The sequence below is a fragment of the Streptomyces sp. NBC_01445 genome, from assembly GCF_035918235.1.
Classification (GTDB): domain Bacteria; phylum Actinomycetota; class Actinomycetes; order Streptomycetales; family Streptomycetaceae; genus Streptomyces.
Genome location: NZ_CP109485.1, coordinates 5,624,296 through 5,679,178 on the forward strand (window position 1 = coordinate 5,624,296; position 54,883 = coordinate 5,679,178).

The window sequence follows — 54,883 nt, forward strand, 5'->3', positions numbered from 1 at the left end:
GACATCGAGAAATCCGTCGCCGACGGCAAGCCCGTGCCCATCAACATCACGCGAGTCGACGAGCACGGCGACCGCCACGGCCACAGCCTGATGATCATCGGGCAGGAGGACGGCAAGCTGCAGGTCTACAACCCGTGGGGCACCACGTCCTGGATCAGCGAGGACGATTTCATCAACGGTGATCTCCAGGCCGCCGCCGACGACCGTTACTCCAAGGCCCACCAGGGCGACGTCAACCGCGTCTACATCCAGCAGGACTGAACTCATCGTGCGAATGCGAAACATTGTGCGTACCGCGTCCGCTTCGGCCGCCGCCCTCGTCACCCTTTCCGGCTGCGGCGGCTCCGCCGGGCCCGCCGCGATCGGGCCGGGCGAGCGGAGCGTCTCCGTCGACAAGGGCGACACGTTCACGCTCGAGGTCCCGGCCAGCCCCGCCCTCGGCCAGAACTGGTACCTGGCGAGCCCGCGCCCCGACAAGGGCGTCGTCACGTACCAGGGCAGGCGCGAGGAGGAGGACGGGGGCGACGAAGACCTGATCGGCAGTGGCGACGGCGCGCAGTTCTTCGACTTCAAGGCACGCGCGGCCGGGACGACGACGGTGAAACTGCTGTTCTGCCCGCACGGCCTGTGCGGGAGCGCCGCGGAGGTCGGCGCGAGCCCGGTCCCGACGGCCACGACCACGGAGGGCCCGACGAAGTCGGACGACGAGGTCGCCTACTACGTCTACACGATCACCGTCCGCTGACCTGCACGGGAACGGAACGACGAACGGAACGACGAACGGAACGACGAACGGAACGACGAACGGAACGACGAACGGAACGACGAACGGAACGACGAACGGAACGACGGAACGGAATGACCATGGTCCACGACCGCGCACCGCGCACCGACGACGAGGTGCTCGCCGCCACGGACGTCCCGACGCTGCTGCGCCACGGCCTGGCCCGTGACACCTTCCGCACCGCGCTCTTCGGCGACGGCGCGATCGCCGCCTCCGTCACCCTCGACCGGCTCGGTGTGCTGCCGCGCTCGGTGACGTACGTGGCGCAGATCGTCCGGGCCGGCGGCCTCGCGTACGCCGCCGCGCTGCCCGAGCCGCTGCCGTCGCGTGAGGCGTCCGCGTGCCTGCGGGACTGGCTGGAGACGGCGGCGCAGGCGGCAGAGGCGCCGGATGACGAGACACGGGCGGCGCGGTGGCTGGAGACGGTCGCGGAGATCGTCGCGATGCGCCGCGCCGGCCGGGGCGAGGGGTCTCGGGGCTCCTAGGGGCCTGGGGGTCCCTCCTGCTCGAGTGCAGTCGAGAGCTTGGGGGAGCGTGCATCGCAAGGCGGAGGAGGGAGTCGGCGACTGACGACAACGCCGCTCGGTGCGGCACCGGACCCCGCGAGCCCGGCGTGATCCAAACGAGAGGCCCTAGTGGTCTTCGGGCCGCTTCTTGCCGTCCAGCTCGTCCCACCACTCGTCGGACTTCGCGTCCCCTGAGGGGTCGTCCCACCAGCGGTCGTCGGGGCCGCGGCGGTTGGCGACGATCGCGGCGACGGGCGGGATCACCATCGCCACGATGCACATCGCGACGGCAGCGGGCACGGACCAGAGGCGCACGACGGCCCAGGCCAGGACGAACAGGCCGATGCAGAGGCCCATCATGGCGAAGTACAGATGACGACGCCGCGAGTACATGCTTCAAGCGTAGGTCCGCTCCGCGTCAATAGACGAGCGCCTGCGTCCCGTCCGTCATCGCCTCCTGCACGAAGACCTGCGCGCCGGCGATCCGGACGCCCTCGATGACGTCCTTCTCCGTGATCTCGCGGCGGGCCGCGCACTGCGTGCACAGCGTGATCCGCCCGGCCGCCAGGATCGACTCGATCAGGTCGGGCAGCGGCGCGGCGTGCGGCAGCTCGAACTCGGCGGCGCGGCCCGGCAGCGCGAACCACGACGACTCGCCGGTCAGCCAGAGCGAGACCTCCACCCCGCTGGCCACGGCCACCGCCGCCACCGTGAAGGCCTGCGAGCAGCGTTCGGGGGCATCGGCCCCCGCGGTCACCTTGATCACGAGCTTGTTCGCCATGGCTGAATCGTAATCAAGTCCCTTACAACCAGGGATGTTGCCCAGGGGTCTCCTGTGCGCGCGGATACGGAATCCGCGCTTCGAGTTCCGTGGGGGGACCGTTGGAAGAGATCGAAGAACCGGAGAGACCGCGCCGCCGCGGCCGCGGCCGCACCACCCTCCTGATCGCCTGCGCCGCCGTACTCGGCGTCGTCGCGGGCACCTGCACCGGTTACGTCGTCCAGGCCGGGCGCGCCCCGGACCCGCTGCCGCCGTTGAACCAGCCCGTCATGGCGCAGGCGAAGGGCAAGGCCCCCGAGCCGCTCTCCGCCGCGCGGGACCGGCAGGTCAAGATGGACGGTGACCTGCGGAAGCTGCTGGTCAAGCGGCCCAAGGGGGCCAAGACCCTGTCGACGCAGCTGCCGCCGGACGGCTGGCTGAACTTCATGGACATGGCGGAGGACTACGCGCGGCCCGAGGGCGCGTTCACGCGGCTCGTGGACACGGGATTCCGGCGCGCGGTGGCGACCATGTGGAAGGAGAACGGCACGATGGTGAGCGTCCGCCTCACCCAGTACCGCGACGAGGAGACGGTGGCCGCCGCCGACGCCACCTCAGGCCAGCAGGCCTGGGTGGAGCAGGAGCACCAGTCCACGGTGGGACGCCCGCTCCCCGGCTCCGGCACCGGCTTGGTCTACGTGCACGCGCAACCCGACCGGAAGCCCGGCTACGTGCCGCTGTACACCGCCGAGGCCTATGCGGCCCGCGGCGATGTCTTCATGCAGGTCTGGCTCGCAGGCCCCCGTCCGATCAGCGAGAAGCGCGCCATGCAGGTGGCCCGGGAACAGTGGGAGCGCCTGTCATGAGCGATGCGGACTTCATACCTGAAGCGGTCGATCCGGAGCCGGAGCCGGAGCCGGAGCCTCAGGCCGACACCCCCGAAGCCCCCGGCCTCGCCGAGCCCCACCGCCGGCGGCGTCTCCTCACCTTCGTCCTCGTGCCCGTGCTGCTCCTCGGTGCGGTCGGTGCCGGGGTCGGCTACACCGCGGTCACCGTCTCCGGCGCCGACCGGGACGCAGGGGCGGCTCGCTGGAAGTTCCCGGCCGCGCCGCGCGACAGGCCCGTACACGACAAGGGGCGTACGGGCCTGAAGGCCTCACTGCTTCCGATGCCCTACGGGTACGAGGCCGGGCCCGACATCGCCCAGTTCGGTGCCGACGCCGAGCTCGGCGGCAAGCAGGCGACCGCCCTGCGCAAGGAGTCCCTGCGCTTCCTGCCGCTGCGGGAGCGCCGCGAGCTGGAGAAGGAGATCGACCGGCAGCGGATCCAGGCCATGGTGATGCGCAGCTACTCCTCCGGAAACCGCGCCGACGGCGGCATCATCGTCGACATCACCCTGTCCCGCATGGGGAACCGGCAGGCCGCCCGGCAGATCAGCCGGTTCGAGTCCCGGTTCGCCGAGGCCATGGCCGTCTTCCGCAAGGGCCCGAAGATCAAGGACCACAAGGACGCCAGCTGCTTCCTGCCGCCCGCGGACAAGGAGGAGGAGCTCGACATGATGGTCTGCTCCGGCTACAGCGGCGACGTGCTCGTCACGTTCACCGCGTACGGCACAAGGAAGGGCCTCGTCTCCTCCGGCGAACCCGCCGAGCTGATGCGCGAGCAGCTCAACATCATCGAGTCGCCCGGGGAGGCGGTATGAGCACCGTGACGACACCGGCCGACATGCCGGAGGCCGAGCCCGCGACGGCCGTGCCGCCCGCGCCCAAGGACCGCCGTGTCCTGCGCGCCGCGCTGCGCTGGACCAGCGCCGTCGTCATCTTCGGCGCCCTCGCCGCGGCGACCGCGTACGGGGTCACCGAGCAGCGGCGCACCGACCTGCCGGGCCTCGCCACGCAGTCGGACGGGCGCTGGACCTACCCCGAGCTCGTCCGGCCCCCGCTCCCCGAGGGCAGCCCCGAACCCTTCGCCTCCGCCAACGCGAAGCAGGCCCACTACGCCGACCCGCGCGCCCTCGTCATCGAGGCGCCCAGGGGCGCGAAGCCGGACCCGGCCGTGAAGGCCGACGACGGTTGGGTGTCCACGTCCTCGTATCTCGCGCAGTACGCCAAGGATGAGCGTGACGAGCTGCGCCAGGACCTGGTCGACAGCGGTCTGCGGCACATCGCCGGGCGCGCCTGGACCATGCCCGACAGGACCACGACCCGCGTGTTCCTGCTCCACTTCGGCACGGGCGCGGCGGCGACCGAGTTCTCCGACCGGCTGAGCCACGGGATGCGGCCGCTCGCGCTCGCGGGGGCCCCGGACGCCGAGTTCGACGAGTCGTTCCCCGCGAAGGCCCACGTCAAGAACGTGACGTCGTACGTTTACGACGAGGCACGACCGCGCGGCGCCGAGCATGTGCGCAGCGCCTATCTGGTCGCGGGCGACACGGTCGGCCTGGTCGTCCAGTCCCGCAAGGGCATCGCCCCCGCCGTCCCCTTCCGCCAGGCGGTCGTCCTGCAGAGCCAGCTCCTGAGCTGACCGCCCGCACCCCGCTTGGGTGACCTCATCGAGAGAGCCGGGCCCCACCCGACTAAAGTGGGGCCCGGCTCTGTACCGACCACCGCTCACCGAGGAGCACCCCGTGCTTGAGGCCTTCTTCTCCGCTCTCCTTGTCCTGGTCTGCGTCGGCGTTCTCGCGTTCGCCGGGCTGACCGTGAAGAAGCTGTACCAGGGCCAGCGCTGACCCCCACCAGAGAGACGCTTCGCAGACCATGATCGAGATCCCGTCCGACCTGCACCCCGACCTCGTCCCCCTGGTGTTCCTCCTCGGCAACTGGGCGGGCGCGGGTGTCACCGACTTCCCCGGCGCCGAGAAGGCGAACTTCGGGCAGGAGGTCTCCTTCACCCATGACGGGCGGGACTTCCTCGAGTACCACTCGCACACCTGGATCCTCGACTCCGAGGGCAACAAGGTGAAGCCCCTGGAGACCGAGTCCGGGTTCTGGCGGATCGACAAGGACCGCAAGGTCGACGTCGTCATGGTCCGCGACGACGGCGTCGTCGAGATCTGGTACGGCGAGCTGGCCGACCAGAAGCCCCAGATCGACCTGGTCACGGACGCCGTCGCGCGCACCGCGACCGCGGCACCGCACACCGGCGGCAAGCGGCTCTACGGCTATGTGAAGAGCGACCTGATGTGGGTCGGTGAGAAGCAGACCCCGGAGGTCGAGCTGCGCCCCTACATGTCGGCCCAGCTGAAGAAGGTCGTCTCCCCGGACGACGTGGCCGAGATGGCCCGCAACCTGCCGGACCTGCCCGACGACGGCATCGCCTTCTTCAAGTAGTCCAGTCGGCCCAATGGTCCAGTAGTCCCGAAGTCCAGCAGTCCAGAAGTCGTTCCCGGCAAGTAGACCTACACTCGGCGGTGTGGTGAGCACCGACTGGAAGAGCGACCTGCGGCAGCGCGGCTACCGGCTGACGCCTCAGCGTCAGCTGGTCCTCGAGGCCGTCGACACCCTCGAGCACGCGACCCCCGACGACATCCTCTGCGAAGTGCGCAAGACGGCGTCGGGGATCAACATCTCGACCGTCTACCGCACGCTCGAGCTGCTCGAGGAGCTGGACCTCGTCAGCCATGCCCACCTCGGGCACGGCGCGCCGACGTACCACCTCGCGGACCGGCACCACCACATGCACCTGGTGTGCCGGGACTGTACGAACGTGATCGAGGCCGACGTCGAGGTCGCCGCCGAGTTCACCGCGAAGCTGCGCGACACCTTCGGGTTCGACACCGATCTCAAGCACTTCGCGATCTTCGGCCGCTGCGCCGACTGCGCCAAGCGGGACGGCACGGAGATCAAGGGCGGCGACGAATCCGCCGCCCCGCAGGAATAAGCGCGTCCGTGTGCTCGTCGTAGTGTCTGTGAACATGAAGAGCCCCCTCCTGTCCCTGCCCGGCGCCGTTCCCGCCGAGGGCGTGGACGAAGGCGTCGCCGCGCACTACGGCGACCTGTTCCGCGAGCAGCGCACCCTCGCCGACGGCAACGGCCTCGTCGACCTCTCCCACCGCGGCGTCATCACCGTCACCGGCGACGACCGGCTCGCGTGGCTGCACCTGCTCCTCACGCAGCACGTCAGCGACCTCCCGGCCGGCCAGGCCACCGAGGCGCTCGTCCTCTCCGCGCACGGCCACATCGAGCACGCCCTGTACATCGTCGACGACGGCACCACCACGTGGGCGCACGTCGAGCCCGGCTCCCAGGAGGCGCTGATCGCCTACCTGGAGTCGATGAAGTTCTTCTACCGGGTCGAAGTCGCCGACCGCACCGAGGAGTTCGCGGTCGTCCAGCTGCCGGCCGGTTCGATCGCGCCGGTCCCGGACGGCGTCGCGGTGCGTGAGACGGCGTACGGCCGCGACGTGTTCCTGCCGCGCGCCGACCTGGAGGCGTACGCGGAGCAGAACGGGCCCGCGATCGGGCTCCTCGCCCACGAGGCGCTGCGCGTGGAGAACCACCGGCCGCGCCTCGGCTTCGAGACCGACCACCGCACCATCCCGCACGAGCTCGGCTGGATCGGCACCGCCGTCCACCTCCAGAAGGGCTGCTACCGCGGCCAGGAGACCGTCGCCCGCGTGCAGAACCTCGGGAAGCCCCCGCGCCGCCTCGTCTTCCTGCACCTGGACGGCAGCGATGTGCACCTGCCCCCGCACGGCGCCCCGGTCCGCCTCGCGTCCGACGGCCCCGAGGGCCGCAAGCTGGGCTTCGTGACGACGTCCGTACGCCACCACGAACTCGGCCCGATCGCGCTCGCCCTGGTGAAGCGGAACGTGCCGGTGGACGCGGACCTCATCGTGGACACGACCGCGGCCGCGCAGGAAGTCGTCGTCGAGCCCTGACACCCTTCAGGGGCCGGGCTACATCTCCAGAAGCACCGTGAACGGGCCGTCGTTCGTCAGGGACACCCGCATCTGCGCCCCGAACCGGCCCGTCGCCACGGTCGCCCCAAGGGCCCGCAGCTGCGCCACGACCTCGTCGACCAGCGGCTCGGCCACCGGTCCGGGCGCCGCCGCGTTCCAGGTGGGGCGGCGGCCCTTACGGGCATCCCCGTAGAGCGTGAACTGGCTGATCACCAGGAGCGGCGCGTCGATGTCGCTGCACGACTTCTCGTCGGCGAGCATCCGTACGGACCAGAGTTTGCGGGCCAGCTGGGCCGCCTTCTCCTTGGTGTCCTCGTGGGTGACCCCCACGAGGACGCACAGCCCCTCGCCCTTGATCTCGCCCACGACTTCGTCTTCTACGACGACGCTCGCGCCGTCCACTCTCTGCACCACTGCACGCATACGAACCATCATGCCGTGCGCCCGAACCGCCCATCCGGGGCGGATTAGGGGCACTCGTGCACAGAGCGGCCACTCGGAGTGGCACGATGCTCGGAGCCGGGGTTCGAAGACCGGCTCCCACGCGCGGTGCACCGCGTCGGTCCGGTCGAGGGGACGGTAGGGACGCAATGAGCCACACATCGAGCACCGGGCAGCCTCCAGAGGCCCCCGTTTCGTTGACGCACGCCAGTCGCATCACCGGTACGAACCGCCTCAGCACGGCGCGCCCTCCGAAGCAGCGGGTCGCCGGCCCCGACCTTCCGGAGCCACCCGGGCACGACCTGTCCGCGCTCCGGCTTCCCGAGCTGCGCACACTGCGCCGCGACGCCCAGCAGGACGAGGCCGACCTGAGCTACGTACGACGGCTGCTCCAGGGCCGTATCGACATCCTGCGGGCCGAGGTCGCCCGCCGCAGGGACCCCGAGGCGCCGGTCGTGGACCGGCTCTCCGAGATCCTCACCGACAAGGCCGCCGGGCACCGCTCCTCCGCCCGCCACGTCACCCTCGGCACGCCCCGCAGCGAGGAGTACCGGGGCCTGGCCGCCGAGATGCTCGCCGAGGTCGAGCTGTCGGACCTGGACGCCCGAACGGACGATGAGCTGCACACGGCGATGGGCCGCCTCGTGCGCTACGAGCAGCAGGTCTCGCGCCGCCGTCACCTGCTCCAGTCGACGGCCGACGATTGCAGCGCCGAGATCGCCCGCAGGTACCGTGAAGGCGAAGCACAAGTAGACGACCTGCTCGCGTGACGCGGCCGCACCGGTGACCCCGGTGGCCCGCTGCGGGGCGGGTCTGTCCATGGCCCGCCATGGACCCGCCCCGGAAGGCCACCGATGTCCCCCTCCTCCGCCGCCGCCATACCCCCGGTCCTCGCCGAGGTCGTCCGTTCCGGCTTCGTCGAGGGCCATCACCGAGGCAGCCTGGTCGTGCTCGCCGCGGACGGGACCGTGGAGCTCGCCCTGGGGGACGTGACCGCTCCCGTCTTCCCCCGCTCGTCGAACAAGCCGATGCAGGCGGCGGGCGTGCTGCGCGCGGGCCTCGACCTGTCGGGCGAGCGGCTCGCTCTCGCCGCCGCAAGTCACTCCGGTGAGACCTTCCACCGCGATCTCGTCCAGAAGATGCTGTCCGAGCACGAGCTGACCCCGGCCGAGCTCCAGTGCCCGCCCGACCTGCCGCTCGACCCGGTCGAGACCGAGACGTACCTGGCGGCGGGCGCCGTACGGGACCGGGTCACGATGAACTGCTCCGGCAAGCACGCGGCGATGCTGGCCGCCTGCGACGTGAACGGCTGGCCCAAGGACACCTACCTGGACCCGGAGCACCCGCTCCAGAAGCTCATCCACGAGGTCGTGGAGGAGGCCGCGGGCGAGCCCGTCGCCGCGGTCGGCACGGACGGCTGCGGGGCGCCCCTGATGGCCATCAGCCTCACCGGCCTCGCCCGCGCCTTCCGGCACTTCGTGCTCGCCCCCGAGGGCTCGGCGGAGCGCCGGGTCGCCGACGCGATGCGCGCGCACCCCGAGTACGTCGCCGGTACGCGCCGCCCCGACACGTGGCTGATGCGCGAGGTGCCGGGCACCCTGTCGAAGATGGGCGCCGAGGCGGTCCAGGCGGTGGCGCTCCCGGACGGGCGGGCGCTCGCCTTCAAGATCGACGACGGCTCGACACGGGCCCTCGGCCCGGTCCTGGCCCGCGCGCTGCGGATGCTGGGCGTGGACGGCGAGGTCGTGGCCCGCATCGGCGCGGCGCCGCTGCACGGCGGCGGGGGCGTCGTGGGGGAGATCCGCGCGGTCTTCTAGGCCCTGCCGCCCCTCGGGGCGGGGCCACGCGGTAATCGGGTGGCCTCACCCCGCGGACCCCGCTTAGCGTGACGGGATGACCCGCGACGACATCGACGTACGGCCGATCACCGATGACGAGTTTGCCGACTGGTCCCGGGCGCTGAACACCGGCTTCCTGCGGAGTACACCCGACTCACGGGAAACCCTCGACAAACGCAGGGAACAGGCGCGCGGCTCCCGGATCCTGGGCGCGTTCGACGGCGGGCGCTGCGTCGCCACCTTCCGCTCGTTCCCGCAGGAGCTCACCGTGCCGGGCGGCGCGGCCGTCCCCGCCGACGCGATCTCGAACGTCACGGTCAGCGCGACCCACCGTCGGCGCGGCCTGCTGAGCCGGATGATGGCGGCCGACCTGGCCGACGCGAAGACCCGCGGCGACGTCGTCGCGACGCTCATCGCCGCCGAGTATCCGATCTACGGCCGGTTCGGCTTCGGGCCCGCCACGTCGCTCACCGAGTGGGCGGTGGACGTGCCGCGCGCCGGTCTCGACCCGCGCCGGCCGGTGCCGGACGACGGGGGCAGTATCGATCTCGTCGACGGCGAGGACGTCCGCAAGACGGGCCCGGAGCTGCACGAGCGGCTGCGCGCGAGCCGGCCGGGAGTAGTGGACCGCGACGGGTTCTGGTGGCGTCGCAACACCGGACGCCTCGAAACCCCCGAAGAGCCCTGGAAGGAGCCCTTCTACGCGGTCTACCGCGCGCCGAACGGCGAGGCCGAGGGCCTGATCGTCTACGCCGTCGACGACAACTGGGGCGACACCAAACAGCCGCACAACACGGCGACCGTGCGCGACATGATCGCCGTCACCCCGGCCGCCGAGCGCGCGCTGTGGCACTACGTCTGCTCGGTCGACTGGATCGCGACCGTCCGCACGGGCTACCGGCCCCCGGACGACCTGCTGCCGCACCTGCTGCCCGACCCGCGCGCGGCCCGCGTCGTCACGCACGCGGACTGGCTGTGGGTGCGGATCCTGGATGTCGTAAGGGCGCTTGAGGCGCGTACGTACGCGGGGACGGGATCGCTGGTCCTCGAGGTCGGCGACGCGGCCGGCCTCTCCGGGGGCCGCTACCGGCTGGACGCGGAGCCCGGGGGTGCGGTGTGCGCACCGACCTCGGAGGAACCCGAACTCACGCTGGACGTGAGCGAGTTGGGGACGCTGTGGCTGGGCGACGAGTCCGCGGTGCGGCTCGCCGCGCTCGGCCGCGTCAGGGAGGAGAGGGCGGGCGCCGCCGCCATTGCCGACGCCCTGCTGCGTACGTCCAGGCGCCCGTGGTGCCCGGACGTCTTCTGAGGCGCATGTGCTGAGACGCGTCTTCTGAGGCGCGTTTACTGAGGTGTGCTGTGGTGCTCCGGCGCGCTGTGACGCCGTGGCGTGACCGGGCTCCCGGCTCCCCTCCGGAAGGGAGCCCGGTCAGCCGCTCTGGGCCAGCAGCATCACGAGGATCACGGCCCCGATGCCGCTGATGAGGTTGTTCTTGGCCTTGAGGCCGATGGAGAGCGCGACGAACGCGATGATGCCCATCGGCCCGTACTTCCACTGGATCAGCTGCTCGAACCCGATGGCGAGGGCTGCTACGGCGATGGCGATGAACGGCATGTCTGGTCCCCCTTCAGTTCGGGAGTGATGACCAACCGGGCCAACCCTTGAGGATGTCCGACCATGTGGCTCAAGTTGGCAACCAACTCCACTGAACTTATCTCCGCCTAACGCCGACTCATAACCACCTTTCCTTCAACTCCCCAAAGATGGCGGGAAGTTGTAGGGTTCGTCTGTGGGTTCGGAACCTGCCGCGGTCAATGGCCACCAGGAGCCACCGGCGACGTATCGCCAGGTGGCCGACGAGCTGCGCGCCCGGATCAGGGCGGGCCGGCTGCGGCCGGGTGAACGTCTGCCGACCCAGGCCCGCCTCGCCGACGAGTTCGGCGTGGAGCGCGCCGCCGTGCGCCAGGCCCTGCGCGTCCTGCGCTCGGAACACCTGCTCGCCGATGTGTCCAAGGGAGCCCCGGCCACCGTCGCGCAGCACACGGGCCCCGTCCTCACCGGCCCGGGGGCGCCGCCCCAGCCCACGATGGTGGGGCTCGGCCCGCGGGTCACCGCCGCGTTCGGCGCCCGGCACGTCCAGATCGACGCCCTCTGTCTGACTGCGGTCTCGCTGACGCTCGCGATGGGTGAGCCGCTCCGTCAGATCCACGCCGGCCGTTCGAATCCGGCCAAGGTCGACGTCCGCGTCCTGCTGCCGAGCCGCGACATCGACCTCGCGTTCCCGACGCGGGTGGGCACGGCGGACGCCCGGCTCCAGAGGAACTGGCTGGCGCAGCGCAACGCGCAGGGGCAGGTCCTGCGCCACAACCTCCTCGCCCTGCGCTCCACGCACGGGATCGACGTCCACGTCACGTTCAGGGCACTGCCGTTCACGCCACCGATCAAGCTCTATCTGCTCAACGGCGGCGAGGCGCTGTTCGCGTACTACACACTGACGAGGCGGGACGAGCAGATCGACCAGGAGTACCTGGAGACGTACGGGGTGCAGGGCACACGGTCGATGCTCTTCCCGTTCGAACAGGGGCAGGGGCAGGGGCTGCGGGAGACGACGTTCGTCGAGCAGTCCCACCTGTGGTTCGACAGCCTCTGGAACACGATCAGTTCGGACCTGACGCTCACGCCGTGAGGGCGCGGGGACCCGCCTGTGTCAGAGCGCGGGTCCGGCGATCATCAGAGCCAGGAGTACGGCTCCGATGGAGCTGCAGGTGGGGCTCTTCGTCTTGACGCCGATCGTGAGGAGCAGCAGGCCGGCGATGCCGACGGGGCCGTAGCGCCACTGGATCAGCTGCTCGAAAGTGATCACGAACACCGCGGAGAAGAAGGTGAGGACGGGCATGGTGGTTCCTCCTTCGGCCATCTTGCTCCAAGTTGGTAACCAACTACGATGAAGTTGTCCCCACTTGGTCAAGGTGAATAAACAACTCCTCAACAACTCCCGCCAAGTGATGGTTAGTTGTAGCGTTTGGTTGTGACTCAGGAGAGCGTTGCAGTGAACGGCAGCAGAAGGTCCTCACCACAGGAGATCGCCGACGTCCTGCGGGAGCGCATCAAGGCGGGTGAGCTGCGCGCGGGCGAGCGGCTGCCGACGCAGGCCGAGCTGGCCGAGGAGTTCGGCGTGGAGCGCGGCGCCGTACGGCAGGCCCTGCGCTCCCTCCAGGAGGACGGCCTGCTCAGCAACGTGAGCAAGGGCAGCCCGCCGAGGATCGCCGAGCAGGCCCCGGCCCGCGACGAACCCCAGCGCACGATGGTCGGCCTGGCGCCGCGCCTGTCCGAGGCGTTCGCGTCGCCGCAGGTGCGGATCGACGCCGTCTGCCTCACCGCGGAGACCCTGATGCTGGCGCTCGGCGAGCCGCTGCGCTTCATCCACGAGGGCCGTATACGCCCCGACTCGGTCGACGTGCGCATCCTGCTGCCGGGCAGGGACATCAATCTCGCCTTCCCCGTATCGGTCGAGGACGCCGGAGCCGGGGAGGGCGATGTCGTGCACCAGCGCTGGCTCGACCAGCGCAACGCGCAGGGCCAGGTCCTGCGCCACAATCTGCGCTCGCTGCGGTCCTCGCACGGCATCGACGTACGGGTCACGTTCCGCGCGCTGCCCTTCACTCCGCCGGTCAAGCTCTACCTGCTCAACGGGAATGAGGCGCTCCTCTCGTACTACCTGGTCACGCGGCGCGAGGAGGAGATCGAGAGCGGCACGCTCGACATGTACGACACGCTCGGCACGGAGTCGTTGCTGTTCTCGTTCGAGAAGCGGGCCGGGCAGCGGGATACGGCGTTCGTGGAGGAATCGCAGAAGTGGTTCGACGCCCTCTGGGAAACCATCACCACGGACCTGACACTCTCCTAGTGACTTCTGATGCAACGAAGCAGACTGTTCCGGTGGCTGAAGCGACGGAATCACTGCGGGAACTGATCAAAAGGGCGCGCTTCGTGCTCTTCGACTTCGACGGGCCGATCTGCCGGCTCTTCGCGGGGCACTCGGCGGAGCGGGTGGCCGTCGAACAGGTGCGGTGGCTCGAGGAGCGCGGGCTGCACGGTCTGCTCACCGAGGAGGAGCGCGCGGAACCGGACCCGCACGCCGTCCTGCGCGCCGTCGACCGCCGGCGCCCCGGCAGCGACCTGGTCGTCGAGCTGGAGGAGCGCCTCACCCAGCAGGAGCTCACGGCGGTGGCCTCGGCGTGGCCCACACAGTTCGCCGACCCGCTGATCAGGACGTGGTTCGCGGTGGGCGCCCACCTGGCCGTCACGACGAACAACTCCCCGGCGGTGGCGTCCCGCTACCTGGCCACGCGCGGCCTCACCAGCTGCTTCGCCCCGCACATCTACGGCCGAACCCAGGACCTCCACCTCCTGAAGCCCCACCCGCACTGCGTACAGCGCGCCCTCGGCGCCCTAGGCGCGACCCCCGAAACGTCCCTGATGATCGGCGACACCCCCTCGGACTTCGAAGCGGCCACAGCGGCGGGCATCGCGTTCCTGGGCTACGCCCGAACCGACCGCAAGGCAAAGGTCCTGAGGGAGGCGGGAGCGGAGGTGGTGGTGTCCTCCCTGGAGCCGGTGCTCGGGGTGTTGCGGGGGCGGGGCTGACGGGTCGCGTCCGCTGGGTCACGCCTGCATGGTCAGGAGCACAAGCAGCACGGCGCCGACCGCGAGCCACCGCTCGCTGCGCATGCGGATGCCCGTGGTGAGCAGTATCAGCGCGAAGAGCCCGAAGGCCCCGTAGCGCCATTGGACGAGCTGCTCGAAGCCGAGGACCACCAGGGTCGACAGCAGCTGGATGATGACCATGTTCCCGCCCCTTGGCGTATGCCTTCAGCGATCAACTACCTGTCCAATTGGACTGGTTGACTTGAATTGGATTTCCCCGACCGGTCTGATCCAGTAACCGCCGGCTCGGTTTGGGCTTCAACTTGACTGATTCCGGCGTGTAGTTGGGCTGAAAGAGGTACGGTCGCTCCATGGCCGGTGAACGCAGGCGTGACGGCGGTGGCAGGGAGGCCTGGCGCGTCGCCGAGACGTTGCGTGCGCGTATGGCCGACGGGAGTTACCCGCTCAACAGTCTGCTTCCCCCGCAGCGAGAGCTCGCCGACTCGTTCGGGGTCTCCAGGGACACCGTGCAGCGGGCGCTGCGGGAACTCGCGGGCGAGGGCTGGATCGAATCACGCCAGGGCAGCGGATCCCGCGTCATCAAGACCCAGCGAATCCAGTCGTACACGGCCAAGGCGTCGCACGAGGGCCGGGTCTCCCTCGGCCCACTGATCAGCGAGGCGTTCGAGCGACCGAATGTCACGCTGGATGTCTATACCCTGACGTCCGAGTCGCTCGACACCCACATCAGGCTCCAGGCGGAGCGGATCCGGACCGGGGAGATCGCCCCGCAGCGGATCGGACTGCGCATGCTGCTGCCCTCCGAGTCCCTTGAGCTGCCCTATCCGCGCGCACTGGACCGGTCGGACGACCCGAGGCTGCGCGACCGGCTCCACGGCATCACGCGCCGGCACACCGCTTCACTCCGCAGGGAGCTGCGCCAGCTGCGCGCGGAGGGCCTTGTCCCGGCCGCCGACATCGAGATACGCCATGTGGCGCTCACGCCGGCCTTCAAGCTCTACCTGCTCAACGGAACCGAAGCGTTGCACGGGCCGTATGAAGTCATTGAGCGGCCCATCGTGCTGGAGACCGGTGAGGAGATCGCGGCGCTCGACGTCCTCGGGCTCGGGGCGACGCTCACCCACTACGTGAAGGACGACGACGAGAACTCACGAGGCTCCGTCTTCGTGGACGCCTGGCAGGCGTGGTTCGACTCGGTGTGGGGCCGCCTCGCCGAGCCGGGCGGCTGACCCGTTCCTTCCTCGAACGCGTGACACCGGAGAGTGGCGTTTACGGCATTGAGACCCGGGACTGTTCTGCTCGACTCGTGGGTCGCCATCGGGGCCATTAAGGTGTGCATCACTTTCCGGCCCGTTGCGCGAGTATTCAGGAGAGGCCCGTGGGCGCATCTCACGCCCCGAGTTCTTGTCAGCGAGGAAGTTCCGACGAGGACATCTGGGATCGCTTCAGGCGGCAGGCGGCGCTGGAGGGCGAATCGCTCAGCAGTCACCACCACCGGAACTACGTAATTCCCCTGGCCAAACCGATGGCGCGGCGCCTGGGCCAGGCCCCGGGAACCCGGGTGACGGTGCGGGTGCGCAAGACCGAGGCGCTTCCCGTGGTGATCAGGACGTGGCAGGACGAGAAGGGCATCCTCGACGCCATCGGCGGCGTGCTGCCGAATGTTCCACAGTGCCTGTTCAAGCGGGCTGACCTGGCTATTCACAGTTACGTCGAGGGTGTGCCGCTCTCCAGCGTCTGCCCGAACGGCAAGCCGGTCGACTCCCATCTGATTTCCGCTCTGGCGGGACTGCTCGCCGACATGACGCGTGTGTCCAGCCGTGGCCTGCCCCCGCTCCCGGATTTCTGGCCTCGCAGGGGTCGCGACAGCGGGGCTTTCCTGAGGGCGCTGGCTCGAGCGGCAGAGGAACAGATCCGGAAGCCCAATTGGACTGCTTTTGGTGGGCTGTTCGCGGCGCTCGGTATCGCTGAGGACGCGCTGACCAGGTTCGCCGAACGGGTTCCCACCCTGATGCGGAGGCCCTTCAGCTTGCTCCACGGAGACCTGCACCGGGACAACGTCATCGTGTCGTACCACGGCGACCCGCCCCTCATCTGCGTCGACTGGGAGCTGGCCACGTATGGCGATCCGCTGCACGACCTGGCCACGCACCTGGTGCGCATGGACTATCCCGAGGAACAGTGGGCCGAGGTCACGGGTGAGTGGCGCGAGGCGATGCAGGGCGCCCGTTCCGAGGCGACGGTCGGACTCGGTTCGGACCTGCGGCACTACATCGACTTCGAGCACGCGCAGTCCGTGTATCCCGATGTCATAAGGGCCGTCACCTCCCTGGGCGATTCCTTCAGCCAGCGGGACCTCGACGTCGCGGCCCAGTCGGTGCACAGGGCGCTGCGGCGGGCGGAGAAGCCGCTGCGGCTCACGAGAGTGCCCGACGTGGCCAAGATCGAGCCGATCCTCTTCCGCTGGCGTGAGGCACAGAAGGGCCGGTACAAGGGGAAGCCGACGATCTCGGGGATCTCCTGGACGCGGGACCGGCGAGTGCCGGAGCACCCGGAGTTTCCCGAGCGCGCGGTCGTCCAGGCACTGCTGGCCGAAGGCGGAGCGACCGCCGACCAGGTCTTCAAGGGAACGGCCCACCTCAGCACAGTGGTGCGTGTACCTGCGGTCGGCTTCCCCGTGATGGTCCGTCGGAAGGCGGGTTCGGTGAGCCACACGGAACGCCGATTCCTCGACGAGCACGCGGTCCTGCGGGCGATCGAGCAGTCACGGGGCGCCGTCCGCGCTCCCCGTGTGCTGGCCCTGGGTGTCAGCAATCTCGAGGACCAGTTCTCCATTCACTCCTACGAGGGCCCTTCCCGGGGGCTCCGCCCGCCGGAGCACCCCGTGGACGGGCTCCTGCCGCATGAGGCGGACGACCTCGTGGACCAACTGTGTGCCTTGACGCAGGTCGACACCAGCGTGTTGGACGCTCCCATGGGGAGCCAGAGTTTCTATGCCTGGCTGGGCCATGAACTGGTCCGGCTCGTCGACGGACTGCCCAAGGAGTCCAGGCAGTTGGCCAACAAGCTGGGACTTCCAGGCGCCCGCTGGCTGGAGTGGGGCCTGGGGCGTCACGTGGTGTCACCGCGGGGACGTGCGCTGCTGCACGGTGATCTCAACCCGTGGAACCTCGTACGGCGGGAGGACGGTGGGCTGACCCTCATCGACTGGGAGATGGCGATGGTCGGGGATCCGCTCTACGACCTCGTCCGGCACATGCACCTGACGCCGACGAAATCGGAGATCCGCCAGCGCATGTTCGCGCGCTGGACGAGGCAGCTGCCCGAACGATTCACCAACGGGTGGCGCGCCGATCGGCATGTGTACCGGTCCATCGAGATCGTCCGCTCGGCCTATGTGGACCTGGACCGGCTCGTCACCGGCGCGGGACTCGACGCCCCCAACGTGCTGCGAGCCGTGGGCACGTACGCGACCACGCTGCACAAGGCCCTGGCATGGCTGGGAATGCCCCCGGGCCGGACGAACCCCTACCTTGCCCGGGCGTTGCCGAGTGGGGACCATGGGCATCCGGAGACTGCTGGAGTCCCCACCGGAGTGTGAACGCCCTGTGGATGCCCTGGCCTTGAGGAGGGCTCGTATGCCCGGCCGGGGAGACGCTCTGCAACGAGCTCTGCCACCGCCTTCAGAAGCTCCTGGACGATCCCGGTCCGACGAAGCGCGTCTAGATAAGGGTGATGGTGCCGGACTTCGGCCGGCCGATGACCGTGCCCTCACGGGTGGGCGTGAACCGGGAACCGGTCGACGACCCGGAGTTCCGTCGGTCTGGGCGGGGGCTGAGCCCTCCTGACGGCCCGGGGCCGCCACCTGAAGCCGTGCGGCGGTGGTCGGCCCGTACGCTTCCCCCCATGAGTGGCGAGACCGGTGGTATGGGCCTCCGCGAGCGGAAGAAGCGGCGGATGTATCAGGCGATCTCCGAGGCGGCCATCGGGCTGTTTCTGGAGAAGGGGTTCGACAAGGTGTCCGTCGCCGAGGTCGCGGCCGCCGTCGAGATCTCCAAGCCGACCCTGTTCCGGTACTTCCCCACCAAGGAGGACCTGGTCCTCCACCGGTTCGCCGATCACGAGGACGAGGCCGCGCGCGTCGTCGCCGGGCGGGGCGCGGGCGTGACCCCGCTCGCCGCGCTGCGGGCGCACTTTCTCGACGGGCTCGAGCGGCGCGACCCGGTGACCGGGCTCAACGACCACCCCGCGGTGCTCGCCTTTCACCGGCTGCTCTACGGCACCCCGTCGCTGGTCGCGCGGGCGTACGGGTATCAGGAGCGGTCGGAGAAGATCCTGGCGGGCGCGCTCGGCGAGGGGGTCGGGGCGGCGCTCGGGGCCGGGCAGATCTTTGCCGTGCAGCGCGTTCTCGCCATGGAGAACTGGCGGCGGATCGCCGAGGGGGAGAGCGCCGACGCGGTGTGGCCGGATGCGGTGGAGGCTGCTGAGCTGGGGTTTCGGCAGTTGGAGCGGGGGCTCGGCGCAGGGGGTGGCGCATAGTGCTCGACGGCCGGATGATCCGCGTGCTCGCGTGACCGTCCTCGGGGCCTTTGTCGCCAAGGGCCTCTGGTACGACCATGTCGTCGCCGTCGAGCCGGCCGCCGAGGCCGAGCGCCGCGGCCCGCACCGGCTGTACGTCGTCCTGACCCGCGCAGCCTCCCGCCTCGACGTCGTGCACAGCCGGCCACTGCCGTTCGGGCCGGACGCGGTCTGAGCCGCCCGCTCACTCCGGGATGTCGAGCGCCGTCCCGTAGAGGCGGCAGACGCGGAGTCTGATCACCACGCGGCGCTCCTCGACCAGCTGTGCGAGGAACTCCGTCTCCTGCTCCGGATTGTCGAACCCCGGTGTCATGGCGAGCAGTTCGCGTCCGACGGCGTCGCCGGGCGAGGCTGTCACCTCCGACACCTCGGCTTCGCCCTCGGCGACCGCGAAGGACCACACGTCGGGGCCGCTGACGTGCAGCGCGGCATGCGGGTCGCTCCGCAGCAGGCGGGCCTTGAGCCGGTCGGCCGTGGTGGAGACGCGTACGACGCGCTCCTCGGGGCTCCAGTGGTAGAGCACGGTGGACAGGTGCGGGTGCCCGGTGCGCCGGACACTCGCCAGCGTTCCGAACCGGCTGCGGGAGAGAAGCAGTTGGAGCTCTTCATCGGTGAGGATCCGGGGTGCGGGGCCACTCTTCGCCGTCATGACGCCTCCGTCGGTGGGGGGTGTGGTGGTGGGCGGGTGGGGCTGATCAGGTCGTCGTACGGGGCTTGCGCAGTACCACGTAAGCGATCAGGAACGCGGCGACGAGCAGACCCGTACCGACCGTGAAGGCCAGGTGGTAGCCGCTGGTGAGGGCCTCGGCGCGGGTGGCGCCGTGCGCGGTGAGCGAGCGGGTGCGGGACGCGGCGAGCGTGGAGAGCACGGCGACTCCGACGGCCATGCCGATCTGCTGGGTGGTGTTGAAGAGGCCGGAGGCGACCCCGGCGTCGGCCTCGCTCGCCCCGGACATGCCGAGCGAGGTCAGCGCGGGCAGGGCGAGGCCGAAACCCGCCGCGAGGAACATCACCGGGAGGATGTCGGTGGCGTAGTGCGCGTGCACGGGGACGCGGGCGAGGAGTCCGAGTACGCCGATGAGGAGCACGATCCCGGTGAGCAGCACGTTGCGTTCGCCGAAGCGGGCGCCGAGGCGGGCCGAGACGCCGAGGGAGACCGCGCCGATGACGGCCGCCGCGGGGAGCATGGCGAGGCCGGTCTCCGCGGCGCCGTAGCCGAGGACGTTCTGGAGGTAGAGGGCGACGAGGATCTGGAAGGAGAAGAGCGCGGCGACCATCAGCATCTGGACGAGGTTGGCCCCGGCGACGCTGCGCGAGCGCAGGATCCGCAGTGGCATGAGCGGCGTACGGGCCCTGGCCTGCCGGACGAAGAACCCGGCGAGCAGCAGTGCGGCGACGGCCCCGGTCCCGAGCGTGCGTGCCGAAGTCCAGCCGTACGCCTCGACCTTGACGACGGAGTAGATCCCGAGCATCAGGCCGCCGGTGACGAGCAGCGCGCCGGCCGTGTCGGCGCCGGCCCTGAGCCCGAGGCCGCGGTCGCGGGGCAGGGCGGGCACGGCAACCGCGAGGGCCGCGAGCCCGATGGGCAGGTTGATGAAGAAGATCCAGTGCCAGCTGAGCGCGTCGGTGAGTACGCCTCCCAGGACCTGCCCTATCGAGGCCCCGGCGGCGCCGGTGAAGCTGAACACGGCGATGGCCCTGGCTCGTTCGCGGGGTTCGGTGAACAGCGTGACGAGGATGCCGAGACTGACGGCGGACGCCAGCGCGCTGCCGACGCCCTGGAGGAACCGCGCGGCGATCAGGACCTCGGGGCTCGTGGCCACGCCGGCCAGGAGCGAGGCCGCGGTGAAGACCACCGTGCCCGCGAGGAAGAGCCGCTTGCGTCCGACGAGGTCGCCGAGCCGCCCGGCGAGCAGCAGCAGGCTGCCGAACGCGATCAGGTAGGCGTTGACGACCCAGCTGAGTCCGGCCGGGGTGAACCCGAGATCGCTCTGGATGGCCGGCATCGCCACGGTCACGATGCTGCCGTCGAGGACCGTCATCAGCATCCCCGTGGCCAGGACACCGAGGGCCGGCCACCGGGAGCGCTGGGGGGCGAGGAGCGCCGGAAGGGCGCGGAGTGGTGCGGAAACGGCAGCCATTTACGGTCATCTCCTGTCAAAGGGCCACTGCGGGAGCCGCTGCGGGCCAACAGGAATGACCGTAGCAGATAGTTTTGTTGCAGACTATCTTTTACGGGTGCATGTGGAGGGGGCGGGTCGGGGAGTGGGATGGGGGCTAGTGCTGACGCGCCCTGCGCGGGGCCGGGTGCGGGCTCTCGGGCGGGGCGGCCAGGTGGCCGTCGACCAGGGCGTTCAGTGCTCGCAGCAGAGCCTCGCGCTCCGTCTCGGGGAGCGAGCCGAGCGCCTCCTCGTGGACGTGGTCGACGATCGCCTGGCTCTCCACGGCGGCCTGCGCGCCCTTCTCCGTGACCGCGATGATCCTCGCCCGCCGGTCCCGCGCGGACGGGCGCCGCTCGGCGAGGCCCGCCTTCTCCAGGGCGTCGACCGTCACCACCATCGTGGTCTTGTCCATGTCACCGATCTCCGCGAGCTGCGCCTGCGTGCGCTCCTCCTCGAGGGCGTGCACCAGTACGCAGTGCATGCGGGCCGTGAGGCCGATCTCGGAGAGGGCCGCCGCCATCTGCGTGCGCAGCACATGGCTGGTGCGGTCGAGCAGGAAGGAGAGGTCCGGTTCGGTGCGGGTGGGTGCCATGGAGGTCATGAGTGCCAGGGTAACGAATTTGATCCGTTGCGGATTATCTGTCGCGGTTGCGGAGTCGTGGCTTTGCGGGCGGTACGGCGAGTGGCCGTACGGGGACCCGGGCCCCGCCGTACGCTGGCAGCGTGACGCTCGATGACCTCGTACGGCTGCGCCGGGCCCGGGACATGATGGACCGGGACTACGCGCAGCCCCTCGACGTCCCGGCCCTGGCGCGCGCCGCGCACATGTCGCCCGGCCACTTCTCCCGCAGCTTCCGTGCCGCCTTCGGTGAAACCCCGTACAGCTATCTGATGACCCGCCGTGTCGAGCGGGCCAAGGCGCTGCTGCGGCGGGGCGATCTGAGCGTGACGGAGGTCTGCTTCGAGGTCGGCTGTACGTCGCTGGGGTCGTTCAGCTCGCGCTTCACCGAGCTGGTCGGCGAGACCCCGAGCGCGTACCGGGCCCGCAGTCACGAGCCCGGCGCGGTCATACCCGCGTGCGTCGCCAAGATCCTCACCCGGCCGGTCAGGAACGGACCCGTGGGCAGCGCTCAGGTCCTCGACGGAGAACCGGAAGCGGGCCCTCGCGCGTAGGGCCATCGTTGGGGTCAGGCCGGGCTCGCGCCTGGGCCGGGCTGGGCCCGCGCCGCCTTCCGGGTGGCGTGGCACACTATTGCAAGCAGCCGCTTGCAATAGTTAGCACCGGCGAGGCACTATCGGAACATGGCATCGCTCAACGTCGGCAATCTCGGTGAGTACCTGCGCGAGCAGCGCCGCAGTGCGCAGCTCTCGCTCAGGCAGCTCGCCGATGCCGCCGGGGTGTCCAATCCGTATCTGAGCCAGATCGAGCGCGGTCTTCGCAAGCCGAGCGCGGAGGTTCTCCAGCAGGTAGCCAAGGCCCTGCGGATCTCCGCGGAGACGCTGTACGTGCGGGCCGGGATCCTCGATGCGGAGCGGGACCGGGAAGAGGTGGAGACGCGCGCCGTCATCCTCGCCGACTCCTCGCTCAACGAACGCCAGAAACAAGTGCTGTTGCAGATCTACGAGTCCTTCAGAAAAGAAAACGGGACCGAGGCACAGCACAGCAGTCAGGAACACCCCGCCGACGGCCCCCGCACGGCCGGGGACAGCGGTGCCGAACCCTCAAGCTGAAGCCGATGTGATCCGGGAGGACCACGCCATGGCCATCACCGACGACCTGCGCAAGACCCTCAGCAACCCGACCCCCCTCTACTTCGCCGCCGGCACGGCCGAGCTCGCCTACCAGCAGGCGAAGAAGGTGCCCGGCATCGTGGAGCAGCTGCGTGCCGAGGCCCCGGCCCGGTTCGAGGCCGTGCGCAACACCGATCCGAAGGACGTTCAGGAGAAGGCGGCCGGCCGCGCCAAGGAGGCCCAGGCGGCCATCCAGGCCAAGGTCAACGAGGTGCTCGGCACCCTCGACACCGACCTGAAGAAGATCGGCGAGACCGCTCAGGACCTCGCGCTGCGCGGTGTCGGCGTCGCCGCCGAGTACGCCGTCAAGGCCCGCGAGACGTACGAGAAGGTCGCCGAGCACGGCGAGGAGACCGTGCGGGCCTGGCGCGGTGAGGCGGCCGACGAGATCCTCGAGGTCGCCGAGGCCGTCGAGCCGGAAGCGGAGCCCGTCGCCGTGGCCGACGAGCGGGCCGCCGCCAAGCCCCAGCCGGCCGACGCGTCCGCCACGAAGCCGGTGGCGGCGAAGAAGGCCCCGGCCAAGAAGACGACGACCGTGAAGAAGAGCACGCCCTCCGCGAAGTAGCGGCACGGCGGGGTAAGGAAAGCGGTACGGAGCGTACCGAGGGACGGGCCGGGCACTTACCGAGTGTCCGGCCCGTTCACCGGGTACGGTGACCGCGTAGGACTGATCTGACTCGGGTGGTGGGCGTTGTGCTGATGTCGGCTTTCGGCGGCTTGATGTGGCTGCTCTACACCGCCATGCTCGTGCTCGCGGTGGTTGCTCTGGTGATGGCCGCGTTCTCGCGCGAGGACGCGTTCCGCGCGGCGGACAAGCAGAACAAGATGTTCTGGCTGATCATCCTCGGTATCGCGGTCGCGGTGAATCTCCTGATCCCGATGCTGTTCCTCCAGCTCGCGGGGCTCGTCGCGACGATCGTCTTCTTCGTGGACGTGCGGCCCGCGCTCCAGCAGGTGTCGGGCGGCGGCCGGGGCCGCCGTGGCGGCGGCTCCAGCAGCGACGGTCCGTACGGGCCGTACAACGGCGGGCGCTGACCCTCCGGCTCCCGGGGCGCGGTCAGCGCCCCGGTTCAGGGGCTAGTTCCCCCGGTCCAGGAGGACGACGGCCACGTCGTCCGTGAGGTCGCCGCCGTTGAGGTCGCGGGCCTCGTTCACCGTCGCGTCGATGAGTTCCTCGCCGCGCAGCCCCTCCGCCAGCCCGCGGCGCACCATGTCCACCATGCCGTCCTGGCCGAGGCGCTGCTTGCCGTCGCCGACCCGCCCCTCGATCAGGCCGTCCGTGTAGAGCATCAGGCTCCACGTCGGGCCGAGCTCCACCTGGCGGCGCGGCCAGCGGGCGCGCGGCAGCAGACCGAGCGCCGGGCCGTTGTCCTCGTACGGGAGCAGCTCGGCGGTCGGGGTCCCGGGGACACGGGCGGAGCCGGGGACCCGGGAGTACGTCGGACGGGAGATCAGCGGCGACGGGTGCCCGGCCAGGCACAGGCCCGCGCGGCGGCCGTCGGGGGAGATGTCGACCGTGCACAGCGTCGCGAAGATCTCGTCGTCCGCCCGCTCGTGTTCGAGGACCTGCTGGAGCGTCGAGAGCAGTTCGTCGCCGCACAGGCCGGCGAACGTCAACGCCCGCCAGGCGATGCGCAGTTCGACGCCGAGCGCCGCCTCGTCGGGGCCGTGCCCGCAGACGTCGCCGATCATGGCGTGCACTGTGCCGTCGGGCGTACGGACGGCGTCGTAGAAGTCGCCGCCGAGCAGCGCGCGGGAGCGGCCAGGGCGGTAGCGGGCCGCGAAGCGCAGCGGGGAGCCGTCCAGGAGCGGCGTCGGGAGCAGGCCGCGCTCCAGGCGGGCGTTCTCCTGGGCGCGCAGCCGGGACTCGGCGAGCTTGCGCTGGGCGACGTCGGCGCGCCTGCGCTCGACGGCGTAGCGGACGGCGCGGCCGAGGAGGCGGCCGTCCAGCTCGTCGCGGAACAGATAGTCCTGGGCGCCGACGCGCACGGCCTCGGCGCCGCGCTCCGCGTCCCCGGACGCGGTGAGGGCGAGGACGGCATGCCGCGGCGCGAGGCGCAGGACGTGCCGGAGTGTCTCCAGCTCGTCGGCGTCCGTGGCCGCGCCGGGCGCGGGCAGGGCGAGGTCGAGCAGGATGCAGTGGACGTCGTCGGTGAGGAGCCGCTCGGCCTCGGTGAGGTTGCGGGCGGTACGGACGCGGATCGGCTTGCCCGCCGAGTCGGTCAGTTCGGGCACGCCGAGGGAGGCGGTGGGGTCGTCCTCGATGACGAGGAGCGTCAGAGGGCCACCTCCGCCGCTCTGGGCGCCGGAGGTCGTGGACTGCCGGGGCAGCGTGACGGGCGGCGTCGGCACAGTCGGAGCCTGACCACCTTCCACGGCCGGGATCGCTCTCTGCCGCGGTACGGGTACGGGCATCGCTCGGTTCCTTCCCTCCCCCCGAGGGCGTGGTGGAGCGAAGGATCGTCGCACCACCGACGGTGGACCTTAGCGGTAGGCGGCCCGGCAACGGAATGGTGAGAGGCAAACCGCCACTGTCATATGCCGCATCAGCTAACGCAATTGGGCACGCCAAAGGGCCCATCGGCCCTTTCGGGGATGACGAAGGTCACGTCGTTTCACTGCAACCGCAGGCCTCGGAGTGCGGTGGGTCACGTGGCCCAGCTCACGGCAGCCGGCCCTGCGCGGACCTTTACGCGTCGGGGCGGACGACCCCGAGAATCGTCATCGAGCCCGCGCCCGCGACCGTGACGTTCCGCCCGGGCCGGGGGGCGTGCACGATCGCGCCGTCCCCTATGTACATCCCGACGTGGCTGGCGTCGTCGTGGTAAATGATCAGGTCGCCGGGGCGCATGTCCTTGATGTCGATGTGCTTGAGCTGCTTCCACTGCTCCTGCGAGGTCCGCGGGATCGGCCGCCCGGCCGCCGACCAGGCCTGCGAGGTCAGGCCCGAGCAGTCGTACGAGCCGGGCCCCTCGGCGCCCCACACGTACGGCTTGCCGAGCTGGCCGGTGGCGAACGCGACCGCCTTCTTGCCCCGCGCCGAAGCGCTGCCCTTGATGTCCTTGAGGACCCCCGAGCTGAGCCAGGCCGTCTGCTGCTTGTACTCCGCCTGCTGCTCCAGCTCCTTCAGGCGCTCCCGCTCCTTCTTCTCGAGCTGTGACTCGAGCTTCTCGGCCTCCGCGATCCTGCTCTTGATCTTCTTCTGCGCCCGGGCCTTCTCCATGCGGTTGGACTCGAGCTTCTTCCAGTTCCGCGTGGCGTCCTGGGCGTACGTCTGCAGGTCCTCCTGCGTCCGGGTCAGCTCGCCCATGAGTCCCTTGGTGGCGTGCTGCCCCTGCCGCATCCGGTCCGCGCCGTCCAGGAACCGCGAGGGGTTGTCCGAGAGCATTAGCTGCGCCTCCGGCGGCATCCCGCCGTTGCGGTACTGCTGGCGGGCCGCGGCACCCGCGCGGGACTTCAGACGGTCCAGCTTCTTCTGGCCGGCGACGATGTCCTTGGCCAGCTGGACGATCTGTCCCGACTGCTTCCGGGCCTTCTCCTCGGCCGCGTTGTACGCCTCCGTGGCGACGGCCGCGTCGTGGTAGAGCCCGTCGAGCTTGGCGCGGACCGCCTCGAGGTCCGGGCCTCTGTCTGCCGTTGACGGCGGCGCGGGCCGCGCGGGACTCGCGTACGCGGCGCCCGGCGCCGTCAGTACGGTCAGCGCGCTGACCAGTGCCACGGCCGCCATGACTGTCGTGGTCCGCTTGCTCATCGCGCTCCGCCCCCAAGCAGTGAAGACTCACCAGAACTGATTTACCGTCAGTAACTTACGGATGCCCTGGGGATGGTGCCATGGCGGCGCCGAATGTGACAGACCCGGGCAACAACTCCCCAGCCGCTCCCGGCCCGCCCCCTCAGCCCCGTACGCCCCTTCCCGCATCGTCTGACGTACCGCCCTGCGAGATCGTTCCCTCCGGCTCCGGGCGGTCCGTCGTCAGCCCCGCGGCGCCAACGCCCCCCAGGCGACCGTCACTTCCCCCTGCCGCCACCGCGCGGGCCGGTCGAGCACCGGCCAGTCCGCGCTCAGTGCCCGTGCCGTCCGGATCCAGCGCTGCCGCGCCCCGTACGAGGCGTAGGGGGCGGCCGCGGCCCAGGCGCGGTCGAAGTCGCGCAGGAACGCGTGGACCGGCTCGCCCGGCACATTGCGGTGGATCAGCGCCTTGGGGAGGCGCTCGGCGAGGTCGGAGGGGCGGTCGAGGGAGCCGAGGCGCGTCGCGAAGGTGACCGTGCGCGGGCCCTCCGGCCCGAGCGCCACCCACACGTGGCGGCGGCCGATCTCGTCGCAGGTCCCCTCGACCAGGAGCCCGCCGGGCGCGAGCCGCGCGGTCAGCCGCCGCCAGACCTCGGCCACCTGGTCCTCGTCGTACTGGCGCAGCACGTTCGCGGCCCTGATCAGGAGCGGGTCGTGGGGGAGGGGCACCTCGAAGCCGCCGTGCCGGAAGGTGAGGCCGTCCCGTTCGTAGGGGAGGGCGGCGGCGACCCGCGCGGGCTCGATCTCGATGCCCACCACGCGCGTGCGTGGCGCCACGGTGCGTAGCCGTTGGAGCAGTTCGACCGCGGTCCAGGGCGCGGCGCCGTAGCCGAGGTCGACGGCGACGGGGTGGTCGGCGCGGCGCAGGGCGGCGCCGTGCGTGGCCGCGATCCAGCGGTCCATGCGGCGCAGGCGATTGGGGTTGGTGGTCCCGCGTGTGACCGTTCCCACGGGGCGGGACGGGGGGCGCGGGCTCATGGCTACGAGGGTATGCGCCCGGGGCCGCGGTCCCAGGGTTGAGTCCCCGACGGTAATGATTCGGCAAAACGGAAATGGAGCGGAGAGATCCGGTGTTGCAGCCGCTGAAGGAGGGTTCGTGCCCGGGCTCCGCGCCCGCGATCACGGGCCCCCGACGCCGTGCCCGCAGCAAGGAGGACCGCCACGTGAGCCAGTACGTGTCCAGGCTCCGCCGTTCCGGGGCCTCGTCCCAGCGGCTCAGGTTCCCCGGCGCGCACCGCAGACCGCGTCGGGTCGCCATGCTGAGCGTGCACACGTCACCGCTCCACCAGCCCGGCACGGGCGACGCGGGCGGCATGAACGTCTACATCGTCGAGCTCGCCAAGCGCCTCGCCGCGATCAACATCGAGGTCGAGATCTTCACGCGCGCCACGACCGGCGCGCTGCCCCCTGCGGTCGAGCTGTCGCCCGGTGTTCTGGTCCGGCACGTGGACGCGGGCCCGTACGAGGGCCTCGCCAAGGAGGAGCTGCCGGCCCAGCTGTGCGCCTTCACGCACGGCGTGATGCAGGCGTGGGCGGGCCACCGGCCGGGCTACTACGACCTCGTCCACTCGCACTACTGGCTCTCCGGTCACGTCGGCTGGCTGGCTGCCGAGCGCTGGGGCGTCCCCCTGGTGCACGCCATGCACACCATGGCCAAGGTCAAGAACGCCGCGCTCGCCGAGGGCGACACCCCCGAGCCCGCCGCGCGCGTCATCGGTGAGACCCAGGTAGTCCGCGCCGCCGACCGCCTCATCGCGAACACCGCGGAGGAGGCCGACGAGCTCGTACGCCACTACGAGGCCGACGCCGGCAAGGTCGCGGTCGTCCACCCCGGCGTGAACCTGGAGCGCTTCTGCCCCGCCGACGGCCGCGCCGCCGCCCGGCACCGCCTCGGCCTGCCCCAGGACGCCCTCATCCCGCTGTTCGCGGGCCGTATCCAGCCCCTGAAGGCGCCGGACATCCTGCTCAGGGCCGTCGCCGTCCTCCTCGACGAGCGGCCCGAGCTGCGCTCGCGGATCGTCGTGCCCGTCGTGGGCGGCCCCAGCGGCAGCGGTCTGGCCAAGCCGGAGGGGCTGCACAAGCTCGCCGCCAAGCTCGGCATCGCCGACGTCGTCCGCTTCCGCCCGCCGGTCGGGCAGGACCAGCTCGCGGACTGGTTCCGCGCGGCATCCGTCCTCGTCATGCCGTCGTACAACGAGTCCTTCGGGCTCGTCGCCATAGAGGCGCAGGCGGCCGGCACGCCGGTGATCGCGGCCGCGGTCGGCGGTCTGCCCGTCGCCGTGCGCGACGAGTCGACCGGCTTCCTGGTCCCGGGCCACGACCCGACGGTGTACGCGCGCAGGCTCGGCCAGTTCGCCGACCGTCCACAGCTTGTGGACAGCATGGGTGCCGCGGCGGCGGCGCACGCGCAGGGCTTCGGCTGGGACACGGCGGCCTCCGCGACGGCCGATGTGTACACGGCGGCCACCTACGAGCACCGCCACCCCCGTCACGTACCCTCGCTGCATGGCTGACAGCACCATGGCCGGCGCGGCGGCGGTCATCGAGCAGGTCCTCACCGAGGCCGAGCTCGAGTGGGAGAGCCCCGAGCCCGGCTCGTCGTACGTCGTGAAGCTGCCCGGGACGCGCAAGCTGTCGACGACGCTCTCGCTGCTCGTCGGCAAGCACTCGCTCTCGCTGAACGCGTTCGTGATCCGGCACCCGGACGAGAACGAGCAGGGCGTCCACCGCTGGCTCCTGGAGCGCAACCTCCGTCTGTACGGCGTGAGTTACGCGGTCGACCAGCTCGGCGACGTCTACCTCACGGGCAAGCTGCCCCTCGCGGCCGTCACCCCGGACGAGGTCGACCGCCTCCTCGGCTCGGTCCTGGAGGCCGCGGACGGCGCGTTCAACACGCTCCTCGAGCTCGGTTTCGCGAGCGCGATCCGCCGTGAGTACGCCTGGCGGGTGTCGCGCGGGGAGTCCACGCGTAACCTCGACGCGTTCACGAATCTGACCCAGCGCCCCACCAAGTAGCCCTTCCCTCCCGCCCGTTTCACTGCTGCACGCCCCCTTCCGTCGCGGGGGTCGCCGTGGCATGCTCGCGGCCGACGCAGACATGAACAGCGTTCACGTAGTTGAACGTATGGAATCGTGTGGAGGGTGGCGGCGGTGGAGAACCTCAGCAGACGCGGGTTGTTGGGCAGCGCGATCGCGGTGGCGGCCATGACGGCGACGGGAACCGGCGCGCGGGCCGCCACGGCCCGGTCCGGTGAAGTGCCGCCCATCTGGCGCGAATTCACCCGCACCCCCTATACGCACCCGCAGATCCCGTACGTCGGCCGGGCCGGATACCGCGTGGGCCGGCACGGCTTCGCCCGCCCCCGCGTCGTCGCCGACGTCGTACGCGACTACGGCGCCCGGCCCGACGGCTCGGCCGACGCCGCCCCCGCGATCAACCGTGCCCTCGCCGACGCCGGACGGGCCGGCGGGGGCACGGTCCACCTTCCCCCGGGCACGTACCGCATCGACGACCTCATCCGCATCGGCCACTCCGGCGTCGTCCTGCGCGGCGCCGGCAGCAGCCGCACCAAGCTGTACGCGACCCGCAGCCTCACCGAACTCATCGGCGTCTACGGCTCCCGCTACGGCGGCGACAAGTCCAGCTGGTCCTGGGCGGGCGGCCTGGTCTGGCTCTGCCCCGAGGACCGCTTCCGCACCCTGACCGACGCGATCAGGGCGAAGGCCTGGCCCTTCGAGGGCTGGACGGGAAACAAGCGCGACGAGTGGGACACGCTGACGGCGGTCGAACCGGCCACCCGCGGCTCCTGGTCGGTGACGGTCGCCGACGCGACCCGCCTCTCGCGCGGCGACCTGGTCCTCCTGCGCCTCGCCGACGACCCCGGGCACACCCTCCTCGAACACATGGCGGGCGGCGGCCCCGGCCCCGAGGCGTACTTCTGGGACGACAAGACCAAGCTGACCTCGTACGTCCCCTACGAATGGCCCGTACGGATCGAATCCGTGCACGGCCGCCGCGTCACCTTCGAACGCCCGCTCCCCCTCGACGTACGCCCGGAGTGGGACCCACGGCTGACCACGCACGCCGGCGCCCTGACCGGCTCGGGCGTCGAGGCGCTGACCCTCGAAGCGGTCGAGACCCCGCAGTCCCAGCACCTCCTCGACAAGGGCTACAACGGCGTCGCGTTCCAGTGCGCGTACGACTGCTGGGCCGACGACGTCACCGTCCGCCACGTCGACAACGGCTTCGGCCTGGTCGCCGCGTCCGCCTGCACCCTGCGCCGCACCCGCGTCGCGGGCCGCGGCTCGCACCATCCGTACTTCTGCCGCGAGGGCTCCCACGACAACCTCGTCGAGTCGTTCACGATCGAGCAGCGCACCGTCCCCGCCCCCGCGGGCACGCAGCTGCACGGCATCAACGTCGAGGGCCTGTCGTCGTACAACGTGTGGTCGCGCGGCGAGATGGAGATGGGCACGTTCGACTCGCACCGCGGCATGCCCTTCGCGAACGTACGCACCGACATCACGGTGAACAACGACGGCCGGCACGGCGGCGACGCGTCGGCGGGACCGCTCTTCGGCGCGCGCTTCACGCACTGGAACATCCGCGTCACGAATCAGCGCGCCGGGCTGATGCGCATCGACGGACTCGCGCCGTACAGCGCGACCGTCGCCGTCAACACCGTCCGCGAGTTCGACCAGACCGATGTCCCGGACTTCACCGGCGACCTGCATGCGCGGCTCGAGCTGTACGGCGACGGGGTGTCGGACACGGTCCGGCCGCGGAACCTGTACGACGCGCAGCGGTCGTCGGTCAGGCAGTGAGCGTCAGGCGGTGAGTTCGGGCTCGGCCACGGTCTTCTCGGGGCTGGGGACGGGTGCGACGGGGTGTTCCTCCGCGGGCAGCCCCCGCATCAGGATCCAGTACCCGGCCGCCGCGACCGTCCCGATCGCCGCGCAGCCCGCCCACAGCCACTGCGCGCCGAACCGGTCGATCGTCACGCCCGACGCGAGCGGGGCGACCAGGGCCGCCACGGACCACGACATGGAGTACATGCCCTGGTAGCGGCCGCGCCCGTGGGTCGGGGCGAGCCGCGCCACCAGGCCGGACTGCGTGGGCGCGTTCACCATCTCGCCGAGGGTCCACACGACGACGATCAGGGCGTACGCGGCCATCGACCCGGCGAACGCGGTGAGCGCGAAGCCGTAGCCGATGAGGAGCGAGGAGACCGTCAGGAGCCGGCCCGCGTCGCGCTTCTCGATGAAGCGGGTGAGCGGGATCTGCAGCGCCACGATCACGAGGCCGTTGACGGCGGCGACGAGCCCGACGTCCGAACTGCTCAGCCCCGCCTGCCCCATGACGATGGGCAGCCCGGACGAGGACTGCGTGAAGACGACGGAGATGAGGAACGAGAGGCCGACCATCAGCATGTACCGGCCGTCGCGCAGGACGGTCAGCATCGTCACGTCGGCGACGGGCGCCGCGTCGGGCTTCGGCTCGGCGCGCTCGGGCCGCGACTCGGGCACCTTCACGAACACCAGGACCGCGCAGGCGAGCGTCATCGTGGCCTCGAGGAGGAAGCCGGCGGTGTAGCTGGCGGCGACGAGGAAACCGGCGTAGACGGACGAGACGGCGAAGCCGAGGTTGATGGCCCAGTAGTTGAGGGAGAACGCCCGCACGCGGTCCTTCGGCGCGACGAGGTCGGCCATCATCGCCTGCACGGCGGGCCGCGATGCGTTCGAGGCGACGCCGAGCAGGAAGCCGGTCACCGCGATCCCGGCGGGGTCGCGCACGAAGGCGAGGACGGCGACGGTCACGGCGGTCGCGAGCTGCGCCGCGAGGAGGGTGGGCCGCCGCCCGATCCGGTCCGCGAGCACCCCGCCGAGCACCGACGCGATCATTCCGCCGAGCCCGACGAGCGCGGCGACGAGACCCGCGAACGACGCGGAGAAGTGGCGCTCGGTGGTCAGGTACAGCGCCATGAACGTGAGGACGAAGCCGCCCAGGCGGTTGATCAGGGTGCTGGTCCACAGCCACCAGAACTGGCGCGGCAGACCGGACACACTCTCGTGTGCGGCCCGTCTGAGAGCGGTGACGGACATCGGGACGGTTCCCCCTGGGAGTGCTGGTAAGCGGCGCAGCTGGTGTACGAAACTTACGGGGGAGGAGGCCGGGGGAGCCACTCAATTGACGGCGGCCGTCAATCGTCGGCGGGACCCGCCCCCGTACCGTCGGACCCGTACCGTCCGGCCCGTGGCCGGGCGCGCAGGGCGCAGGAGGCGTGGATTAGGCTCGGAGTCATGGCCGACGCACCGTACAAGCTGATCCTCCTCCGCCACGGCGAGAGTGAATGGAACGCGAAGAACCTGTTCACCGGTTGGGTGGACGTCAATCTCAACGAGAAGGGCGAGAAGGAGGCAGTCCGCGGCGGTGAGCTGCTCAAGGACGCAGGCCTGCTCCCCGACGTCGTCCACACCTCGCTCCAGAAGCGCGCGATCCGCACGGCCCAGCTGTCGCTGGAGGCCGCGGACCGCCACTGGATCCCCGTCCACCGCTCGTGGCGCCTGAACGAGCGGCACTACGGTGCGCTCCAGGGCAAGGACAAGGCACAGACGCTGGCCGAGTTCGGCGAGGAGCAGTTCATGCTCTGGCGCCGCTCGTACGACACCCCGCCGCCGCCGCTGGCCCGCGACGCGGAGTACTCCCAGTTCAACGACGCGCGCTACGCGACCCTCCCGCCGGAGCTGCGCCCGCAGACGGAGTGCCTCAAGGACGTCGTCGTCCGCATGCTCCCCTACTGGTTCGACGACATCGTCCCGGACCTCCTGGACGGCAAGACGGTCCTGGTCGCGGCCCACGGCAACAGCCTGCGCGCCCTGGTCAAGCACCTCGACGGCATCTCCGACGCCGACATCGCGGGCCTGAACATCCCGACGGGCATCCCGCTGTCCTACGAACTCGACGCGGACTTCAAGCCCCTGAACCCGGGCGGCACCTACCTGGACCCGGACGCGGCCGCGGCGGCGATCGAGGCGGTCAAGAACCAGGGTAAGAAGAAGTAGCTTTTACGATCATGCCCCTGAGCTGCGTATATGGCGCGGCTCGGGGGCATTTTCATGGCCTGGGTCCTGTCCCGGAGTTCGTCACTGCGCCGCCGGCTGTGCCGGGAGGTTGAAGATGTTGGACGGGGAGATGATCTTGGTGATCGCCTGGCCGACGAGGGTGCTCGGCTCCGAGTTGTCGTGGTTGATGTCCGTGTTCAGGACCACCACGAGGGTCGCCTTGGCCGACGGCAGGTAGATCGTCAGGGACTCGTAGCCCGGCAGGGAGCCGTTGTGGCCTATCCAGCCCTGGACGTTGAAGATGCCTAGGCCGTAGCCCGCGCCCGGGATCGTGGTCTTCGGGGTGATGAGGCGCTGCTTCTGCGTGGCGGGGCTGATCATCGTGGCGCCGTCGGGGAACTTGCCCGTGGCGACCGTGGGGGCCCAGATCCGCAGGTCGTCGAGAGTGGAGATCATCGCGCCCGCCGCCCAGCCCCAGGACGGGTTCCAGTCGGCCGAGTCCTCGGTCTTCCCGCTCGCGGTCTGGTTCGTGTAGCCCTGCGCGTGCGGCTCCGGGAACTCGTTGCCGGTCGGGAACAGGGTCTGCTTCATGCCGGCGGGCGTGAGGATGTTGTCCTTGATGTACTCGTTGAGGGGCCGGCCGCTCTCCTTCTCGACCACGAGGCCGAGCAGGATGAGGTTGGTGTTGCAGTAGTAGAACTTCTCGCCCGGCGCGAACAGCACGGGGTGTTTGAACGAGTAGTCGAGGAGCTGCTGCGGAGTGAACGGCTGCTCCGGATCGGACGTCAGCGCCTTGTAGAAGCCTTCGTCCTCCGAGTAGTTGAAGAGCCCGCTGCGCATCTCGGCGAGCTGACGGATGGTGATCTTGTCCCCGTTGGGGACCCCGTCGATGTACTTGCCGATCGGGTCGTTGAGGCCGACCTTCTTCTCGTCGACCAGCTTCAGGATCGACGTGACGGTGAACGTCTTGGTCTCGCTGCCGATACGCATGTGCAGGTCGGGCGACATCTTCTGGCCGGTGCTCTTGTCGGCGACGCCGAAGGACTTCACGTACTCGCCCTTGTCCGGCGTCCACACACCGAAGGTCACACCCGGCACGTTCGCCTCACGCATGACCTTCTGCACGGCGGCGTCGAGCTCCTTCTCCACGGCGGGAGTGAGCTTCTGGACCTGTCCCGGAGCTGTAGACCCGGAATCGGACGGGGAGGGCGGGTCGGTGGCACGGACGACGGAGGCGGAGCTGGAGCCGGCGGATACGGCGGCCGGTGTGGCGAACGCGGACCCACCCGCTATCGGCACCGCGAGCGTTCCCACGGCTACGGCGGTCACAGCCCCCCTGCGCAATCCTCGGCTCGAGTGCGTCATGAGCTGACTCCGACCATATGAGGAAGAACTCACAGGAAGAACTCAGAACCATCGTAGGGCGGGGCCCCACTCGCCGCCTGTCCAGTCACCACAGCCCGCAGCCACTGGGGCAACGCGGTCACCGCCTCTCCAGCAGCCCCTCGTCCATCGCCACCACCACCCGGTGTCCACCGGTCGGTGGATCAGGCCCCCTCAGTCGACCCCGCGCAGATAGACCCGGCTGTGCTGCGCATCGACCGGATGCACGGCCACCTCGAGGGAGTTCAACTCCCCGGCGCAGGGCGCGCACACCGGCCCGCCGCGCACGTCCGCAAGCGTCTCCGGCTCCTTGAGCCCGAGGTGCGCGAACGGCGTCGTGGGTTTCACCGTCTCCGCGAGGGGCTTGGCGCGGTGGGTGAGCTCCTGCTCGGGCGAGAGCCCGCTCAGGAACGCGCCCACGCGCGCGGTGGGCACCGTAAAGGCCAGAAGAAGCCCGTCGTCCTGGAACCCGCTCTGGTAGGCGGCATGCCGGTCCGTCGCCTCAGCGGGGATCCGCACGTGCATCTGGTCGCCGACGTCGGCAGCGGTCACGCCCGGCTTCCAGTGGGGGACTTGCGTACGTGCGTCTGCATCGCGTGCGGTGCCGCCCGAGCAGGCAGTGAGCACGACGCATGCCGAGAGACACAGCGCACCGCCGGTCACGCCTCGCACGGAAAGCATCGAGAAGGGCCGCACCTTCATCGCGCATCACCATTGCGTCCGATGTCGGTACGGGTCCCGTCCCGCCCGGGATCTGCAGGGTCAGGAAGCTTCGCGGGACCCGACCCCAGGTCGTGGTGCTGCACCGAACCGCTGCCTCGCATGTCGAACTCCCTGGCCAGACCCGTCGTGTGGAGGCGCGCCATGTCCGCGTCGGTCACTTCGGTCGGGCCGATCTCGGTGGACTTTCCGGGGTCCCAGTTGTACCGGTCCCAGACGTTGACCTGGTAGTCGAGCGACACCTTGGGCTTTCCGTCCGCGCCCGGGGTGACGGTCACGGCTCCGGTCGTGTTCGTCGTCGCGCTGCCCACCGCCAGATACCAGTTGCGGTCGCTGTGGGTGTAGCCCTGGGGCGGGGTCTCCACCGGGATGGTGACGGGCTTTCCACCGGATTTCTCGAAGGCAGCCAGTGCCTGCTGCTTCCACTGTTCCTGCTGCCCCGCGATGGTGCCCTGCGAGGCGAGGCGCAGGGACTCGTCGTCTGTGAGCATCCGGTCGACATCCAGGTCGAGGGTGGTGCCGAGCCCTCGCAGATAGTGATCCATGTTCCGGGCGGCATCCGTGTTCCCGATGAAGTCGCCGGCGTTCGCCATGCCTTCGGCCTGGAGCTGGATCCAGTAGTCGTGCATGCCGGGGTCCTCGACGTCGTACGGTCCTGCTCCGTCGTCCGACGCCCCGCGCTTGACAGTGGGAGTCAGCAGACCGGCGGACAACAGGTCGTCCTTGTGTCCGGCCCACAACTGCGCCCTGGCCTCTGGGCTCAGGGACTCCCAGAGCCGTCGGAGCTCCGCGCGCTGCTTGGCATCGGCGTCATCGCCCAGCTCGGCAAGCTTCTCCGCGCGCGGCATCATGTCCTCGTCGAGCGAGGTGTACGTGGCGTGGCCCGCGTTGAAGGCGTCGATGCCGTGGCTCTTCTGCAACGCGCGGACCAGCGCGGCGTCGACCTCCGAGGCGTGCGCGACGAGGCCGGTGATGGTGTCGGCGTACCACTGCATGATGTCGATCTTCTTCTGGCCGCCCGGCTTCTCGTCGACCTTGCACACGGCCTCCATCACCTTGACCGTGCCGTTCTTCTCGTCGATGACGATGAACTCTTCCTTGCGCGCCGCCTCGGTCAGGCGCTTGGCACGGTTCTGCAGCGACTCCAGTTCACCGTGGGCGTCCTCGATGACGCTCCAGATGCTCTTGGCCTCCGCGTGCAGGTCCGAGATCTCCTTCGTGGTCTTGTCCACGAACTCCCGGGTCACGTCGGCGTTGAGGCCGGCCCAGTGCGCCTTGTCCGACGTGGCCTTGAGCCCGTCGCGGGCGTCACCGGAGAGGGTCTGGAGGTGGTCCGTCGCCTGCTTCCAGTCGGTCACCGCGGTGCCGAGCTTGCCGAGGTCGACCTCGATCAGATCTGTGTAGTTCACGCGCCGCACGCCCCCGTTCGGTACATGGCAAAGCCTTCTACTTGAAGTAGCCGTCGAGGCTGGAGACGGAGATGGCGGAGCCGTCCCGGTTGCGCACTTCCGCGGCGATCTTCGCGTCGTCGTGACTGTGCAGCTTCTTCGAGTAGTCGAGGTGGTTGGAGATGTGGGCACAGGCCTGGAGGACGGACTTCACCTGGCTCGTCCACAGCTCCACCGTGGTCTCGAGCTCACCGCCGGCCCCGAAGTGATGGCTCTTCAGCTCGGCGGCGGCCTGCATGGTGGACCCGGAGCCGTGCTCGTCCGCGCCGGCGCCCGCGATGTCGACCTGCTTGCCCAGCCGTGTGTGCAGCGAGAACGCCTCGTGCCCGACGGCCCCGAGATCGTCCTGCCGCACGATGAGATCGCCTCCTCCACCGCCGCCGGGAGGCGCCTGGTTGAGCTGCATACCGGCGTCCCGTCGCTGGGCGGCCTCGCCTTTGAGCTGCTCCCACTCGTCCCATGCCATCGATGAACCCGCCTTCCCCCGTGTCGTGTTGGCCGGGTGATTGGCCCCCCCTCTCAGACACTGACCGGGCGTCGGCGGTTGCGGGCCGACGGGTAGTACGCGGAAGACCGGATGGGCTCCGTCCTTCCGCGGAGCCCATTCAACTAGCGAATCACTGTGTGAAGTTGAAGGACGTCTGGCTTGTGGTGTGGGCTCACGCGGCCGCCGTCACGCGCTCGCAGAAGCCGACTCCGCCGTCACCCCCGACTCCGTCTCCGCCCCCGCCTCGGTCCCGGTTCCCGCCTCCGTCACATCGCTCCCGCCGCGCACCGCCACCCTCCGTGCCCACACGTAGTACACCGGCGCCGTCACCACCAGTCCCACGAGCCACGACAGGTCCGCGCCGCCGAGGGGTGCTACCAGCGGTCCCGTGTACAGCGACGTGGCGACGAAGGGGAGTTGGACCGCGATGCCGATCGCGTACGACGTCAGGGCCACCGGGTTGAAGCGGCCGTAGCGTCCGCCGTCGGGAGCGAAGAGGTCGCCGAGTGCGTAGCGCCCGCGGTGGACGAGGTAGAAGTCGATCAGGTTGATCGCCGTCCAGGGGACGAGGACGACGAGCAGGACCAGTACGAGGTTCACGAAGCTGGAGACGAAGTCGCTGGACAGGGCCGTCGCGATGATCAGCGCGGCCACGAGGACCACCACGGAGACGACGCCGCGTGCCCTCTGGCGCGGGGTCCACGCGGGGCGGAACGTCTGGCAGATGGTGATCAGCGACAGCACCGCGCCGTAGAGGTTGAGCGCGTTGTGGTTGATGACCGAGAAGAGGAACAGGAGCAGCACGACCGGGCCGAAGGCGCCCGCCGCGCTGTCGAAGCCCGCCACCGTGTCGTCCGTGCCGGGCGACGCGAGGCCGATCACCGTGCCCGCGAGGAACGGCAGCGTCGAGCCGAGACACGAACCCCAGTACGTGGCCCAGAAGGTCGACGCCGTACGGACGGTGCGCGGCAGGTAGCGCGAGTAGTCGGAGACGTACGGGGCGAAGGCCAGCTGCCACAGGGCGCTCAGGGAAACCGTCGCGAGCCAGCCCGCGAACGTGAACGAGCCCGCTGAGAAGAAGCCGTCGGGCAGGCCGCGCCCGACCACCACGGCGAGGCCGACCAGGACGCCCGCACCGAGCACCCACGTCGCGATCTTGTTGAGAGTGTGGATGAGGCGGTAGCCGACCCAGCAGATCAGGGCCGAGCCGAGCGCCCCGAGCACGATGCCCGCGTCGACCGGCACCGCGGGCGCGAGGCCGTGCAGGGATTTGCCGGCCAGGATGATGTTCGAGGCGAAGAAGCCGATGTACATCGCCGCCGCCACGACCACGATCAGCAGGGCGCCCACGCTGCCGAACTGCGCCCGGCTCTGGATCATCTGCGGGACGCCGAGCTGCGGGCCCTGCGCCGAGTGCAGCGCCATGAAGACGGCGCCGACGAGCTGGCCGACCAGGATCGCGAGGACGCTGGACCAGAACGACTGGTGGAACACCTGGACGCCCATGGCACCGGTGACCAGCGGCAACGGCGCGATGTTCGTGCCGAACCACATCGTGAACAGGTCGCGGACGCGGCCGTGGCGCTCGTTCTCGGGGACGTGGTCGATGGTGTGCTGCTCCACCGAGGGAGATGCAGAAGCGGAAGCAGCGGGGGAAGGGGACGGGGACGGGTCTGTCATGTGGGACTCCCTGTCTGAGCGGGGCGGGGGGAGTACGGGGGCGGCGTTGGTCGGGGGAGTCTCGCCACGGTTTCGGTCAACGGTCAAACATCGATTTCCCGGGAGTTACATCTGATTTCGAGATGCAGACAGCTCGCGGGCGCCCGGGGCACAATCCCGCCATGGCCAAGGACGCGAACTTCACCCTCGTGCAGCTGCGGTACTTCCTCGCCGCCGCCGAGCTCGGCAGCATGACCGCCGCCGCGCACCGCATCAACGTCTCGCAGTCCGCCGTCTCCACCGCCGTGCACCACCTGGAGCGCGAGCTCGGCGTGCAGCTCCTGATCCGCCGGCACGCGAAGGGCTTGGAACTGACGGCCGCGGGGGAGCGGTTCCTGCACGAGCTGCGCGGCTTCCTCACGCACGCCGACGAGCTCGCCGAGTCGGCCAGGAGCCTGGGCGCCGACCTCGTCGGCGAGCTGGCCGTGGGCTGCTTCCAGACCCTCGCCCCCTTCTATCTGCCCCGCCTGCTGCGGGAGTTCGGCGAGCGCCAGCCCGCCGTACGCGTCGAGGTCGTCGAGGGCGACATCCCGGCCGTGCAGGAGAGCCTGCGCACGGGCGCCTGCGAACTGGCGCTGCTCTACGACATGGATCTCGACGCCGACATCGAGTGCGAGGTCCTCGCGATGGCCCCGCCCTACGCCCTCGTCCCCGAGGGGCACCGGCTCGCGGGCGGTGGCCGGGCCCGTCTCGCCGACCTCGCGGACGAGCCGATGATCCTGCTCGACCTGCCCGCGAGCCGGGACTACTTCCGCTCCGTCGCGGCCAAGGCCGGCGTCGAACCGCGCATCAGCCACCGCACCCGCAGCTACGAGACCGTGCGCGCCCTGGTCGCCGCCGGATACGGCTGGTCGCTGCTCAACCAGAGGCCCGCGCACGACCGCACCTACGACGGGTCGAGCGTCGTCGCGCTGCCGCTCGCCGACCCCCTGCCCGCGCTCCCCGTCGTCCTGGCGAAGCTGCGCGGGGTCCGCCTGACAGGCCGCGCGCAGGCGTTCGCGACGGCCTGCAGGGAGGCTTTGCGCGCCTGAACGACCAGCTCAGGCCGATCATCTCCAAAACCAATGCAATAGCGCTAAAAGATCTGTTGTACGGATGCAGGTCCCGGCTCCCATAGTGGTCCCACCACAGCCCACTCGCTCCGAGGGAGGCCGCTCGTGACCATTGCTCCGGACCAACTCCTCACATCCCGCCAGGACTTCGTGGCAGCGATGGGGAACGCCGCGACGGGCGTGACCGTTGTCTCCACAGAAGGACCGGCCGGTCGCTTCGCCCAGACCGTCTCCGCCATGTGCTCCGTCTCCGCCGACCCGCCCTCGCTGCTGGTGTGTGTGAACGAGCGGAGCCCCCTCGCCGCGGCCGCCGTGCGCAACGGCGTCATCGCCGTGAGCGTCCTCGCCGCCGGCCAGGCCCACGTCTCCGACGTGTTCGCGGGCCGCCCCGCCCGCGGCAGCGGCCCGTACGACTTCGACAGCGCCGAGTGGGACGTGCTCGCCACCGGCGCCCCCGTCCTGCGCGGCGCGGCCGCCGCCTTCGACTGCCGGCTGGCCGACTCCGTCACGCAGGGCACCCACCAGGTCCTGTTCGGCGCGGTCGTCGCCTCCGCGGTGTCCGGCGCGCACCCCCTCGTCCACCACGCCCGTACGTATGCCACCCCGAGCCCCCTCAACTCCCTCAAGGAGCACGGCGCATGATCCGCACCGGAGACCAGTACCGCGAGTCGATCCGCGACGGCCGCGACGTATGGATGAACGGCGAGAAGGTCACCGACGTGACCACGCACCCCGCGTTCAAGCCGCTGGTCGACATACGCGCCCGGATCTACGACATGGCGCACGACCCGGAGACCCGGGACTCCATGACGTACAAGGACGAGACGACCGGTGAGGTCAACGCGATCCAGCAGAAGCCGCCGCGCACCCGCGAGGACTGGGACGCGAAGCGGGCCGCGACGGACGCCGTGCTGAGCGACGTCGGCGGTGTCGTGACCCGCGTCGGTGACGAGACGATCGGTGAGGTCTGGTCGCTCATCGACGGCCAGGACGTCCTCAACGCGATCAACCCCGCGTACGCGGAGAACGTCAAGCGGCACATCGACCACGCGCTGTACGCCGACCCCTTCCACGTCTCCGCGAACACCGACCCGAAGGGCGACCGCTCCAAGCGCCCCCAGGACCAGGACCCGGACATGCTCCTGCATGTGGTGCGGGAGACGGACAGCGGCATCGTCGTGCGCGGCGCCAAGTACGAGACGGCCGCCGCCTACTCGAACCAGGCGTTCACGAAGCCGACCATCGCGAACTGGGGCGACTCCGAACTCTCCGACTACGCCCTCGGGTTCATCGCCGACATGGGCTCGCCCGGCCTGAAGTACATCTGCCGTACGGGCTTCGCCGGTACGAAGCCGCCCGCCGACTACCCGGTCTCCAGCCGCTTCGACGAGGTCGACACCCTGGTCGTCTTCGACGACGTCGAGATCCCCTGGGAGAACGTCCTCTTCTACCGGGACACCAAGGCCGCCACCTTCATCCGCGCCACGCTCCACCGCTACAGCGCGTTCGCGTTCACGCAGCGCAATCTGCGGCTCGCGGACCTGATGATCGGCGCCGCGCTGTGGAACGTGAAGCAGACCGGCCTGGAGAAGCAGCAGGCCGTGCAGGAGAAGCTCGCGACGCTGGCCTGCTACCGCGAGGGCATCAACGCGCACCTGACCGCGTCCATCGCGATGGCGGAGCCCAGCCCCGGCGGGCTCCTCATGCCGAACCAGTCGCTCCTGTACACCGGCCGCGTCCTGGCCTGCTCGCAGCTGCACGAGATGATGCACATCGCGCGCGAGCTGTGCGGCGGCCAGATCTGCATCACGCCCGACAAGGCGTCCTTCGACCACCCGGACACCAAGCCGTGGCTCGACAAGTTCTACTCGATCAACGAGCACTGGGTCGCCGAGGACCGCCGCAAGCTCCTCGCGTACGCCCGTGACCTGCTCAACTCGGACTACGCGGGCCACCGCCTGACGTTCCAGCTCTTCGCGCAGTCCCCGCCGTTCGCGCACCTCGGCGCGGTGTACCGCAACTTCGACTGGGAGGGCCCGCTCGACCTGGTGAAGGACGCGGCCGGTCTCAGCGACAACGTGCTGGGCACCCTCGGGAGGAAGGCCAAGTGACGACCCACCGGCGCATCCGCCCCTTCAACACGGCGGACACGTACCCCGAGCAGGACCTGTCCAACGACCTCGCGCAGGCGGTCGTCGCCGACGGCACGGTCTATCTGCGCGGCCAGATCGGCCAGGATCTCGACACGCGCGAGAACGTCGGCGTCGGGGACGTGGCCGCCCAGGCCGAGAAGGCCATGGCGAACATCGCGATGCTCCTGGAGGAGTCCGGCAGCCGCCTGGAGGACATCGTCAAGATCACCGTCTATCTGACGGACATCCGCTTCCGCGAGCCCGTCTACCGCGTCATGGGCCGCCGGCTCAAGGGTGTCCACTACGTCTCCACGGGCCTCGTAGTCTCGGCGCTGGCCCGCCCGGAATGGCTCGTCGAGATCGACGCGACGGCCGTCATCCCGAAGGAGCGCCGATGACGTTCTCGATCGCCGCGCGGTGCCCGCGCACGGGCCGGTTCGGGGTGGCCGTCACCTCGTCCTCGCCGGCCGTCGCCGCGCGCTGCGCGCACGTACGGCCCGGAGTGGGCGCGGTCTGCTCGCAGAACGTCACCGACCCGCGCCTCGGCACCCGCCTGCTCGACCTCCTGGAATCCGGGGTGCCCGCAAAGACGGCCGTGCGTGAAGTGGCGGCCCAACCTCACGCAGAATGGCGGCAGTTGACCGCCGTCGGTGCTTCGGGTCCCGGCGCGGTCTTCTCGGGCGCGCGCACCCTCGGCACGTACGCGGAGGCGGTCGGCCCCGACGCCGTGGCCGCGGGGAACCTCCTGTCGGGCTCCGGCGTCCCCCGGGCGGTACTCGACGCGTTCACGGGCGCGGACCCCGAGGCTCCGCTCGCCCGCCGCCTCGTCGACGCCCTCACGGCGGGCGCGGCGGCGGGCGGCGAGGCGGGACCCGTCCATTCGGCCGGACTCCTCGTCGTCGACGTACAGCAGTGGCCGGTGACGGACCTGCGCGTCGACTGGACCGAGGGCGACCCGATCGCCGAGCTCGCGCACCTGTGGAAACTGTGGGAGCCGCAGGAGGAGGCGTACGTGCAGCGGGCCCTCGCCCCGGACGCGGCGCCGAACTACGGCGTGCCGGGGGACGAGTGAGGCCCGTGCGCGAGGCGGTCGCGAAGGCGTCGCCCGAACTCCTCGCCCTGAGCCACCGCATCCACGCGAACCCCGAGGTGGCGTGGGAGGAGGAGAAGGCGGCGCGCTGGACCGCGTACGCCCTCGACGACCTCGGCTACGACGTCGTGACCGGCACCGCGGGCCTGCCCACCGCCTTCACCGCCACCGTCGGCAGCGGCCCGCTCCACCTCGCGATCTGCGCCGAGTACGACGCACTGCCCGGCCTCGGCCACGCCTGCGGGCACAACGTCATCGCGGCGGCGGCGGTGGGCGCCGCGGCCGGACTGGCGCCGGTGGCGGACGAGTTGGGACTCAAGGTCACCGTCTTCGGCACCCCGGCCGAGGAGGGCGGCGGCGGCAAGATCCTCATGCTGGAGCGCGGCGCCTTCGACGGGGTGCACGCGGCGATGATGGTGCACCCCGGTCCCGCGGACGTCGCCGAGGCCGACCCGTACGCGGTCGCGCACCTCAAGGTCCGCTTCCACGGCAAGGCGGCGCACGCGGCGGCCTACCCGGAGCAGGGCCGCAACGCGGCGGACGCGTTCACGGTCGCCCAGGTCGCCATCGGCCTCCTGCGCCAGCAGCTCCCCTCCACGACGCGCGTGCACGGCATGGTGACGCGCGGCGGGGAGGCCCCGAACGCGATCCCGGAGCTGACCGAGGGCCGCTGGTACGTGCGCGCGGGCAGCCTTGAGGAGCTGTCCGCGCTCCAGCCGCGCGTCGAGAGGTGCTTCGAGGCCGGCGCGCTCGCCTCGGCCTGCGACCTGGAGATCGAGCCGGAGTCCCGCCCGTACTCGGAGTTCCGCAACGACGCCGCGATGCTGGCCGTCTACCGCCGTACGGCCGAGTCCCTCGGCCGTACGTTCGACAGCTCCGGATCCCCGGCGGCCCGGATGAACCGCGCCTCCACGGACATGGGTAACGTCTCCCGCGTCCTGCCCGCCATCCACCCGTACCTGGGCATCAACTCGCTGCCTGCGGTCAACCACCAGAAGGAGTTCGCGGCGGCGTGCGTCACCCCGGACGCGGACCGGGCGGTCCTCGACGGCGCGCTCGGCATGGCACTCACCGCGGTGGCCCTCGCGGGCGACGACGGCGAGAGGGCCCGGCTCACAGCTCCGGGCAGCCGGTGACCGTCCGCGCGTAGCCGAGGAGCAGGCGCCGGGCGACGTCCGGCGTCAGCTCGGCGTTGCGGCTGACGATGTGCAGCCCGTAGCCGTCCTCCAGCGCGACGAGGTTGCGCGCGAGGTCGGCGACGGGCTCCGTGAGCATGAACTCGCCGACTGCCGCGCCGACTTCGAGCACGGTCGCGTACAGGGCGGCCTCGCGCGCGAAGAGCGACGCCATCAGGGTCGCGTGCCCGGAGCTGCGGTCTGCGCGCCGGTGCAGCTCGAAGAGCAGTCCGTGCACGGCGTCCCCCGAGCCGCCCGGCAGCCCGCTCCCCACGAGGGCCCGCAGCCGTGCGGCGGCCCCGGTCGCCCCGTCCACGGCCTCCTGCCGGGCGGCGAGATAGCGCTCCACGGCGCCCCGGTGCACCTCCAGGACCAGCTCGCCCATCTCCGGGTAGTAGTACAGAACGGACCCCGCCGACATCCCCGCCTCGGCGGCGATGTCCTTGATGCGCAGCCCCTCAAGGCCCCGCTCGGCGATGGCGCGCCCCGCCGCGTCGACGAGGGCCTCGCGGCGCGCCGTCTGGTTCTTCGGTCTCCCAGGCTTGTTCCCCATGGGTTAATTCTCTGTTACTCGGTTCAAATAAATCAAGTTCCTTGCGTCCAGGGCATTGACGACCTGGCGCCCCATTGTTTGAATCCCGTCTCAAAGAAATAGAGGGGAGCCGCCGCATGAACACCTACGCAGACTGGCAGCGCCGAGCAGCCGAACTGACGCCACGTACAAGGGCGTTCATCAACGGCACATGGACCGAGTCGCACACCCGCGCCACCTTCCCCACCACCAACCCGGCCACCGGCAAGGTCACCGCTCACGTCACGCGCGGCGAAGCGCCCGAGATCGACGCGGCGGTCCGCGCGGCCCGCGCCTCCTTCGAGGACGGCCGCTGGTCCCGCACCGACCCGGCGGTCCGCAAGCGCGTCCTGCTCAGGCTCGCCGACCTGATCACCGCCAACGCCGAGGAGCTGGCCCTCCTCGACACCCTCGACATGGGCAAGCCGATCGCGGAGTCGTACGGCACGGACGTGCCCGGCGCGGCCGGCGTCTTCGCCTGGTACGCGGAGGCCGCGGACAAGCTGTACGACGAGATCGCGCCGACGCCGCCGGGCAACCTGGCGACGGTCCGCCGCCCCCCGCTGGGCGTGGTGGGCGCCGTGGTCCCGTGGAACTTCCCGCTGGACCTGGCGAGCTGGAAGCTGGCGCCGGCCCTCGCGGCGGGCAACAGCGTCGTACTCAAGCCGGCGGAGCAGTCCCCGCTGTCGGCCCTGCGCCTGGCCGAACTGGCAGCGGAGGCGGGCCTGCCCGACGGCGTACTGAACGTCGTCCCCGGCATGGGCGGCACCGCGGGCAGGGCGCTCGGCCTGCACAAGGACGTCGACACCCTGGTCTTCACGGGCTCGACGGAGGTCGCCCGCCTCTTCCTCTCCTACTCCGCCGAGTCGAACATGAAGCAGGTCTGGCCGGAGGCGGGCGGCAAGAGCCCGAACGTGGTCTTCGCGGACGCGGACCTGGACGCGGCGGCAGAGCGCGCGGCCTGGGGATTCGCGTACAACGCGGGCCAGGTCTGCTCCGCCAACACCCGTCTTCTGGTGGAGAGTTCGATCGCCGACGACTTCACGGCCCGCGTGGCGGAGCACGCGGCACGGTTCGTACCGGGCGACCCCCTGGACCCCGGCACGAACCTCGGCCCGCTGGTCGACGAGGCCCAGGCGACCCGGGTCCTCGCGGCGGTCGAGGCATCGGACGGCAAGGTGATCACGGGCGGCACGCGCGACGGCGCCTACCTCACCCCCACGATCGTCACCGGCCTGCACCCCGATGCGCCCCTGGCCCGCGAGGAACTCTTCGGCCCGGTCCTGACGGTCCACGCCTTCACCGCGGAGGAGGAGGCGATACGCACCGCCAACGACTCCCCGTACGGCCTGGCGGCCTCGCTGTGGACCAGGGACCTGGCCCGCGCCCACCGCGTCTCGGACGCCCTGCACGCAGGGACGGTCTCGGTGAACACGGTCGACGCGCTGAGCCCGCTGACGCCGTTCGGCGGCTTCAAGCAGTCGGGCCACGGCAGGGACCTGTCGCTCCACTCGCTCGACAAGTACACGGGCCTGAAGACGACGTGGATCACGTACGCGTAGCCGGGCCCGGCCGCGACCGCCCGGACAACTCCCCACCCTCTCCTGAAGGGACGAACACCATGACCCTCACCCCCGCACAGCAGCTCGCCGCCACGGACCGGGCGCACATCATCCACCCTTACCTCCCCGGCACCGCCGAGGAACGTGTGGTGATGACGGAGGGCAAGGGCTGCCGCCTCACCGACGCGGAGGGCCGCAGCTACCTCGACGCGACGGGCGGGCTCTGGCTCGCCCAGGTCGGCCACGGCCGCAAGGAGATCGCGGACGTGGCGCATGCGCAGATGCAACAGCTCGAATACTTCACGAGCTTCTGGGAGTTCTCGAACGACAAGGCGATCCGGCTGGCCGAACGCCTCACCACGCTGGCCCCCGACAACCTCAACCACGTCTACTTCACGTCGGGCGGCTCTGAGGGCAACGAGGCGGCCATCAAGATGGCCCGCTACTACCACCACCGCAGGGGCGAGGGCTCCCGCACCTGGATCCTGGCCCGCGACAAGGCGTACCACGGCATCGGCTACGGAGGCGGCTCGGCCACCGGATTCCCGGTCTACCACGAGGGCTTCGCCCCGATGATGCCGCACGTCAGCCACCTGACGCCGCCGTGGCCGTACCGCACGGAGCTCTACGGCAACGCCGACCCCACGGACTTCCTGATCGCCGAGCTGGAGGGCCGCATCGCGGAGATAGGGGCCTCCAACATCGCGGCGATGATCGGCGAACCCATCATGGGCGTGGGCGGCATGCTGGTCCCGCCGGCGGACTACTGGCCGCGCGTGCGCGAGGTCCTCGACCGCCACGGCATCCTCCTCATCTTCGACGAGGTGGTGACGGCGTACGGCCGCGTGGGCGAATGGTTCGCGGCCCAGCACTTCGACGTGAAGCCGGACATCATCACCACGGCGAAGGGCATCACGTCGGGCTACACCCCGCTCGGTGCCCTGCTCGTCTCCGACGAGGTGACGGAGGCGCTGCTCCAGGACCACGGCTTCCCGATGGGCTACACGTACAACGGCCACCCGGTGGCGGCGGCGGTGGCCCTCGCGAACCTGGACATCATCGAACGGGAGAACCTCCTGCCCCGAGCGATCACGATGGGCGAACACCTCCACCGCCAACTCACCGATGAACTGGGCGACCTGCCGATCGTGGGAGAGATCCGCTCGGTGGGCATGATGCTGGCGGTCGAGCTGGTGGCCGACCGCGAGACCCGCACCCCCCTCCCGCTGAACCCGGCCCGCATGCCGCACGACGTGATCCGCAAGGAGACGGGCGTCATCGTCCGCGACTCGGCCCACAGCCTGGTCCTGTCCCCGCCGCTGATCATGACGGAGCAGGAGGCGAAGGAGGCGGCTACGGCGATGCGCTCGGTCCTCGAACGCACGACACCGACGGGCGAGATCACCAAGTAGCCCCCGGGCCCCGCACCGCGTACATCAGTCGCGCCCCACAGCCACCCGCACGGTCCCACCCGTCCCCAGCCCCGAGGACACAGACGTGCCCGACCACAAAGAACAAGCAGCACCACCACCAAGCACCGCCGCCGTGCAATCCGCCGCCGCCGCGGAGTCCACCGGCGAAGAAACCACGCCCACCCCGACCCCCAACCTCCACAGAAGCCTCCGCCGCTTCGACATCACGGCGATGGCGGTGGCGGCGGTGATCTCCTTCGACACGGTGGGCCAGATCGCGACGGGCGGCGGAGAGGCGGTGACGTGGACGGCGGTCATCGCGGTCGCGTTCCTCATCCCGTACGCGCTGCTCTTCGCGGAGACGGGCGCGGCCTTCCCCCAGGAGGGCGGCCCCTACGTCTGGGTGAAACTGGCGTTCGGCCGGCTGACGGCGGCGGTCACGACGCTCTTCTACTGGGTGACGAACCCGATCTGGCTGGGCGGCTCGCTCGTGTTCATCGCGGCACAGACGTGGGACGGCTTCGTGTTCCGCCTGGGCCAGGGCACGTTCGCGGACTACGCGTTCAAGACCGTGTTCATCTGGACGGCGATCCTCACGGCAGTGGTCTCGCTGCGCAAAGGCAAATGGATCACCACGGCGGGCGCGGCGGCCAAGGTCCTCGCGCTCACCGTGTTCACGGCGACGGCAGTGGCGTACGGCATGGCCCACGGCTTCCGGGGCCTGACAGGAACGGCGGACAACACCACAGCCGCCACCACCTTCAGCCCCACCACGGCGGGCTTCCTGGCCCTGGTCCCGGTGCTCCTCTTCGCGTACGTGGGTTTCGAGGCCCCGAACGCCGCGGGCGAGGAGATGCACAACCCGCAACGCGACGTCCCCACAGCCCTCGGCCGCTCCGCGGCGATCGCGGCGGCCTGCTACCTGCTCCCCGTACTGGCGATCCTCTCCGTGGTCCCGCCCGGCAAGGTGACCGGCATCGGCGGCTTCATGGAGGGCGCGCAGACCATCTTCACGATCTACGGAGGCGCAAGCGGCGCGCTCCTGAAGACGACCGCGCTCCTCTTCGTCTTCGCGCTCCTCACCCAGGGCAGCGCATGGATGATCGTGAGCGACCGGATGCAGGCGATGGCGGCGGCGGACGGCGGGTTCTTCAGCCGCAAGCTGGGCGCGTTCCACCCCGGGCTGGGCACACCGGTGCGCACGAACCTGCTGTCGGGGGTGATCGCGACGGTGTTCATGGTGGCGGCGATGCGGCTCGCCGACGGCGACGCGGCGGCGGTGTTCTCAGTCGTCCTGACCGTCGCGGTGACGACGCTGCTGCTCTCGTACCTGACGGTGATCCCGGCCCTGGCGGTCCTGCGCCTGCGCCACAGGGACGTACCGCGCCCCTACCAGGTCCCGTTCGGGACGAAGGGGTTCATGATCTGCGCGACGCTGGCCTACGCGTGGATCCTCACCGGCTCATGGACGGCCCTGTTCCCGGGCACGCTGGAGGCGCTGCTCGGCATCACGTACGACTTCCACGGCACGTGGGGCGTGTCACGGACGGCGTTCGAGGCATTCACGCTGGGCACGGTCGTCGCCCTGCTCCTCATCGGCACCATCGGTCACGCAGTGGCCGGCGCGGCGAACGACCGCGCGCGCGTGCGCCGTTGACGCGCCCGCCGGGCTGGGCATGAACTGGGAGACAGGCAGTTCGCCCCGAGGAGGGAACACCATGGCCGAGTCCCCCACCCCCGAAGCCATCGCAGAGCAGCCCACGGAAGTCCCGCAGCCGCACCGGCTGGTCCTGCTAGGCGCCTGCGGCTGCGGCTCGGGCTGCGGCTGCGGCTGTCAGTCGGGCGCGCCGTGCCAGTGCGGCGGCTGCTCGGGCTGACATGACGGAACATGCCGGGGGCCCCGCACCACACAGGTGCGGGGCCCCCGGCAGACAGGTCACCCCGAGAAGGGTCAGCTGCCGTCGACCGGCTGCGGCTGAGGCGCCTGGATATCGTCGGCGTGCTCACCGGTCACGAGATACACGACACGCTTGGCCACGGAGACCGCGTGATCGGCGAAGCGCTCGTAGTAACGGCCCAGCAGGGTCACGTCCACGGCCGTCTCGATGCCGTGCTTCCACCGGTCGTCCATCAGGTGCTGGAACAGCGTCCGGTGCAGCAGGTCCATCTCGTCGTCGTCCTGCTCCAGCTGGAGCGCGAGATCGACGTCCTTGGTGATGATGACCTCGGCGGACTTCGCCATGAGCCGCTGCGCGAGCTGCCCCATCTCCAGGACGGTCGCGTGCAGGTCGTGCGGAACGGCCTTGTCCGGGAACCGCAGCCGGGCGAGCTTGGCGACGTGCTGCGCCAGGTCACCGCTGCGCTCCAGGTCCGCGCTCATCCGCAGCGAGGTCACGACGATCCGCAGATCCGTGGCGACGGGCTGCTGGCGCGCGAGCAGGGCTATCGCCCGCGCCTCCAGGTCATGCTGGAGATCGTCGACCTTCTGATCCCCCGCGATGACACTCTCGGCCAGCTTCAGATCGGCGTCGAGCATGGCCGTGGTGGCGCGCCCGATCGCCGACCCGACAAGGCGGGCCATCTCGACCAGGCCCTCGCCGATCGAGTCAAGTTCCTCGTGGTACGCGTCACGCATACAACTGTCCCTCTCACTCACTGCGGGGCTGCTGTGCCCCACGCTCCCACGTTCGGCCCTTTACGCGTCCGTTTCCGTCACCCCAAATGAATCACCTCTGTATCCAAGGTGAACTCTGGGCGACGAGTGTTCGAGGTACCACTCGGACGGCTGTGGGCAGTGCTGACAGGGCGCATAACCTGGAGGCATGGACGTGAACGCGGCGGTCGCCGCAGCGGCAGCGATCGCCGGGGTGTGCACCGGCGTGATCGCCATGCTGGCGTTTCGCTGGAGCGAACGCGACCAGAAACGCCCCACCCGTACTTCCCTGCACACGGACCCGGTCCTTCCGCCCGGCGTCGACACCGTCCTCTCCGTACTGCGCTCCTCCGCCGTCGTCCTGGACGAGGCGGACAGCGTGGTCAAGGCCAGCTCGGCGGCGTACGCCCTCGGCCTGGTCAGAGGCGGCAAGCTGGCCGTGGAGCCGATGCTCCTCATGGCCAGGGACACCCGCCGTGACGGGGAGATACGACAGGTCGAGCTCGACCTGCCCCGCCGCGGCACCGGCCGCGGGGACGCCCTCGCGGTCTCCGCGCGTGTGGCCCCCCTCGGCTCCCGCCTGGTCCTGCTCCTCGTGGAGGACCTGACGGAGGCCCGCCGCATCGAGGCGGTCCGCCGCGACTTCGTGGCGAACGTCAGCCACGAGCTGAAGACCCCGGTCGGCGCGCTCAGCCTCCTCTCCGAGGCGGTCATGGACGCGTCCGACGACCCGGAGGCGGTGGAGCGCTTCGCAGGCAGGATGCAGATCGAGGCGACCCGCCTGACGAACCTGGTCCAGGAGCTCATCGACCTGTCCCGGGTGCAGAACGACGACCCGCTGGAGGACGCCGAGCCGGTCCGCGTCGACGAACTCGTCGCCGAGGCGATCGACCGCTGCCGCCACCAGGCCGGCACGAAGCAGATCACCATGGCCGCGGGAGGCACCGCGGACCTTCAGATCTGGGGCAACCGCGGCCAGCTCGCCGCGGCTCTCGGCAACCTCGTCGAGAACGCCGTCAATTACAGTCCGGCCCGAACCCGCGTGGGCATTGCCGCGCGCCGGGTCACCGCGCCCGGCGGAGACCTCATAGAAGTGGCGGTCACCGACCAGGGCCTCGGCATCTCCGACAAGGACAAGGAGCGCATCTTCGAGCGCTTCTACCGAGTCGACCCGGCCCGATCCCGGGCCACCGGCGGCACCGGCCTCGGCCTCGCCATCGTCAAGCATGTGGCTGCCTCGCACGGCGGGGAAGTCACCGTGTGGAGCTCCGAAGGCCAGGGCTCCACGTTCACCCTGCGGCTGCCGGAGGCAGGCGCGACCCGCGACCGCGGCCCAGGACACGTAGGCGGCGACGCATACGGACACCACGTCGGCAACGACGCCGACGGGCCCGACGAGACAACCGCATACGATCCCATTCCTGCCGCCCCGGAGGTCCTTCCGTGACCCGAGTGCTCGTCGTCGAGGACGAGGAATCCTTCTCCGACGCCCTGTCGTACATGCTCCGCAAGGAGGGTTTCGAGGTCGCCATCGCGGCCACCGGCCCCGACGGTCTCGACGAGTTCGAGCGCAACGGCGCCGACCTCGTCCTGCTCGACCTGATGCTGCCGGGCCTGCCCGGCACCGAGGTCTGCCGCCAGCTGCGCGGCCGATCCAACGTCCCGGTCATCATGGTGACCGCCAAGGACAGCGAGATCGACAAGGTCGTGGGCCTCGAGATAGGAGCCGACGACTACGTCACCAAGCCCTTCTCGTCCCGCGAGCTGGTCGCCCGTATCCGCGCGGTCCTGCGCCGCAGGGGCGAGCCCGAGGAGGTCACCCCGCAGGCCCTGGAGGCCGGCCCGGTCCGCATGGACGTGGACCGCCACGTCGTCACGGTCTCCGGCTCCAAGGTCGACCTGCCCCTCAAGGAGTTCGACCTCCTGGAGATGCTCCTGCGCAACGCGGGCCGCGTCCTGACCCGCATGCAGCTGATCGACCGCGTGTGGGGCGCGGACTACGTGGGCGACACCAAGACCCTCGACGTCCACGTCAAGCGACTGCGCGCCAAGATCGAGCCGGACCCGGGGGCCCCGCGCTACCTGGTGACGGTTCGCGGCCTCGGTTACAAGTTCGAGCCGTAAACCGCGGTGGGGCTGCGCCGGGCCGTCCGGGCGGAGTCCGGCGCGGCGCTTCGAAGCCCGCGTAGCGGTGCGAGGAGCGCACGGGGGAGAGATCCCAGCCATGGAACGCCGAAGGGCGGGACCTCCCACGGGGGTCCCGCCCTTCGCCATTGCGTACGTACGTGATCAGTGCCCGGCGGTGCTCTCCGAGGCGGACGCCCCGGCGGCCGGGCTGCCCGAGGCCGACTCGGACGGCGAGGCGGAGCCGGACGGGGTGGCCGACCCGGAGGGCGTCGCGGACTCCGACGGCTCCGTGCTCGGCACGGCCGGGATCTCGCTCGGCCCCCACTTCTTGAAGTAGCTCTCGGCCGGCACGACGAACGACTGGATCTTGACGGCGCCCGTGGTGCTGAACGTGAAGGTCAGCGTCCGCACGTCACCGTCGAGGTCGGCGGTGCGGCTGTTGGGCAGCTGCGCGGACGCGTTGCCCTGCCCGCCGAGCACGAGGGAGCCGCCGGCCGGGATCGTCACGGTCTTCTTGCCGTCGGCGGCCGACAACTCGGCCTTCTTGCCGACGCCGTCGAGCAGGATCGAGTCGAGGGTCTGGGCCTTCGAGCCGTTGTTGAAGAGCGTCGCGGTCACGACGGCCGGACCCGTGGACTTCAGGTCGGGCTGCGTGATCACGGTGGCGTTCTGGATCCGGATGTCCCCGACGGAGGTCTCCGCGTTGTCCGGCTTGACCTCCAGCGTCTGGGCGTTGTTTCCAGCGCCGCACGCGGCGAGCGAGGCGATCGAGAACGCGAGGGCGGCGGCGGCGAGGGTGCCGCGTCGAAGGCTGCTGCTCACGGCGGCGGCAACTCCTAGAACGTGGGCGGTAAGGGTCTGGACGCCCTGGACGGGTGTAAAGCCGCCCTAAGGGTCTGTCAGCGGGCTCAGGTTACCGAGCCGTTCGCGCGCCGCTGCACCCGACCCGCCCCTAGGGAGTTTCGGATGGATCCCGGCCCCGGCCGATCCCCCGCTCCGACCGGCCCGCGCACCACCTGTCGCACTCGCGATCACCCTCGGGGTCACGCCCTCACCGAACTCACCGAAGACCCGCCGGCCCCGGCTCGGCCCCTCTCACCTCGCCAAACACGACAGGCCGCATTGGCCTCCCGGTCACCTTTCACATAAGTGCCCCGGGAGAGAACCTGCGGATTTCCGGTAAGGAATGCATGGCGGTACGGAAAACTGATCACCCCTCACGGTGATCAATTCCGGATTCGGGTCGCACGCGCCTCCGAGTCACCGAACGGAGTAGCGGAAGTGCAGCGCTTCGAACCGCGCAAAACGGGACGTTCAACCCCCTGCGGACCTCTCCAGGTAGGTGTACGGTGCGCGTTTCGTCTCCGTCGAAGAGCCGCTCCGACCTGCGAATACCCCCTTCCGCGGGCCCTCCGCAGCACGTTCCGGTTGTTGTTGTCAAGCCCCGAGATATGCCCTGACCTGCGAAAACGCCATTCAGAAGACGCCGTTTCCGTGTTACCCTGGATAGCCACGGAAGGGGTACCTGTCACATGACGTTCAAGGTTGGCGACACCGTGGTCTATCCCCATCACGGGGCCGCGCTGATCGAGGCTATCGAAACTCGCCAGATCAAAGGCGTGGACAAGACCTACTTGGTGCTGAAGGTCGCGCAGGGTGACCTGACGGTGCGTGTGCCAGCGGACAATGCGGAGTTCGTCGGCGTACGTGATGTGGTCGGTCAGGACGGTCTCGACCGGGTCTTCGAGGTGCTTCGCGCGCCGTACGCCGAAGAGCCCACGAACTGGTCGCGCCGCTACAAGGCAAATCTCGAGAAGCTCGCCTCCGGCGATGTCATCAAGGTCGCGGAAGTCGTCCGTGACCTGTGGCGTCGGGAGCGTGAGCGCGGACTGTCCGCAGGTGAGAAGCGCATGCTCGCCAAGGCACGGCAGATCCTGGTGAGCGAGCTCGCGCTCGCTGAGAACACGAACGAGGACAAGGCCGAGGCCCTGCTCGACGAGGTCCTCGCGTCCTGACGCGTGCCCTGACCGGCACGCGGCTGCGACAAGAAGTCCCGGGTGAAAGCCCGGGC

General features: G+C 70.3%; 60 protein-coding genes and 1 pseudogene (1 of these 61 cut by a window edge). 40 read left to right on the forward strand and 21 right to left on the reverse strand.

What is annotated here, in order from left to right:
* The 3 genes from OG574_RS25650 to OG574_RS25660 all read left to right on the forward strand — a co-directional run.
* A protein-coding gene (locus OG574_RS25650; protein ID WP_326775110.1) for a peptidoglycan-binding protein crosses the window boundary here: on the forward strand, positions 1-261 show its 3' portion. It extends 1,311 nt beyond the left edge of the window; only the last 261 of its 1,572 coding nucleotides appear in the window; its start codon lies off the left edge, out of view; the stop codon is at positions 259-261.
* A gap of 13 nt (positions 262-274) precedes the next feature.
* A complete protein-coding gene (locus OG574_RS25655; RefSeq protein WP_326775111.1) occupies positions 275-745 on the forward strand; it encodes a protease inhibitor I42 family protein in 471 nt (156 codons plus the stop codon).
* Between the two features lie 113 nt (positions 746-858).
* Positions 859-1,269, forward strand: coding sequence for a hypothetical protein (locus OG574_RS25660; protein ID WP_326775112.1), 411 nt, complete (start codon positions 859-861; stop codon positions 1,267-1,269).
* A 147-nt stretch (positions 1,270-1,416) separates the two neighbouring features.
* Here the strand turns inward: OG574_RS25660 and OG574_RS25665 are convergent, their stop codons facing one another.
* Positions 1,417-1,683, reverse strand: a complete 267-nt coding sequence (locus tag OG574_RS25665; protein WP_326775113.1) for a DUF3099 domain-containing protein — start codon at positions 1,681-1,683, stop codon at positions 1,417-1,419.
* 25 nt (positions 1,684-1,708) lie between these two features.
* Complete coding sequence (locus OG574_RS25670; RefSeq protein WP_100595624.1) at positions 1,709-2,071, reverse strand: DsrE family protein; 363 nt, start codon at positions 2,069-2,071, stop codon at positions 1,709-1,711.
* A gap of 101 nt (positions 2,072-2,172) precedes the next feature.
* Here OG574_RS25670 and OG574_RS25675 point away from each other — a divergent pair, with 101 nt between their 5' ends.
* From OG574_RS25675 to ygfZ, 6 genes are all read left to right on the forward strand, one after another.
* Positions 2,173-2,916: a hypothetical protein gene (locus OG574_RS25675; RefSeq protein WP_326775114.1), complete on the forward strand. Its 744-nt coding sequence runs from the start codon at positions 2,173-2,175 to the stop codon at positions 2,914-2,916.
* Positions 2,913-3,752 carry a hypothetical protein gene (locus tag OG574_RS25680; RefSeq protein ID WP_326775115.1) on the forward strand — a complete coding sequence of 280 codons (840 nt, stop codon included), beginning with the start codon at positions 2,913-2,915 and terminating at the stop codon, positions 3,750-3,752. The genes OG574_RS25675 and OG574_RS25680 overlap by 4 nt, the downstream gene beginning before the upstream one ends.
* A complete protein-coding gene (locus OG574_RS25685; protein WP_326775116.1) occupies positions 3,749-4,573 on the forward strand; it encodes a hypothetical protein in 825 nt (274 codons plus the stop codon). Before OG574_RS25680 ends, OG574_RS25685 begins: the two co-directional genes overlap by 4 nt.
* Positions 4,574-4,806: 233 nt before the next feature.
* A complete protein-coding gene (locus tag OG574_RS25690; RefSeq protein ID WP_100595626.1) occupies positions 4,807-5,379 on the forward strand; it encodes an FABP family protein in 573 nt (190 codons plus the stop codon).
* Between the two features lie 82 nt (positions 5,380-5,461).
* The gene (locus tag OG574_RS25695) at positions 5,462-5,929 is read left to right on the forward strand and encodes a Fur family transcriptional regulator (RefSeq protein ID WP_326775117.1); all 468 of its coding nucleotides are present in this window, start codon (positions 5,462-5,464) and stop codon (positions 5,927-5,929) included.
* 34 nt (positions 5,930-5,963) lie between these two features.
* Positions 5,964-6,929 carry a CAF17-like 4Fe-4S cluster assembly/insertion protein YgfZ gene (ygfZ, locus tag OG574_RS25700; protein ID WP_326775118.1) on the forward strand — a complete coding sequence of 322 codons (966 nt, stop codon included), beginning with the start codon at positions 5,964-5,966 and terminating at the stop codon, positions 6,927-6,929.
* Between the two features lie 18 nt (positions 6,930-6,947).
* Here the strand turns inward: ygfZ and dtd are convergent, their stop codons facing one another.
* Positions 6,948-7,373: a D-aminoacyl-tRNA deacylase gene (dtd, locus tag OG574_RS25705; RefSeq protein ID WP_326775119.1), complete on the reverse strand. Its 426-nt coding sequence runs from the start codon at positions 7,371-7,373 to the stop codon at positions 6,948-6,950.
* A gap of 167 nt (positions 7,374-7,540) precedes the next feature.
* On the opposite strand from dtd, the gene OG574_RS25710 reads away from it, so the two are divergent.
* From OG574_RS25710 to OG574_RS25720, 3 genes are all read left to right on the forward strand, one after another.
* Positions 7,541-8,161 carry an RsiG family protein gene (locus OG574_RS25710; protein WP_442816850.1) on the forward strand — a complete coding sequence of 207 codons (621 nt, stop codon included), beginning with the start codon at positions 7,541-7,543 and terminating at the stop codon, positions 8,159-8,161.
* 84 nt (positions 8,162-8,245) lie between these two features.
* The gene (locus OG574_RS25715) at positions 8,246-9,208 is read left to right on the forward strand and encodes an asparaginase (protein ID WP_326775120.1); all 963 of its coding nucleotides are present in this window, start codon (positions 8,246-8,248) and stop codon (positions 9,206-9,208) included.
* A 76-nt stretch (positions 9,209-9,284) separates the two neighbouring features.
* Positions 9,285-10,538, forward strand: coding sequence for a GNAT family N-acetyltransferase (locus OG574_RS25720; RefSeq protein ID WP_326775121.1), 1,254 nt, complete (start codon positions 9,285-9,287; stop codon positions 10,536-10,538).
* A 120-nt stretch (positions 10,539-10,658) separates the two neighbouring features.
* Here OG574_RS25720 and OG574_RS25725 read toward each other — a convergent pair whose 3' ends face one another.
* Positions 10,659-10,844, reverse strand: a complete 186-nt coding sequence (locus tag OG574_RS25725; protein ID WP_100595631.1) for a hypothetical protein — start codon at positions 10,842-10,844, stop codon at positions 10,659-10,661.
* A gap of 175 nt (positions 10,845-11,019) precedes the next feature.
* Between OG574_RS25725 and OG574_RS25730 the strand changes: the two genes are divergently transcribed.
* Positions 11,020-11,916, forward strand: a complete 897-nt coding sequence (locus OG574_RS25730; protein WP_326775122.1) for a GntR family transcriptional regulator — start codon at positions 11,020-11,022, stop codon at positions 11,914-11,916.
* Positions 11,917-11,937: 21 nt separating this feature from the next.
* Here OG574_RS25730 and OG574_RS25735 read toward each other — a convergent pair whose 3' ends face one another.
* Positions 11,938-12,126 carry a hypothetical protein gene (locus OG574_RS25735; protein ID WP_326775123.1) on the reverse strand — a complete coding sequence of 63 codons (189 nt, stop codon included), beginning with the start codon at positions 12,124-12,126 and terminating at the stop codon, positions 11,938-11,940.
* A gap of 126 nt (positions 12,127-12,252) precedes the next feature.
* Here OG574_RS25735 and OG574_RS25740 point away from each other — a divergent pair, with 126 nt between their 5' ends.
* Entirely contained in the window at positions 12,253-13,137 is an 885-nt protein-coding gene (locus tag OG574_RS25740; protein ID WP_326775124.1) for a GntR family transcriptional regulator, read from the forward strand.
* Entirely contained in the window at positions 13,137-13,877 is a 741-nt protein-coding gene (locus tag OG574_RS25745; protein ID WP_398378388.1) for an HAD family hydrolase, read from the forward strand. Before OG574_RS25740 ends, OG574_RS25745 begins: the two co-directional genes overlap by 1 nt.
* A gap of 18 nt (positions 13,878-13,895) precedes the next feature.
* On the opposite strand, the gene OG574_RS25750 is transcribed toward OG574_RS25745, so the two are convergent.
* Positions 13,896-14,078 (reverse strand): hypothetical protein, encoded by a 183-nt coding sequence (locus tag OG574_RS25750; protein ID WP_326775125.1) that lies wholly within the window; start codon positions 14,076-14,078, stop codon positions 13,896-13,898.
* A gap of 170 nt (positions 14,079-14,248) precedes the next feature.
* Here OG574_RS25750 and OG574_RS25755 point away from each other — a divergent pair, with 170 nt between their 5' ends.
* From OG574_RS25755 to OG574_RS25770, 4 genes and pseudogenes are all read left to right on the forward strand, one after another.
* Positions 14,249-15,127 (forward strand): winged helix-turn-helix domain-containing protein, encoded by an 879-nt coding sequence (locus OG574_RS25755; RefSeq protein ID WP_326775126.1) that lies wholly within the window; start codon positions 14,249-14,251, stop codon positions 15,125-15,127.
* Between the two features lie 332 nt (positions 15,128-15,459).
* Positions 15,460-17,499 carry an aminoglycoside phosphotransferase family protein gene (locus OG574_RS25760; RefSeq protein ID WP_398378389.1) on the forward strand — a complete coding sequence of 680 codons (2,040 nt, stop codon included), beginning with the start codon at positions 15,460-15,462 and terminating at the stop codon, positions 17,497-17,499.
* 305 nt (positions 17,500-17,804) lie between these two features.
* Positions 17,805-18,437 carry a TetR/AcrR family transcriptional regulator gene (locus OG574_RS25765; RefSeq protein ID WP_326775128.1) on the forward strand — a complete coding sequence of 211 codons (633 nt, stop codon included), beginning with the start codon at positions 17,805-17,807 and terminating at the stop codon, positions 18,435-18,437.
* Between the two features lie 10 nt (positions 18,438-18,447).
* Positions 18,448-18,651 (forward strand): annotated as a pseudogene (locus OG574_RS25770) (AAA family ATPase); the annotation flags it as partial.
* Positions 18,652-18,660: 9 nt separating this feature from the next.
* Here OG574_RS25770 and OG574_RS25775 read toward each other — a convergent pair.
* The 3 genes from OG574_RS25775 to OG574_RS25785 all read right to left on the reverse strand — a co-directional run bounded on the left by OG574_RS25775 (position 18,661) and on the right by OG574_RS25785 (position 21,239).
* On the reverse strand, positions 18,661-19,125 hold the full coding sequence (locus tag OG574_RS25775) for a PPOX class F420-dependent oxidoreductase (protein WP_326775129.1): 465 nt from the start codon (positions 19,123-19,125) through the stop codon (positions 18,661-18,663).
* Positions 19,126-19,171: 46 nt separating this feature from the next.
* Positions 19,172-20,617, reverse strand: a complete 1,446-nt coding sequence (locus tag OG574_RS25780) for an MFS transporter (protein WP_326775130.1) — start codon at positions 20,615-20,617, stop codon at positions 19,172-19,174.
* A 136-nt stretch (positions 20,618-20,753) separates the two neighbouring features.
* A complete protein-coding gene (locus tag OG574_RS25785) occupies positions 20,754-21,239 on the reverse strand; it encodes a MarR family winged helix-turn-helix transcriptional regulator (RefSeq protein WP_326775131.1) in 486 nt (161 codons plus the stop codon).
* A gap of 122 nt (positions 21,240-21,361) precedes the next feature.
* Here OG574_RS25785 and OG574_RS25790 point away from each other — a divergent pair, with 122 nt between their 5' ends.
* The 4 genes from OG574_RS25790 (at position 21,362) to OG574_RS25805 (ending at position 23,464) form a co-directional block, all read left to right on the forward strand.
* Positions 21,362-21,811: a helix-turn-helix transcriptional regulator gene (locus tag OG574_RS25790; protein WP_100595642.1), complete on the forward strand. Its 450-nt coding sequence runs from the start codon at positions 21,362-21,364 to the stop codon at positions 21,809-21,811.
* A 129-nt stretch (positions 21,812-21,940) separates the two neighbouring features.
* Positions 21,941-22,369 carry a helix-turn-helix domain-containing protein gene (locus OG574_RS25795; protein ID WP_100595643.1) on the forward strand — a complete coding sequence of 143 codons (429 nt, stop codon included), beginning with the start codon at positions 21,941-21,943 and terminating at the stop codon, positions 22,367-22,369.
* Positions 22,370-22,397: 28 nt separating this feature from the next.
* Positions 22,398-22,994, forward strand: coding sequence for a hypothetical protein (locus OG574_RS25800; RefSeq protein WP_326775132.1), 597 nt, complete (start codon positions 22,398-22,400; stop codon positions 22,992-22,994).
* Between the two features lie 128 nt (positions 22,995-23,122).
* Entirely contained in the window at positions 23,123-23,464 is a 342-nt protein-coding gene (locus OG574_RS25805; RefSeq protein ID WP_100595782.1) for a DUF2516 family protein, read from the forward strand.
* A 42-nt stretch (positions 23,465-23,506) separates the two neighbouring features.
* On the opposite strand, the gene OG574_RS25810 is transcribed toward OG574_RS25805, so the two are convergent.
* The 3 genes from OG574_RS25810 to OG574_RS25820 all read right to left on the reverse strand — a co-directional run bounded on the left by OG574_RS25810 (position 23,507) and on the right by OG574_RS25820 (position 27,197).
* Positions 23,507-24,844, reverse strand: a complete 1,338-nt coding sequence (locus OG574_RS25810) for a PP2C family protein-serine/threonine phosphatase (RefSeq protein WP_326775133.1) — start codon at positions 24,842-24,844, stop codon at positions 23,507-23,509.
* Between the two features lie 274 nt (positions 24,845-25,118).
* Entirely contained in the window at positions 25,119-26,180 is a 1,062-nt protein-coding gene (locus tag OG574_RS25815) for a C40 family peptidase (RefSeq protein ID WP_326775134.1), read from the reverse strand.
* A 222-nt stretch (positions 26,181-26,402) separates the two neighbouring features.
* On the reverse strand, positions 26,403-27,197 hold the full coding sequence (locus OG574_RS25820; RefSeq protein WP_326775135.1) for a class I SAM-dependent methyltransferase: 795 nt from the start codon (positions 27,195-27,197) through the stop codon (positions 26,403-26,405).
* A 185-nt stretch (positions 27,198-27,382) separates the two neighbouring features.
* Here OG574_RS25820 and mshA point away from each other — a divergent pair, with 185 nt between their 5' ends.
* The 3 genes from mshA (at position 27,383) to OG574_RS25835 (ending at position 31,043) form a co-directional block, all read left to right on the forward strand.
* Positions 27,383-28,732: a D-inositol-3-phosphate glycosyltransferase gene (mshA, locus tag OG574_RS25825; RefSeq protein WP_199841882.1), complete on the forward strand. Its 1,350-nt coding sequence runs from the start codon at positions 27,383-27,385 to the stop codon at positions 28,730-28,732.
* A gap of 7 nt (positions 28,733-28,739) precedes the next feature.
* Positions 28,740-29,234 carry a YbjN domain-containing protein gene (locus OG574_RS25830; protein WP_100595783.1) on the forward strand — a complete coding sequence of 165 codons (495 nt, stop codon included), beginning with the start codon at positions 28,740-28,742 and terminating at the stop codon, positions 29,232-29,234.
* A gap of 189 nt (positions 29,235-29,423) precedes the next feature.
* On the forward strand, positions 29,424-31,043 hold the full coding sequence (locus tag OG574_RS25835) for a glycoside hydrolase family 55 protein (RefSeq protein ID WP_326778615.1): 1,620 nt from the start codon (positions 29,424-29,426) through the stop codon (positions 31,041-31,043).
* 3 nt (positions 31,044-31,046) lie between these two features.
* Here OG574_RS25835 and OG574_RS25840 read toward each other — a convergent pair whose 3' ends face one another.
* Positions 31,047-32,321 carry an MDR family MFS transporter gene (locus OG574_RS25840; RefSeq protein ID WP_326775136.1) on the reverse strand — a complete coding sequence of 425 codons (1,275 nt, stop codon included), beginning with the start codon at positions 32,319-32,321 and terminating at the stop codon, positions 31,047-31,049.
* Between the two features lie 198 nt (positions 32,322-32,519).
* Here OG574_RS25840 and OG574_RS25845 point away from each other — a divergent pair, with 198 nt between their 5' ends.
* Positions 32,520-33,281, forward strand: a complete 762-nt coding sequence (locus OG574_RS25845) for a phosphoglyceromutase (RefSeq protein WP_326775137.1) — start codon at positions 32,520-32,522, stop codon at positions 33,279-33,281.
* Positions 33,282-33,362: 81 nt separating this feature from the next.
* Here the strand turns inward: OG574_RS25845 and OG574_RS25850 are convergent, their stop codons facing one another.
* The 5 genes from OG574_RS25850 to OG574_RS25870 all read right to left on the reverse strand — a co-directional run bounded on the left by OG574_RS25850 (position 33,363) and on the right by OG574_RS25870 (position 38,999).
* Entirely contained in the window at positions 33,363-34,646 is a 1,284-nt protein-coding gene (locus tag OG574_RS25850) for a serine hydrolase domain-containing protein (RefSeq protein WP_326775138.1), read from the reverse strand.
* A gap of 192 nt (positions 34,647-34,838) precedes the next feature.
* The gene (locus tag OG574_RS25855; RefSeq protein WP_326775139.1) at positions 34,839-35,216 is read right to left on the reverse strand and encodes a hypothetical protein; all 378 of its coding nucleotides are present in this window, start codon (positions 35,214-35,216) and stop codon (positions 34,839-34,841) included.
* 146 nt (positions 35,217-35,362) lie between these two features.
* Positions 35,363-36,793 carry a hypothetical protein gene (locus OG574_RS25860; protein ID WP_326775140.1) on the reverse strand — a complete coding sequence of 477 codons (1,431 nt, stop codon included), beginning with the start codon at positions 36,791-36,793 and terminating at the stop codon, positions 35,363-35,365.
* 37 nt (positions 36,794-36,830) lie between these two features.
* Positions 36,831-37,298 (reverse strand): hypothetical protein, encoded by a 468-nt coding sequence (locus OG574_RS25865; protein WP_326775141.1) that lies wholly within the window; start codon positions 37,296-37,298, stop codon positions 36,831-36,833.
* A 207-nt stretch (positions 37,299-37,505) separates the two neighbouring features.
* Complete coding sequence (locus OG574_RS25870; protein WP_326775142.1) at positions 37,506-38,999, reverse strand: purine-cytosine permease family protein; 1,494 nt, start codon at positions 38,997-38,999, stop codon at positions 37,506-37,508.
* Between the two features lie 161 nt (positions 39,000-39,160).
* On the opposite strand from OG574_RS25870, the gene OG574_RS25875 reads away from it, so the two are divergent.
* The 6 genes from OG574_RS25875 (at position 39,161) to OG574_RS25900 (ending at position 44,448) form a co-directional block, all read left to right on the forward strand.
* Positions 39,161-40,069: a LysR family transcriptional regulator gene (locus OG574_RS25875; protein ID WP_326775143.1), complete on the forward strand. Its 909-nt coding sequence runs from the start codon at positions 39,161-39,163 to the stop codon at positions 40,067-40,069.
* A gap of 126 nt (positions 40,070-40,195) precedes the next feature.
* Positions 40,196-40,732, forward strand: coding sequence for a flavin reductase family protein (locus OG574_RS25880; protein ID WP_326775144.1), 537 nt, complete (start codon positions 40,196-40,198; stop codon positions 40,730-40,732).
* Positions 40,729-42,201 carry a 4-hydroxyphenylacetate 3-hydroxylase family protein gene (locus OG574_RS25885; RefSeq protein ID WP_326775145.1) on the forward strand — a complete coding sequence of 491 codons (1,473 nt, stop codon included), beginning with the start codon at positions 40,729-40,731 and terminating at the stop codon, positions 42,199-42,201. The genes OG574_RS25880 and OG574_RS25885 overlap by 4 nt, the downstream gene beginning before the upstream one ends.
* Positions 42,198-42,620: a RidA family protein gene (locus tag OG574_RS25890; RefSeq protein ID WP_326775146.1), complete on the forward strand. Its 423-nt coding sequence runs from the start codon at positions 42,198-42,200 to the stop codon at positions 42,618-42,620. The genes OG574_RS25885 and OG574_RS25890 overlap by 4 nt, the downstream gene beginning before the upstream one ends.
* Entirely contained in the window at positions 42,617-43,294 is a 678-nt protein-coding gene (locus tag OG574_RS25895; RefSeq protein WP_326775147.1) for a DUF1028 domain-containing protein, read from the forward strand. The genes OG574_RS25890 and OG574_RS25895 overlap by 4 nt, the downstream gene beginning before the upstream one ends.
* Positions 43,291-44,448 (forward strand): M20 family metallopeptidase, encoded by a 1,158-nt coding sequence (locus OG574_RS25900; RefSeq protein WP_442816851.1) that lies wholly within the window; start codon positions 43,291-43,293, stop codon positions 44,446-44,448. Before OG574_RS25895 ends, OG574_RS25900 begins: the two co-directional genes overlap by 4 nt.
* On the opposite strand, the gene OG574_RS25905 is transcribed toward OG574_RS25900, so the two are convergent.
* Complete coding sequence (locus OG574_RS25905; protein ID WP_326775149.1) at positions 44,426-45,040, reverse strand: TetR/AcrR family transcriptional regulator; 615 nt, start codon at positions 45,038-45,040, stop codon at positions 44,426-44,428. The two genes, OG574_RS25900 and OG574_RS25905, sit on opposite strands and share 23 nt — an antisense overlap.
* 116 nt (positions 45,041-45,156) lie before the next feature.
* Here OG574_RS25905 and OG574_RS25910 point away from each other — a divergent pair, with 116 nt between their 5' ends.
* From OG574_RS25910 to OG574_RS25925, 4 genes are all read left to right on the forward strand, one after another.
* Positions 45,157-46,620 carry an aldehyde dehydrogenase gene (locus tag OG574_RS25910; RefSeq protein WP_326775150.1) on the forward strand — a complete coding sequence of 488 codons (1,464 nt, stop codon included), beginning with the start codon at positions 45,157-45,159 and terminating at the stop codon, positions 46,618-46,620.
* Between the two features lie 59 nt (positions 46,621-46,679).
* A complete protein-coding gene (locus tag OG574_RS25915) occupies positions 46,680-48,032 on the forward strand; it encodes an aminotransferase family protein (protein ID WP_326775151.1) in 1,353 nt (450 codons plus the stop codon).
* Between the two features lie 85 nt (positions 48,033-48,117).
* On the forward strand, positions 48,118-49,689 hold the full coding sequence (locus tag OG574_RS25920; protein ID WP_326775152.1) for an APC family permease: 1,572 nt from the start codon (positions 48,118-48,120) through the stop codon (positions 49,687-49,689).
* A gap of 61 nt (positions 49,690-49,750) precedes the next feature.
* Positions 49,751-49,909 (forward strand): hypothetical protein, encoded by a 159-nt coding sequence (locus OG574_RS25925; RefSeq protein WP_326775153.1) that lies wholly within the window; start codon positions 49,751-49,753, stop codon positions 49,907-49,909.
* A 74-nt stretch (positions 49,910-49,983) separates the two neighbouring features.
* Here OG574_RS25925 and phoU read toward each other — a convergent pair whose 3' ends face one another.
* On the reverse strand, positions 49,984-50,667 hold the full coding sequence (gene phoU, locus OG574_RS25930; protein ID WP_326775154.1) for a phosphate signaling complex protein PhoU: 684 nt from the start codon (positions 50,665-50,667) through the stop codon (positions 49,984-49,986).
* A gap of 187 nt (positions 50,668-50,854) precedes the next feature.
* Here phoU and OG574_RS25935 point away from each other — a divergent pair, with 187 nt between their 5' ends.
* Positions 50,855-52,132 (forward strand): sensor histidine kinase, encoded by a 1,278-nt coding sequence (locus OG574_RS25935; RefSeq protein ID WP_100595663.1) that lies wholly within the window; start codon positions 50,855-50,857, stop codon positions 52,130-52,132.
* Positions 52,129-52,809 (forward strand): response regulator transcription factor, encoded by a 681-nt coding sequence (locus OG574_RS25940; protein ID WP_111665435.1) that lies wholly within the window; start codon positions 52,129-52,131, stop codon positions 52,807-52,809. The genes OG574_RS25935 and OG574_RS25940 overlap by 4 nt, the downstream gene beginning before the upstream one ends.
* 165 nt (positions 52,810-52,974) lie before the next feature.
* Here OG574_RS25940 and OG574_RS25945 read toward each other — a convergent pair whose 3' ends face one another.
* On the reverse strand, positions 52,975-53,634 hold the full coding sequence (locus tag OG574_RS25945; protein WP_326775155.1) for a DUF461 domain-containing protein: 660 nt from the start codon (positions 53,632-53,634) through the stop codon (positions 52,975-52,977).
* Between the two features lie 710 nt (positions 53,635-54,344).
* Between OG574_RS25945 and OG574_RS25950 the strand changes: the two genes are divergently transcribed.
* Positions 54,345-54,827, forward strand: a complete 483-nt coding sequence (locus OG574_RS25950) for a CarD family transcriptional regulator (RefSeq protein ID WP_003953493.1) — start codon at positions 54,345-54,347, stop codon at positions 54,825-54,827.
* Positions 54,828-54,883: the final 56 nt, after the last annotated feature.

Coding starts and splice junctions, on each gene's coding strand:
- dtd (WP_326775119.1), bottom strand. CDS start 7,373: ATGCGTGCAGTGGTGCAGAGAGTGGACGGCGCGAGCGTCGTCGTAGAA.
- OG574_RS25950 (WP_003953493.1), top strand. CDS start 54,345: ATGACGTTCAAGGTTGGCGACACCGTGGTCTATCCCCATCACGGGGCC.
- OG574_RS25690 (WP_100595626.1), top strand. CDS start 4,807: ATGATCGAGATCCCGTCCGACCTGCACCCCGACCTCGTCCCCCTGGTG.
- OG574_RS25685 (WP_326775116.1), top strand. CDS start 3,749: ATGAGCACCGTGACGACACCGGCCGACATGCCGGAGGCCGAGCCCGCG.
- OG574_RS25715 (WP_326775120.1), top strand. CDS start 8,246: ATGTCCCCCTCCTCCGCCGCCGCCATACCCCCGGTCCTCGCCGAGGTC.
- OG574_RS25710 (WP_442816850.1), top strand. CDS start 7,541: ATGAGCCACACATCGAGCACCGGGCAGCCTCCAGAGGCCCCCGTTTCG.
- OG574_RS25885 (WP_326775145.1), top strand. CDS start 40,729: ATGATCCGCACCGGAGACCAGTACCGCGAGTCGATCCGCGACGGCCGC.
- phoU (WP_326775154.1), bottom strand. CDS start 50,667: ATGCGTGACGCGTACCACGAGGAACTTGACTCGATCGGCGAGGGCCTG.
- OG574_RS25810 (WP_326775133.1), bottom strand. CDS start 24,844: ATGCCCGTACCCGTACCGCGGCAGAGAGCGATCCCGGCCGTGGAAGGT.
- OG574_RS25835 (WP_326778615.1), top strand. CDS start 29,424: ATGACGGCGACGGGAACCGGCGCGCGGGCCGCCACGGCCCGGTCCGGT.
- OG574_RS25830 (WP_100595783.1), top strand. CDS start 28,740: ATGGCCGGCGCGGCGGCGGTCATCGAGCAGGTCCTCACCGAGGCCGAG.
- OG574_RS25750 (WP_326775125.1), bottom strand. CDS start 14,078: ATGGTCATCATCCAGCTGCTGTCGACCCTGGTGGTCCTCGGCTTCGAG.
- OG574_RS25845 (WP_326775137.1), top strand. CDS start 32,520: ATGGCCGACGCACCGTACAAGCTGATCCTCCTCCGCCACGGCGAGAGT.
- OG574_RS25660 (WP_326775112.1), top strand. CDS start 859: ATGACCATGGTCCACGACCGCGCACCGCGCACCGACGACGAGGTGCTC.
- OG574_RS25910 (WP_326775150.1), top strand. CDS start 45,157: ATGAACACCTACGCAGACTGGCAGCGCCGAGCAGCCGAACTGACGCCA.
- OG574_RS25655 (WP_326775111.1), top strand. CDS start 275: ATGCGAAACATTGTGCGTACCGCGTCCGCTTCGGCCGCCGCCCTCGTC.
- OG574_RS25840 (WP_326775136.1), bottom strand. CDS start 32,321: ATGTCCGTCACCGCTCTCAGACGGGCCGCACACGAGAGTGTGTCCGGT.
- OG574_RS25815 (WP_326775134.1), bottom strand. CDS start 26,180: ATGAGCAAGCGGACCACGACAGTCATGGCGGCCGTGGCACTGGTCAGC.
- OG574_RS25670 (WP_100595624.1), bottom strand. CDS start 2,071: ATGGCGAACAAGCTCGTGATCAAGGTGACCGCGGGGGCCGATGCCCCC.
- OG574_RS25925 (WP_326775153.1), top strand. CDS start 49,751: ATGGCCGAGTCCCCCACCCCCGAAGCCATCGCAGAGCAGCCCACGGAA.
- OG574_RS25735 (WP_326775123.1), bottom strand. CDS start 12,126: ATGCCCGTCCTCACCTTCTTCTCCGCGGTGTTCGTGATCACTTTCGAG.
- OG574_RS25850 (WP_326775138.1), bottom strand. CDS start 34,646: ATGACGCACTCGAGCCGAGGATTGCGCAGGGGGGCTGTGACCGCCGTA.
- OG574_RS25785 (WP_326775131.1), bottom strand. CDS start 21,239: ATGACCTCCATGGCACCCACCCGCACCGAACCGGACCTCTCCTTCCTG.
- OG574_RS25725 (WP_100595631.1), bottom strand. CDS start 10,844: ATGCCGTTCATCGCCATCGCCGTAGCAGCCCTCGCCATCGGGTTCGAG.
- OG574_RS25870 (WP_326775142.1), bottom strand. CDS start 38,999: ATGACAGACCCGTCCCCGTCCCCTTCCCCCGCTGCTTCCGCTTCTGCA.
- OG574_RS25720 (WP_326775121.1), top strand. CDS start 9,285: ATGACCCGCGACGACATCGACGTACGGCCGATCACCGATGACGAGTTT.
- OG574_RS25665 (WP_326775113.1), bottom strand. CDS start 1,683: ATGTACTCGCGGCGTCGTCATCTGTACTTCGCCATGATGGGCCTCTGC.
- OG574_RS25915 (WP_326775151.1), top strand. CDS start 46,680: ATGACCCTCACCCCCGCACAGCAGCTCGCCGCCACGGACCGGGCGCAC.
- OG574_RS25905 (WP_326775149.1), bottom strand. CDS start 45,040: ATGGGGAACAAGCCTGGGAGACCGAAGAACCAGACGGCGCGCCGCGAG.
- OG574_RS25820 (WP_326775135.1), bottom strand. CDS start 27,197: ATGAGCCCGCGCCCCCCGTCCCGCCCCGTGGGAACGGTCACACGCGGG.
- OG574_RS25780 (WP_326775130.1), bottom strand. CDS start 20,617: ATGGCTGCCGTTTCCGCACCACTCCGCGCCCTTCCGGCGCTCCTCGCC.
- OG574_RS25765 (WP_326775128.1), top strand. CDS start 17,805: ATGAGTGGCGAGACCGGTGGTATGGGCCTCCGCGAGCGGAAGAAGCGG.
- OG574_RS25935 (WP_100595663.1), top strand. CDS start 50,855: ATGGACGTGAACGCGGCGGTCGCCGCAGCGGCAGCGATCGCCGGGGTG.
- ygfZ (WP_326775118.1), top strand. CDS start 5,964: ATGAAGAGCCCCCTCCTGTCCCTGCCCGGCGCCGTTCCCGCCGAGGGC.
- OG574_RS25680 (WP_326775115.1), top strand. CDS start 2,913: ATGAGCGATGCGGACTTCATACCTGAAGCGGTCGATCCGGAGCCGGAG.
- OG574_RS25795 (WP_100595643.1), top strand. CDS start 21,941: ATGGCATCGCTCAACGTCGGCAATCTCGGTGAGTACCTGCGCGAGCAG.
- OG574_RS25875 (WP_326775143.1), top strand. CDS start 39,161: ATGGCCAAGGACGCGAACTTCACCCTCGTGCAGCTGCGGTACTTCCTC.
- OG574_RS25895 (WP_326775147.1), top strand. CDS start 42,617: ATGACGTTCTCGATCGCCGCGCGGTGCCCGCGCACGGGCCGGTTCGGG.
- OG574_RS25800 (WP_326775132.1), top strand. CDS start 22,398: ATGGCCATCACCGACGACCTGCGCAAGACCCTCAGCAACCCGACCCCC.
- OG574_RS25775 (WP_326775129.1), bottom strand. CDS start 19,125: ATGACGGCGAAGAGTGGCCCCGCACCCCGGATCCTCACCGATGAAGAG.
- OG574_RS25755 (WP_326775126.1), top strand. CDS start 14,249: ATGGCCGGTGAACGCAGGCGTGACGGCGGTGGCAGGGAGGCCTGGCGC.
- OG574_RS25865 (WP_326775141.1), bottom strand. CDS start 37,298: ATGGCATGGGACGAGTGGGAGCAGCTCAAAGGCGAGGCCGCCCAGCGA.